The 56,222-nt window shown below is 71.0% G+C and carries 54 protein-coding genes (1 of these 54 running past the window's edge); 28 read left to right on the plus strand and 26 right to left on the minus strand.

The genetic code is table 11. The features are described 5' to 3' along the window. Nucleotides 1–111 precede the first annotated feature (111 nt). The 9 genes from AB0950_RS33295 to AB0950_RS33335 all read left to right on the plus strand — a co-directional run bounded on the left by AB0950_RS33295 (nt 112) and on the right by AB0950_RS33335 (nt 7,864). Nucleotides 112–756 carry an HAD family hydrolase gene (locus tag AB0950_RS33295; protein ID WP_366780098.1) on the plus strand — a complete coding sequence of 215 codons (645 nt, stop codon included), beginning with the start codon at nt 112–114 and terminating at the stop codon, nt 754–756. Between the two features lie 93 nt (nt 757–849). Further along, the gene (locus AB0950_RS33300) at nt 850–1,587 is read left to right on the plus strand and encodes a VC0807 family protein (RefSeq protein WP_360575269.1); all 738 of its coding nucleotides are present in this window, start codon (nt 850–852) and stop codon (nt 1,585–1,587) included. A gap of 99 nt (nt 1,588–1,686) precedes the next feature. Then, nucleotides 1,687–2,898 (plus strand): MFS transporter, encoded by a 1,212-nt coding sequence (locus AB0950_RS33305; RefSeq protein ID WP_366780099.1) that lies wholly within the window; start codon nt 1,687–1,689, stop codon nt 2,896–2,898. Beyond that, on the plus strand, nt 2,849–4,021 hold the full coding sequence (locus tag AB0950_RS33310) for an acetoin utilization protein AcuC (RefSeq protein ID WP_360159259.1): 1,173 nt from the start codon (nt 2,849–2,851) through the stop codon (nt 4,019–4,021). The genes AB0950_RS33305 and AB0950_RS33310 overlap by 50 nt, the downstream gene beginning before the upstream one ends. A gap of 100 nt (nt 4,022–4,121) precedes the next feature. Beyond that, a complete protein-coding gene (locus tag AB0950_RS33315) occupies nt 4,122–4,937 on the plus strand; it encodes a phosphatase (protein ID WP_366780100.1) in 816 nt (271 codons plus the stop codon). 129 nt (nt 4,938–5,066) lie between these two features. Beyond that, nucleotides 5,067–5,279: a helix-turn-helix domain-containing protein gene (locus AB0950_RS33320; RefSeq protein ID WP_121791081.1), complete on the plus strand. Its 213-nt coding sequence runs from the start codon at nt 5,067–5,069 to the stop codon at nt 5,277–5,279. A gap of 147 nt (nt 5,280–5,426) precedes the next feature. Next, the gene (locus AB0950_RS33325) at nt 5,427–5,525 is read left to right on the plus strand and encodes an AURKAIP1/COX24 domain-containing protein (protein WP_003948845.1); all 99 of its coding nucleotides are present in this window, start codon (nt 5,427–5,429) and stop codon (nt 5,523–5,525) included. A gap of 189 nt (nt 5,526–5,714) precedes the next feature. After that, nucleotides 5,715–6,776 carry an NAD-dependent epimerase/dehydratase family protein gene (locus AB0950_RS33330; RefSeq protein ID WP_360159265.1) on the plus strand — a complete coding sequence of 354 codons (1,062 nt, stop codon included), beginning with the start codon at nt 5,715–5,717 and terminating at the stop codon, nt 6,774–6,776. Nucleotides 6,777–6,790: 14 nt separating this feature from the next. Then, nucleotides 6,791–7,864 (plus strand): lysophospholipid acyltransferase family protein, encoded by a 1,074-nt coding sequence (locus AB0950_RS33335; protein ID WP_366780101.1) that lies wholly within the window; start codon nt 6,791–6,793, stop codon nt 7,862–7,864. 78 nt (nt 7,865–7,942) lie between these two features. On the opposite strand, the gene AB0950_RS33340 is transcribed toward AB0950_RS33335, so the two are convergent. From AB0950_RS33340 to AB0950_RS33350, 3 genes are all read right to left on the minus strand, one after another. Further along, nucleotides 7,943–9,166 carry a DUF5667 domain-containing protein gene (locus AB0950_RS33340; RefSeq protein WP_366780102.1) on the minus strand — a complete coding sequence of 408 codons (1,224 nt, stop codon included), beginning with the start codon at nt 9,164–9,166 and terminating at the stop codon, nt 7,943–7,945. A gap of 236 nt (nt 9,167–9,402) precedes the next feature. Beyond that, on the minus strand, nt 9,403–10,191 hold the full coding sequence (locus tag AB0950_RS33345; protein WP_360159274.1) for an ECF subfamily RNA polymerase sigma factor, BldN family: 789 nt from the start codon (nt 10,189–10,191) through the stop codon (nt 9,403–9,405). Between the two features lie 306 nt (nt 10,192–10,497). Further along, nucleotides 10,498–11,415 carry an HAD-IB family hydrolase gene (locus AB0950_RS33350; RefSeq protein WP_360159277.1) on the minus strand — a complete coding sequence of 306 codons (918 nt, stop codon included), beginning with the start codon at nt 11,413–11,415 and terminating at the stop codon, nt 10,498–10,500. A gap of 118 nt (nt 11,416–11,533) precedes the next feature. Between AB0950_RS33350 and AB0950_RS33355 the strand changes: the two genes are divergently transcribed. The 5 genes from AB0950_RS33355 to AB0950_RS33375 all read left to right on the plus strand — a co-directional run bounded on the left by AB0950_RS33355 (nt 11,534) and on the right by AB0950_RS33375 (nt 17,243). Then, entirely contained in the window at nt 11,534–11,824 is a 291-nt protein-coding gene (locus tag AB0950_RS33355; RefSeq protein ID WP_360159602.1) for a glutaredoxin family protein, read from the plus strand. Nucleotides 11,825–12,104: 280 nt separating this feature from the next. Beyond that, nucleotides 12,105–12,869, plus strand: a complete 765-nt coding sequence (locus AB0950_RS33360) for a redox-sensing transcriptional repressor Rex (RefSeq protein ID WP_360575268.1) — start codon at nt 12,105–12,107, stop codon at nt 12,867–12,869. Beyond that, on the plus strand, nt 12,866–14,575 hold the full coding sequence (locus AB0950_RS33365; RefSeq protein ID WP_366780103.1) for a glutamyl-tRNA reductase: 1,710 nt from the start codon (nt 12,866–12,868) through the stop codon (nt 14,573–14,575). Before AB0950_RS33360 ends, AB0950_RS33365 begins: the two co-directional genes overlap by 4 nt. After that, on the plus strand, nt 14,572–15,531 hold the full coding sequence (gene hemC, locus AB0950_RS33370; RefSeq protein ID WP_360159286.1) for a hydroxymethylbilane synthase: 960 nt from the start codon (nt 14,572–14,574) through the stop codon (nt 15,529–15,531). Before AB0950_RS33365 ends, hemC begins: the two co-directional genes overlap by 4 nt. Further along, nucleotides 15,528–17,243 (plus strand): uroporphyrinogen-III synthase, encoded by a 1,716-nt coding sequence (locus AB0950_RS33375; protein WP_360159289.1) that lies wholly within the window; start codon nt 15,528–15,530, stop codon nt 17,241–17,243. Before hemC ends, AB0950_RS33375 begins: the two co-directional genes overlap by 4 nt. Before the next feature lie 112 nt (nt 17,244–17,355). On the opposite strand, the gene AB0950_RS33380 is transcribed toward AB0950_RS33375, so the two are convergent. Both AB0950_RS33380 and AB0950_RS33385 read right to left on the minus strand, forming a co-directional pair. After that, nucleotides 17,356–18,444, minus strand: a complete 1,089-nt coding sequence (locus AB0950_RS33380) for a lytic polysaccharide monooxygenase (protein ID WP_366780104.1) — start codon at nt 18,442–18,444, stop codon at nt 17,356–17,358. Between the two features lie 207 nt (nt 18,445–18,651). After that, nucleotides 18,652–19,644: a phospholipase D-like domain-containing protein gene (locus AB0950_RS33385; RefSeq protein ID WP_360575264.1), complete on the minus strand. Its 993-nt coding sequence runs from the start codon at nt 19,642–19,644 to the stop codon at nt 18,652–18,654. A gap of 241 nt (nt 19,645–19,885) precedes the next feature. Here AB0950_RS33385 and hemB point away from each other — a divergent pair, with 241 nt between their 5' ends. The 3 genes from hemB to AB0950_RS33400 all read left to right on the plus strand — a co-directional run bounded on the left by hemB (nt 19,886) and on the right by AB0950_RS33400 (nt 23,241). Then, nucleotides 19,886–20,878: a porphobilinogen synthase gene (gene hemB / locus AB0950_RS33390; RefSeq protein ID WP_360159298.1), complete on the plus strand. Its 993-nt coding sequence runs from the start codon at nt 19,886–19,888 to the stop codon at nt 20,876–20,878. Between the two features lie 307 nt (nt 20,879–21,185). Then, the gene (locus AB0950_RS33395) at nt 21,186–21,551 is read left to right on the plus strand and encodes a DUF805 domain-containing protein (protein ID WP_360159301.1); all 366 of its coding nucleotides are present in this window, start codon (nt 21,186–21,188) and stop codon (nt 21,549–21,551) included. A gap of 553 nt (nt 21,552–22,104) precedes the next feature. Then, on the plus strand, nt 22,105–23,241 hold the full coding sequence (locus AB0950_RS33400; protein ID WP_366780156.1) for a PLP-dependent aminotransferase family protein: 1,137 nt from the start codon (nt 22,105–22,107) through the stop codon (nt 23,239–23,241). A 13-nt stretch (nt 23,242–23,254) separates the two neighbouring features. On the opposite strand, the gene AB0950_RS33405 is transcribed toward AB0950_RS33400, so the two are convergent. Beyond that, entirely contained in the window at nt 23,255–24,073 is an 819-nt protein-coding gene (locus AB0950_RS33405; RefSeq protein ID WP_360159304.1) for a DUF4253 domain-containing protein, read from the minus strand. A gap of 142 nt (nt 24,074–24,215) precedes the next feature. Between AB0950_RS33405 and AB0950_RS33410 the strand changes: the two genes are divergently transcribed. Further along, entirely contained in the window at nt 24,216–25,370 is a 1,155-nt protein-coding gene (locus tag AB0950_RS33410) for a hypothetical protein (RefSeq protein ID WP_360159307.1), read from the plus strand. A gap of 27 nt (nt 25,371–25,397) precedes the next feature. Here AB0950_RS33410 and AB0950_RS33415 read toward each other — a convergent pair whose 3' ends face one another. Next, nucleotides 25,398–25,784, minus strand: coding sequence for a VOC family protein (locus tag AB0950_RS33415; RefSeq protein WP_360159310.1), 387 nt, complete (start codon nt 25,782–25,784; stop codon nt 25,398–25,400). A gap of 73 nt (nt 25,785–25,857) precedes the next feature. Here AB0950_RS33415 and AB0950_RS33420 point away from each other — a divergent pair, with 73 nt between their 5' ends. Continuing rightward, complete coding sequence (locus AB0950_RS33420; protein WP_360159313.1) at nt 25,858–26,850, plus strand: YafY family protein; 993 nt, start codon at nt 25,858–25,860, stop codon at nt 26,848–26,850. A gap of 10 nt (nt 26,851–26,860) precedes the next feature. Here the strand turns inward: AB0950_RS33420 and AB0950_RS33425 are convergent, their stop codons facing one another. The 6 genes from AB0950_RS33425 to argS form a co-directional block, all read right to left on the minus strand. Next, on the minus strand, nt 26,861–28,261 hold the full coding sequence (locus AB0950_RS33425; protein WP_366780105.1) for a hypothetical protein: 1,401 nt from the start codon (nt 28,259–28,261) through the stop codon (nt 26,861–26,863). 10 nt (nt 28,262–28,271) lie between these two features. Continuing rightward, entirely contained in the window at nt 28,272–28,829 is a 558-nt protein-coding gene (locus tag AB0950_RS33430; RefSeq protein WP_360159319.1) for an SUKH-4 family immunity protein, read from the minus strand. Between the two features lie 20 nt (nt 28,830–28,849). Continuing rightward, nucleotides 28,850–30,517, minus strand: a complete 1,668-nt coding sequence (locus AB0950_RS33435; protein ID WP_360159322.1) for a nucleic acid/nucleotide deaminase domain-containing protein — start codon at nt 30,515–30,517, stop codon at nt 28,850–28,852. Between the two features lie 632 nt (nt 30,518–31,149). Next, entirely contained in the window at nt 31,150–32,823 is a 1,674-nt protein-coding gene (locus tag AB0950_RS33440) for a hypothetical protein (protein WP_360575257.1), read from the minus strand. Continuing rightward, nucleotides 32,820–33,698, minus strand: a complete 879-nt coding sequence (locus tag AB0950_RS33445; RefSeq protein WP_366780106.1) for a nucleic acid/nucleotide deaminase domain-containing protein — start codon at nt 33,696–33,698, stop codon at nt 32,820–32,822. Before AB0950_RS33445 ends, AB0950_RS33440 begins: the two co-directional genes overlap by 4 nt. Before the next feature lie 83 nt (nt 33,699–33,781). Beyond that, nucleotides 33,782–35,548 (minus strand): arginine--tRNA ligase, encoded by a 1,767-nt coding sequence (gene argS, locus AB0950_RS33450; protein WP_366780107.1) that lies wholly within the window; start codon nt 35,546–35,548, stop codon nt 33,782–33,784. A gap of 149 nt (nt 35,549–35,697) precedes the next feature. Here argS and lysS point away from each other — a divergent pair, with 149 nt between their 5' ends. Continuing rightward, complete coding sequence (gene lysS / locus AB0950_RS33455) at nt 35,698–37,437, plus strand: lysine--tRNA ligase (protein WP_366780108.1); 1,740 nt, start codon at nt 35,698–35,700, stop codon at nt 37,435–37,437. Between the two features lie 76 nt (nt 37,438–37,513). Here the strand turns inward: lysS and AB0950_RS33460 are convergent, their stop codons facing one another. The 3 genes from AB0950_RS33460 to AB0950_RS33470 all read right to left on the minus strand — a co-directional run bounded on the left by AB0950_RS33460 (nt 37,514) and on the right by AB0950_RS33470 (nt 40,744). Beyond that, nucleotides 37,514–38,743 (minus strand): DUF2637 domain-containing protein, encoded by a 1,230-nt coding sequence (locus AB0950_RS33460; RefSeq protein ID WP_360159606.1) that lies wholly within the window; start codon nt 38,741–38,743, stop codon nt 37,514–37,516. A gap of 118 nt (nt 38,744–38,861) precedes the next feature. Next, nucleotides 38,862–39,779 (minus strand): DUF3558 domain-containing protein, encoded by a 918-nt coding sequence (locus AB0950_RS33465; RefSeq protein WP_360159608.1) that lies wholly within the window; start codon nt 39,777–39,779, stop codon nt 38,862–38,864. Nucleotides 39,780–39,907: 128 nt separating this feature from the next. After that, complete coding sequence (locus AB0950_RS33470; protein WP_360575254.1) at nt 39,908–40,744, minus strand: DUF3558 domain-containing protein; 837 nt, start codon at nt 40,742–40,744, stop codon at nt 39,908–39,910. A 224-nt stretch (nt 40,745–40,968) separates the two neighbouring features. Here AB0950_RS33470 and AB0950_RS33475 point away from each other — a divergent pair, with 224 nt between their 5' ends. Beyond that, entirely contained in the window at nt 40,969–42,162 is a 1,194-nt protein-coding gene (locus AB0950_RS33475; protein ID WP_366780109.1) for an RtcB family protein, read from the plus strand. A gap of 54 nt (nt 42,163–42,216) precedes the next feature. On the opposite strand, the gene AB0950_RS33480 is transcribed toward AB0950_RS33475, so the two are convergent. The 4 genes from AB0950_RS33480 to AB0950_RS33495 form a co-directional block, all read right to left on the minus strand. Continuing rightward, nucleotides 42,217–42,381, minus strand: a complete 165-nt coding sequence (locus AB0950_RS33480) for a hypothetical protein (protein ID WP_360159344.1) — start codon at nt 42,379–42,381, stop codon at nt 42,217–42,219. Further along, complete coding sequence (locus tag AB0950_RS33485) at nt 42,378–43,139, minus strand: SDR family NAD(P)-dependent oxidoreductase (protein WP_360159347.1); 762 nt, start codon at nt 43,137–43,139, stop codon at nt 42,378–42,380. The genes AB0950_RS33480 and AB0950_RS33485 overlap by 4 nt, the downstream gene beginning before the upstream one ends. A gap of 70 nt (nt 43,140–43,209) precedes the next feature. Continuing rightward, nucleotides 43,210–43,548: a YnfA family protein gene (locus AB0950_RS33490; protein ID WP_360159350.1), complete on the minus strand. Its 339-nt coding sequence runs from the start codon at nt 43,546–43,548 to the stop codon at nt 43,210–43,212. Between the two features lie 29 nt (nt 43,549–43,577). Continuing rightward, nucleotides 43,578–43,982 carry a helix-turn-helix domain-containing protein gene (locus AB0950_RS33495; RefSeq protein WP_360159353.1) on the minus strand — a complete coding sequence of 135 codons (405 nt, stop codon included), beginning with the start codon at nt 43,980–43,982 and terminating at the stop codon, nt 43,578–43,580. Nucleotides 43,983–44,117: 135 nt separating this feature from the next. Here AB0950_RS33495 and AB0950_RS33500 point away from each other — a divergent pair, with 135 nt between their 5' ends. From AB0950_RS33500 to AB0950_RS33520, 5 genes are all read left to right on the plus strand, one after another. Further along, the gene (locus tag AB0950_RS33500; protein WP_360159356.1) at nt 44,118–45,008 is read left to right on the plus strand and encodes an NADP-dependent oxidoreductase; all 891 of its coding nucleotides are present in this window, start codon (nt 44,118–44,120) and stop codon (nt 45,006–45,008) included. 78 nt (nt 45,009–45,086) lie between these two features. Then, nucleotides 45,087–46,205 carry an LLM class flavin-dependent oxidoreductase gene (locus tag AB0950_RS33505; protein ID WP_366780110.1) on the plus strand — a complete coding sequence of 373 codons (1,119 nt, stop codon included), beginning with the start codon at nt 45,087–45,089 and terminating at the stop codon, nt 46,203–46,205. 20 nt (nt 46,206–46,225) lie between these two features. Further along, nucleotides 46,226–46,918, plus strand: a complete 693-nt coding sequence (locus tag AB0950_RS33510; RefSeq protein ID WP_366780111.1) for a CE1759 family FMN reductase — start codon at nt 46,226–46,228, stop codon at nt 46,916–46,918. Nucleotides 46,919–47,081: 163 nt separating this feature from the next. Beyond that, nucleotides 47,082–47,819, plus strand: coding sequence for a response regulator transcription factor (locus AB0950_RS33515; RefSeq protein ID WP_360159365.1), 738 nt, complete (start codon nt 47,082–47,084; stop codon nt 47,817–47,819). Next, the gene (locus tag AB0950_RS33520; RefSeq protein ID WP_360159368.1) at nt 47,820–49,274 is read left to right on the plus strand and encodes a HAMP domain-containing sensor histidine kinase; all 1,455 of its coding nucleotides are present in this window, start codon (nt 47,820–47,822) and stop codon (nt 49,272–49,274) included. 285 nt (nt 49,275–49,559) lie between these two features. On the opposite strand, the gene AB0950_RS33525 is transcribed toward AB0950_RS33520, so the two are convergent. Both AB0950_RS33525 and AB0950_RS33530 read right to left on the minus strand, forming a co-directional pair. Beyond that, on the minus strand, nt 49,560–51,389 hold the full coding sequence (locus AB0950_RS33525) for a phosphatidylglycerol lysyltransferase domain-containing protein (RefSeq protein WP_360159371.1): 1,830 nt from the start codon (nt 51,387–51,389) through the stop codon (nt 49,560–49,562). Between the two features lie 172 nt (nt 51,390–51,561). Then, complete coding sequence (locus tag AB0950_RS33530; protein ID WP_366780112.1) at nt 51,562–51,837, minus strand: hypothetical protein; 276 nt, start codon at nt 51,835–51,837, stop codon at nt 51,562–51,564. 89 nt (nt 51,838–51,926) lie between these two features. Here AB0950_RS33530 and AB0950_RS33535 point away from each other — a divergent pair, with 89 nt between their 5' ends. Beyond that, on the plus strand, nt 51,927–52,757 hold the full coding sequence (locus AB0950_RS33535; protein WP_366780113.1) for a M55 family metallopeptidase: 831 nt from the start codon (nt 51,927–51,929) through the stop codon (nt 52,755–52,757). Nucleotides 52,758–52,818: 61 nt separating this feature from the next. Here AB0950_RS33535 and AB0950_RS33540 read toward each other — a convergent pair whose 3' ends face one another. Further along, nucleotides 52,819–53,433: a TetR/AcrR family transcriptional regulator C-terminal domain-containing protein gene (locus AB0950_RS33540; protein WP_360159379.1), complete on the minus strand. Its 615-nt coding sequence runs from the start codon at nt 53,431–53,433 to the stop codon at nt 52,819–52,821. Nucleotides 53,434–53,596: 163 nt separating this feature from the next. Here AB0950_RS33540 and AB0950_RS33545 point away from each other — a divergent pair, with 163 nt between their 5' ends. Continuing rightward, nucleotides 53,597–54,196, plus strand: a complete 600-nt coding sequence (locus tag AB0950_RS33545; RefSeq protein WP_360159382.1) for a peroxiredoxin-like family protein — start codon at nt 53,597–53,599, stop codon at nt 54,194–54,196. A 130-nt stretch (nt 54,197–54,326) separates the two neighbouring features. Here the strand turns inward: AB0950_RS33545 and AB0950_RS33550 are convergent, their stop codons facing one another. The 3 genes from AB0950_RS33550 to AB0950_RS33560 form a co-directional block, all read right to left on the minus strand. Next, entirely contained in the window at nt 54,327–55,520 is a 1,194-nt protein-coding gene (locus AB0950_RS33550; RefSeq protein ID WP_360159385.1) for an SPFH domain-containing protein, read from the minus strand. Between the two features lie 10 nt (nt 55,521–55,530). Next, nucleotides 55,531–55,782 (minus strand): hypothetical protein, encoded by a 252-nt coding sequence (locus tag AB0950_RS33555; protein WP_360159388.1) that lies wholly within the window; start codon nt 55,780–55,782, stop codon nt 55,531–55,533. A gap of 420 nt (nt 55,783–56,202) precedes the next feature. After that, nucleotides 56,203–56,222: the 3' end of a hypothetical protein gene (locus tag AB0950_RS33560; protein ID WP_366780114.1), read on the minus strand. The gene runs 244 nt beyond the window's last position; the window shows 20 of its 264 coding nt (coding positions 245–264); the start codon falls outside the window, past its right edge; it ends in the stop codon at nt 56,203–56,205.

A 56,222-nucleotide genomic window follows, 5' to 3' on the forward strand; every position in this document is an offset into this window, starting at 1 on the left:
GCCGATGGTACTGCAGGGGGGACCCTGTGGGAGAGTAGGACACCGCCGAACAATTTTTGGGAAAGGCCCACGCCGGATGGCGTGGGCCTTTCTGCGTTTATGCTCACAGGTATGCGCTATGACCTTGTCATCTTCGACAACGACGGGGTGCTCGTCGACAGCGAGCCCATATCCAACCGGCATCTGGCCGCCTATCTGACCGAGCTGGGGCACCCGACGTCGTACGAGGACTCCATCCGGGACTACATGGGCTCGGCGATGCACCGGATCCATGAGCTCGTGCTGGAGCGGACGGGGCAGCGGCTGCCGGACGACTTCGACGACGTCTTCCACGCGCGCGTGTTCGCCGCGTTCGAGCGGGAACTGCAGCCGGTGACCGGCGTGGCCGGCGTCCTGGAGAAGCTGGCCGCGGACGGAGTGCCGTACTGCGTGGCCTCGTCGGGGAGTCATGCGCGGATCCGGGTCGGCCATCGTACGACCGGGCTCGACCGGTGGTTCCCGGACGAGCGGATCTTCAGCTCCGAGGACGTGGGGCGGGGGAAGCCGGCGCCTGATCTCTTCCTGTACGCCGCGCAGCGGATGGGGGTGGCGCCCGAGCGGTGCCTGGTCGTGGAGGACTCGCCGCTGGGCGTGCAGGCGGCCGTGGCCGCCGGGATGACCGTCTACGGGTTCACCGCGATGACGCCGGCGGAGAAGCTAGCGGACGCCGACCAACTCTTCTCCTCCATGGGGGAGTTGGCTGACCTGCTGGTTTGACGGAAACCATCGTCCGGCGCCTGACAATTGTCATGCGGACGTCCGGACGATCGTTTCTACAGGCGGACCCCCTGCGCGGGCGAAGCTTGGGGCATGACGAAGAACACGGGGGCCCAGGGCCGGAGCGAGCAGCAGGACAAGAAGCCGAACGTGCGGGACAACTTCAGGCCGCTGATGCTGGACGTGGCGGTGCCGCTCGGCTCGTACTACCTCTTCAAGGACGCCTTCGGGATGAGCACCTTCGCGGCGCTCGCCTGGAGCAGTGTGGTGCCGGCGGTGCGGACCGTGTGGGCCGTGGTGAAGGAGCGGCGGGTCAACGGCCTGGCGGGGCTGATCCTGGTCGTCAACGTCGTCTCGCTGCTGCTGAGTTTCGTCTCCGGGGACCCGCGGCTGATGCTCGCCAAGGACAGCGCGGTCAGCAGCACCGTCGGCATCGGCATCCTGGTGTCCGTGTGGCTGGGCAAGCCGATGATGACCGCCGGTATGAAGCCGTTCCTGGTGAAGGGCGACGCGGCCAAGGAAGCGGCCTGGCAGCGGCTGCTGGCAGGGCAGTCTGTGCGGTCCGGGGCCTTCCGGCACAAGGAGAAGGTCTTCTCCGTCGTCTGGGGCGGGGCGCTGCTCCTGGAGTGCGTCAGCAGGGCCCTGGGTGCGTACACCATCCCCGTGGACACGATGGTGTGGCTCGGCACCGTCTTCCTGATCGGCTTCATGGCGGTCGCATTCGTCGTCAGCGGGGGCCTGGCCGTCGAGCCGATGGAGAAGATGCTGGCCGCGGAGGTCGAGGCCGCCGGCAAGGACGCGCACCGGGCCGAGGTGCCCGTCACCGCCTGACCGGACTCAAAGCGAAGCCGGACGAGAAGACAAAGCTGAAGGAAATTCATCTTTGGCTGGATCTACCCACAGGTAGCCAGGGGCCCTACGCTCGCCGCCATGACTGATGTGCTGCGGCGCGGTAGGGCCTCGCTGGCGTTCAGCTTCTTTGCGCAGGGCGCCACCTTCGCCCTCCTGGTGACGCGCATCCCGGCCATCCAGGACCGGTACGGCGTCTCCGACGCGCTGCTGCCGGCCTTCCTGGCCGCGGTGCCGATCCTCGCCGGCGTCGGCAGTGTGACCACCGAGCAGCTGGTGAAGCGGATCCGCCCCAGCCGGCTGCTGCGCTGGTCCCAGCCGGTCGTGCTGCTGGCGCTGCTCGGCGCCGGGGCGGGCGGGCACATCGCGGAGCTGGCGGTGGCGCTCGGCGCGTTCGGGCTGGCCGTGGGCGCGCTGGACGCCTCCATGAACATGCTCGGGGTCAGTCTCCAGCGGTCGTACGGGCGCAGCATCATGCTCAGCTTCCACGCCGCGTACAGCCTGGGCGGGATCCTCGGCGCCTCGCTGGCCTGGGTGGGCGCGCACTGGCATCTCGCGCTGTGGGTGTCGTATCTGCCGGTGGTGGCCGTCCTGCTGCCGGCGGCGCTCGTGGGCAGCCGGTGGTACGTCGACGGGGATCCGGTGCCCCTGGAGGAGCGGGGCGCCGAGGGGGGAGGCATTGTCTTCAAGCTGCTGCTGCCGTTGTGCCTGGTGATGACCTTCGCCTACATCGGGGACTCGACCGTCTCCAACTGGAGCGCGAAGTACCTGAAGGACGTGCTGGGCAGCTCGGAGCAGCTGGCGACGGTGCCGTACAACGTGTACATGGTGACCACGCTGCTCGGGCGGGCCATCGGGGACTTCGGGGTGCGGCGGTTCGGGGCCGCGGCGGTCGTACGGCTCGGGACGCTGGTCGCGGCCGGCGGGTTCGCGGTGGTGGCGTCGGCGCCCGGGGCGTGGGTGGGGATGCTCGGGTTCACGCTGTTGGGTCTGGGGCTGTGCGTGCTGGTGCCGCAGACGTTCGCGGCGGCGGGGCGGCTGTTTCCCGGGGCGTCGGATGCGGCCATTGCACGGCTGAACATCTTCAATTACGTGGGTTTTCTGGTCGGTTCGCCGTTGGTGGGGGCGCTGGGGGAGGCCTGGAGCTATCGGGGGGCCATGCTGGTGCCGATGGTGTTGGTGCTGGTGACGTTGGTGTACGCCAGGTCGTTCGCCCCTCAACCGGACCGATACGGTGGCGGGCATGAGCGGCCGCGCACAGCTGATGTGGGACGAGGCAGTAACGGGCTATGACTTCGGCCCGGACCATCCGATGGATCCGGTCCGGCTGGCACTGACCCGGAAACTGGTGGGCGCCTTCGGGCTCGACCGGGAGATGCAGGTCGTCGCGGCCAAGCCGGCCGGGGAGTCGACGCTGCGGCTGGTCCACCGGGAGGACTACATCGACGCCGTGAAGGCCGCGTCGGCGGATCCGGCGGGGGCGGACGGGTCGTACGGGCTGGGCACGCTCGACGATCCGGCCTTCGCCGGGATGCACGAGGTGTCCGCGCTGATCGCCGGGCAGTCGGTCGGGGCGGCGGAGGCGGTGTGGCGCGGGGACGCCGATCACGCCGTGAACTTCGCGGGCGGTCTGCACCATGCGATGCCGGGCGGGGCGTCGGGGTTCTGCGTCTACAACGACGCCTCGCTGGCCATCGCGCGGCTGCTGGAGCTGGGGGCCGAGCGGGTCGCCTACGTGGATGTCGACGTGCATCACGGGGACGGGGTGCAGGCGGCGTTCTGGGAGGATCCGCGGGTTCTGACGATCTCGCTGCACGAGCATCCCCGTACGTTGTTCCCGCAGACCGGGTGGCCGGAGGAGACCGGGGCCGGGGCGGGGGAGGGGGCCGCGGTGAACGTGGCGCTGCCGGCGGGGACCGGGGACGCGGGGTGGGTGCGGGCCTTCCACGCGGTCGTGCCGGAGCTGCTCGCGGAGTTCCGGCCGCAGGTGCTGGTGTCGCAGCACGGGGCCGACACGCACTTCGAGGACCCGCTCGCGCATCTCGCCGTGTCGCTGGACGCGCAGCGGACGGTGCAGGTGGCCTGCCATGAGCTGGCGCACGAGTACGCCGGGGGCAAGTGGGTGGCGCTCGGCGGCGGCGGTTACGCGGTGGTCGACGTGGTGCCGCGGTCCTGGACGCATCTGGTGGGGATCGCGGCGGGGCGGCCGATCGCTCCGGAGACGGTGATCCCGGAAGAGTGGCGGCAGGAGGTGTTCGCCCGGACCCGGCAGCTGGGGCCGCAGCGGATGACCGACGGGCGGTGGCCGGTGAGTTGGGCGCCGTGGGAGGCGGGTTACGACCCCGCGGACCGGGTCGACCAGGCGGTACGGGCCACTCGCCGGGCGGTGTTTCCCCTGCGGGGGCTTCTTCCCTGAACCGGCCAGGGGCTGGGGAGGCGCCGGCCCGTAGGCCAACCGTGCGGACTTGCCCCGTTCCCGCCCCGCCCCCGCCCCTCGATGCGGCACCATCGCTTCCGTGGTGACCAGCGGAGCTTTACGCGCCCATCTGCTGGCTGTCCGGCTTGCCGGGGAGGTGGGGACCTCCCGGGAGGACAGTCTGCGGAGTTACCGGCTGTTCGCTGCCCGGGACCCCCGGGTGCTGATCGGCATCGATCCCGAAGGGGCCTGGGGGCAGCGGGACTTGCTGGAGCTGATGGCAAAGAGGTGCGGGGTCTCGGCCGATCCCCGGCACACGTCGGGGCCGGACGTGATCGACCCGGAGCGGACGCTCGCGGCGCTGGACGCCTTCGCGACGCGGATCGGCGAGGTCGCGAGGCGGGGCGCGCCGGTGCTGCTGGGGACCGGGCATCCGCGGCCGCTGCTCGGGTTCTACGCCGGCCTGGCGGACGCGCTCTCGGCGGCGGGGTGTGAGGTGCTCACCCCCGCGCAGGGTCGCTGTGTCGACATATTGACCCGGTTCGGTCTACGTACGTGCGCACTGGACTACGCACGCGGAGTCGGGTTGGTGCGGGAAACCGGCGGCGGGCGCCCCGGTTGTGAGCCGGGCGTGCACTGCCATTCGCCGCTGCCGGTTCGGGTCGTGCTGGAGGCCGCCGCGGCGGGCGGAGGGCCGCTGCCCGAGCTGGTCGTCGGCGATCACGGCTGGGTCTGCGGCGCTGGTCAGCTGGGGTTCGAGGCCATCGGGCTCGCCGACACCGACGATCCGGCGCTGTTCGTGGCGGAGGCGGAGGGGCGCGTGTCCGTCGTCGTTCCGGTTGATGACGGCGTGCGATCCGAGTACTACGGGCCGCTCACCCGCTACGTACTCAAACGAGCGTGTCTGTCACAGTAGGCCTGCGATGGGTGCACCTCTTCCCCACTTGCATCACCCGCCCCTACATTGGGGAGTGAGCACGCAGCGACGAAGAGTCACCGGAAGGGGAAGCCGGTGGCCGTCGAGTGCGGAAGGTTCAGGTGTGTCATGGCTGCAGCTGGCGAGAGGCCTCTGAACGAGGTTCAGTTCCTTACCGTGGCGGAGGTCGCCTCGGTGATGCGAGTGTCCAAGATGACCGTGTACCGCTTGGTGCACAGCGGTCATCTGCCCGCCATCCGGGTGGGGCGGTCCTTCCGCGTCCCGGAACAGGCGGTACACGAGTACCTCCGTGACAGCTATGTGGGGGTGGAGACAGCCTGACGGCAACTCCAGGGTGACCCCGGGGTGACCCGGGGCAGCCCCCTCGATTACGACCTTGGCGCTCGGTTGGGTAGGCTAGCCCCTCGTAGGTCGTGTGGGCCCATGGCGCCCAAACAACCGAGTGATGAGAAGTGAGCGAGGGTAGTCGTGGGCTCTGTTATCAAGAAGCGGCGCAAGCGGATGGCCAAGAAGAAGCACCGCAAGCTGCTCAAGCGCACGCGCGTTCAGCGTCGCAACAAGAAGTAAGCGGCGTCGCGAGAGCGTGTCCCTGTGGCCCCCCATCCACACTGATGGGGGGCCACAGCCGTATCCCGGGGTACTCGTCGTCTTCCGATGAGTGAATTTCCGTCACTTCATGCATCGGGTGGTCATCACAGCGCAACGTCCACCCGCTAGGTTGGCCGTACGCATCACGTACGAGGGAAGGCGCTGATCTTGGGAAAGGTCGTGCTCGTCACCGGAGTGGCCCGGCAGCTGGGCGGCCGGTTCGTACGGCGGATCCAGCGGGACCCCGAGGTCGCCCGGGTGATCGCCGTGGACGCGGTGCCGCCGGCGCACCATCTGGGCGGGGCGGACTTCATCCAGGCCGACATCCGGCAGCCGGGAATCGCCCGGGTGCTCGCCGAGACCGGTGCGGACACGGTCGTCCACATGGATGTGACGGGCACGGCGCTGGGCAGCGGCAACCGCGCCACCGTCAAGGAGACCAACGTCATCGGCACCATGCAGCTGCTCGGCGCCTGCCAGAAGTCGCCCACCGTGAAGCGGCTGGTGGTGAAGTCCAGCACCAACGTGTACGGCTCGGCGCCGCGCGATCCGGCCGTGTTCACCGAGACGACCCCGCCGAAGTCGCTGCCGAGCGGCGGCTTCGCCAAGGACACCGTCGAGGTCGAGGGCTATGTGCGCGGGTTCGCCCGGCGGCGGCCGGACGTCGCCGTGTGCGTGCTGCGGTTCGCCAACATCCTCGGGCCGAACGCCGACACCCCGCTCGCCTCCTACTTCGCGCTGCCGGTGCTGCCGACCGTGTTCGGCTACGACCCGCGGCTGCAGTTCGTGCACGAGGACGACGTCATCGAGGTGCTCAGGATCGCCTCGCACGAGCCGCGCCGGGGCACCCTCAACAGCGGCACGTTCAACATCGCCGGCGACGGGGTGCTGCTGCTCTCGCAGTGCTCGCGGCGGCTCGGGCGGCCGACGGTGCCGCTGCTGCTGCCCGCGGTCACCTGGGCGGGTTCGCTGGTGCGTACGCTCGGTATGACGGACTTCTCGCCGGAACAGATCAGGCTGCTCACGCACGGGCGGGTGGTGGACACGGTCCAGATGCGCGAGACGCTGGGCTTCACGCCCAAGTACACGACGGCGGAGACGTTCGCGGACTTCGCCCGCGGCCAGGGCCCCGGCCTGGTGCCGCCTCAGGCCCTCGCGGGGGCCGTCGACCGGATCGCCGCGCTCGCCGCGAAGGCAGGCGGCCACCCGCAGACGCACAGCGCCAACTGAGGAGAGCGGCAACGATGGCGGACGCCAAGGTCATTCCGTTCGACGACGACCGGTCCCGTGGGAGCGCCGTGCAGCGCCCGGCGCGGCGCCGGAGCGCGGGCAGCCGGCGCGGTGGGCTCGCCGAGACCGGGGAGATGGGCGAGGTCCAGCCCCTGCCGGGCCGGGGCGGCGTGCAGGAGGATGGGCCCGTGAGCCGCGAGGAGGGTCCCGAAAAGCCGCAGGAGCGGCCGGGCGGCGCCGGGCAGGGCGGTGGCCTGGAGCGCCGGGTGGCGGCCGGGCTGGCCTTTCTGCGGCGCCGGCTGACCGGGGACTACGACGTCGACGACTTCGGTTACGACGCGGAGCTGACCGACCAGGTCCTGATGTCGCTGCTGCGGCCGGTGTACGAGAAGTACTTCCGGGTCGACGTGAAGGGCGTCGAGAACATCCCGACCGACGGCGGGGCGCTGATCGTCGCCAACCACTCCGGGACGCTGCCGCTGGACGGGCTGATGATGCAGGTCGCCGTGCACGACCACCATCCGGCCGACCGTCATCTGCGGCTGCTGGCGGCCGACTTGGTGTTCGTGCTGCCGGTGGTCAACGAGCTGGCGCGCAAGCTGGGGCACACCCTCGCCTGCGCGGAGGACGCCGAGCGGCTGCTGGCTCAGGGCGAGCTGGTCGGCGTGATGCCCGAGGGGTTCAAGGGCATCGGGAAACCTTTCAGCGAGCGGTACAAGCTGCAGCGGTTCGGGCGGGGCGGCTTCGTGTCGACCGCGCTGCGGCAGGGCGTGCCGATCATTCCGTGCTCGATCGTGGGCGCGGAGGAGATCTACCCCATGATCGGCAACGCGAAGACGCTCGCGCGTGTGCTGGGCTTTCCGTACTTCCCGCTGACGCCGACGTTCCCGTGGCTGGGGCCGCTCGGGGCGGTCCCTTTGCCGACGAAGTGGACGATCCAGTTCGGGGAGCCGATCCGGACGGACGGGTATCCGGCGGAGGCGGCCGAGGACCCGATGCTGATGTTCAACCTGACCGATCAGGTACGGGAACAGATCCAGCACACCCTGTACAAGCTGCTGGTACAGCGGCGCTCGGTGTTCTTCTGAGGTTCTCCACGGCCCGCGTACGGCAGCGGGGGCGCCCCGCTCGGGTGGGGCGCCCCCGCTGCCGTGACCGGGTCGGCGTCAGTGTGCGTCCTCGCCCTCGATGCCCAGGCCCGGCAGGAGGCCGGGGAGGAGCGGGGGGAGGGTGACGTCGGGGGCGGTCGCCGGCGGTTTGCTGGTGGACGGGGTGCTGCTGCCCGCGCCGGTCCTGGGCGGCTCCAGCAGGCCTCCCGTGTCGCCGCCGAGCAGGCCCTCGCTGCTGCTGTTGGTGGCCGTGCCGCTCGGGTCGCCGGTGCCCGCGTGCCTGCCGGAGGACGGGGTGCTGCCCGAGGAGCTGGGCCCCGTGGACCGGTGGCCGCCGGAGGAGCCCGGGGACGCCGGACCGGAGCCCGGCTGCTTGTCGTCGCCCTGGGCGGGCGGCTGCGGCAGCAGCGACTGCAGCGGGGCGACCTCCTGGTCTATGGCGTCGAACACCGACGACACCTGGCTTTTGACGTCCCCGAGCTGCACCGGCAGCCGGTCGCTGAGCGCGCTCCAGGCCTGGCGGTGGGAGCGGGAGAACGTGGACAGCGCCTGGATCGGGCCGAGGGAGTCGGGGTCGGCCTCGTAGGCCTCGTGGAGCAGGCGGTGGCCCTCGGTGACGTCGTGCTGCATGCCGGAGAGCGTGCGGCGGATCTCGCCGATGGACTCGTGGTCGAGCTGGCCGCCGCGGCCGCGCTCCAGCAGCCGGCGGGCCTCGTTCAGCCGGGTGGAGGCCTGGTCGAGGTAGGTCTGGCCGCGGGCGTCGTCGCCGTCGGTCAGATAGTCGAGCTTGAAGTCCTCGATGCCGCGTTTGAGGCCGTAGAGGGAGTCACCGGGCAGGGCGTCCGAACTGGCGGCGGCGACTCCGCCGAAGGCTCCCGCGGCCACCCCGACGCTGAGCCCGCCGGCGGCGAGGCCCTTGGTCAGCCGCGAGCGCGGGCGGAGCTTGCCCAGCGACGTCGCCCGGTGTGCGCCCCGGCTGCGCGACCGCTGTTCGGGTACCGACGCGTCCGCCCCCGTGCCTTCCTGGAGCATGGCCTCCATCGCGGCCACCAGCTGCGCGCGCTGCACGACCTTGACCTCGGGATCGAGCTGCGGCTTGGGCAGCGAGCCGAGGCCTGTGGCGAGGGCCAGCAGCTCGCCCTGCTCCGGCTGTTCCTCGGCGGTCGGCGGAGAACCCGCCGGGCTTACGGACTGCTCGGCCGCCGTATCCCGGTCGGACTGCTCCTCCAGGGCCTGGGCGAAGGCGTTCGCCCGCCGGTGCGCCGATACGTTCGCGATCACTGGCGGCACCTCCTCTCGTCATGACGGTCGACTCCCCAGGGGGTCCTGAGGGTTGCACGCCCGCGACCACTTGCACACGATCGAGCGATCAGGTCGGCCAGAACGTGACCACAGGGAGCCTGTATCCCGCACAACGACTGGCGCGGCACTTCGGTTACGGATGCCGGGCGCCCGGATCGAAATGGCAACACTCTTTCACACAGCGTGAGTTGAGAATCGCTCAGGGTGGCGGACGGTCAGCGGGCGTCGTCCGGAAGGAGCCGGGCGAGGGTGCGCACGGCGCGGTACTGGAGCGTCTTGATGGCGCCCTCGTTCTTGCCCATGACACGGGCGGTCTCGGCGACCGAGAGGCCCTGGAGGAAGCGGAGGGTCACGCACTCCTGCTGCTGCGGGTTGAGCCGGCGTACGGCGTCCAGCAGCGCGGCGTTCGACAGGGACTCCAGGACGGAGTCCTCCGGGGAGCGCTCGACCTCGTTGGCGTCGAGCATCTCGCCGGTGGTGACCTCCAGGCGGAAGCGGCTGGACTTGAAGTGGTCGGCGACCAGGTTCCGGGCGATGGTCACCAGCCAGGCCCCGAAGTCGCGGCCCTGCCAGGTGAAGGTGCCGATCCGGCGCAGGGCGCGCAGAAAGGTCTCGCTGGTGAGGTCCTCGGCGGTGGCCCGGCCGCCGACGCGGTAGTAGATGTACCGGTACACCGTGTCGCTGTACTGGTCGTACAGCCGGCCGAAGGCCTCGGCCTCGCCGGCCTGGGCGCGCTCGACCAGGTCCATCATCCGGGCGCTGTCGCTGTCCGCGGCCGGACGGCGGGCGGTGGCGGCACCGGCGCCGGTGCCGGCCGAGCGGCCTCGTCTGCCCACGGCGGCGCTGCCCTCGGCCAGTGCGTAGCACGGGCCGACGGGCGCGGCGGCGAAGGCGGGGACGGCGTACGCGGTGGGGACGAGGCCGCGCAGCGTCTCTTTGATCGTTGCGACCGTTGCGCGCAGCGTAGCCAGGCCCGAGGCGTCAACCCCGACGTGTGGGTACACGGGACTCCCAGAGGCAGAGCTTCCATCACGTGCAGTGCGGGACCGTTCACCCGTCGTAGCGACGGAGGGGTACCGGTTTGCGTCTGAGGAGAATAACGCTTCGTACAGGCCCTGCTACACCGAGTTGCTCAAATCATCGATTGCGTCGCTTCTGTTATCGATTGACGCCGCATCAAGTGCCGAAGAGTGATCGGTTCCTGACCGTTATTCAGCCGGTTTCGGCGAGGTACAGGGCGTGTTGATGTGGCCGCGGCATAATCCGGGCGCGGTGCCCGAGCCGGGCTGCGTGCGCTCGCGCAGGAGGCGTTATCGGCGCCGTCGGCTCAAGGCGATCGCCGCCGCGGTGCCACCGGCCACCGCGCCGACGCCCGCCGCGGCCGGGATCCCCACCTTCGCCGCCTTGCGCCCGGTGCGGTAGTCCCGCAGGCGCCAGTCCTTCTCGCGGGCGTGTTTGCGCAGCTTGGCGTCGGGGTTGATGGCGTAGGGGTGGCCGACGAGGGAGAGCATCGGGATGTCGTTGTGGCTGTCGCTGTAGGCGGCGCAGCGGGAGAGGTCGAGCCCCTCGGCCGCGGCCAGGGCGCGCACCGCCTCCGCCTTCGCCGGCCCGTGCAGGGGTTCGCCCACCAGCCGGCCCGTGTAGACGCCGTCGACGGACTCCGCCACCGTGCCCAGCGCGCCGGTCAGACCCAGGCGGCGGGCGATCACCTGGGCGATCTCCACCGGTGCCGCCGTCACCAGCCACACCTTCTGCCCGGCGTCCAGGTGGGCCTGGGCCAGGGCGCGGGTGCCGGGCCAGATGCGGTCGGCCATGTACTCGTCGTAGATCTCCTCGCCGATCGACTCCAGCTCGGCGACCCGGTGACCCTTGACGATGGACAGCGCGGAGTCGCGGGCGTCCTGCATGTGCTCGGGGTCCTCGACGCCGGCCAGCCGGAACCAGGCCTGCTGCCAGGCGAACTTGGCGAGGTCGCGCGTCTCGAAGAACTTCCGCTTGTACAGGCCCCGCCCGAAGTGGAACAGCGCGGCACCCTGCATGACGGTGTTGTCGAGGTCGAAGAAGGCGGCCGCCTTGTCGTCGCCGATCACCGGGAACTCCGGCTCCGTCTGCTGCGGCGGGGCTTCCTGCGAGGACTTGCGGGCAGCCTCCGCCGAGGCCTCGCCTGCCAACACGCTGCGCGCCGTGGCGGAGCGCCTACGGGGAGTGAGCCATCCGAGAGCGGCCATGGCGTGAGCATAGCCAGTTCGTTCGGCCGTTCCGCCGGTGGACAGGTTGGGTGTGTGTGAACTCTCCGCGACCGAGCCGTTAAAGAGCCGGTCCGAAGTGAGCACGGCGCGAGCGAGAATGGCCGGTATGAGTCCTCTTTTCCGGCGCAAGGCCGACCCCGCCGACCCCCGTGACCGGCTCGTCACCCTGATCCGCAAGCCCGGCTGCCACCTGTGCGACGACGCGCAGGCGGTGATCGAGAAGGTGTGCGGGGAACTCGGGGTGCCCTGGGAGGGCAAGGACATCACCGAGGACCGGGCGCTGCACGACCAGTACTGGGAGCAGATCCCGGTCGTCCTGGTCGACGGCGAACAGCACACGTTCTGGCGCGTGAACGAGGAACGGCTGCGCCGCGCACTGACCGACTAGTCCAAAGAAGCGGGAAAGTCGCTTAGGATCAACGGCAGTCTGATCTCGGGGGCGGGATTCGTGAGGAGAGTGTGCGGTTTTGCCCCCAGTAACGAAGGGACGCCGGTGTGTATGCACCGGTTCCGGCCAAGGGCGCGAAAGGCGCGTGACCCCGGTCACTTCTGCCGGGCAAATCGGACACCATCTTTGTGCACGCGTTCACAAAGACATAGCCTGCTGTCGACGGGGCGGTCTGGGGACGTATGACCGCCTGCAGCCCCGCTCTACCCGCAGGAGCACCGTGGCAACTGGCCGAACACACCGACCGGCGACCCGCAGCCGAGGGATTCCCGAGGCCACCGTCGCCCGGCTTCCGCTGTACCTCCGAGCCCTCACCGCGCTGTCGGAGCGCTCGGTCCCCACGGTCTCCTCCGAGGAGCTGGCCGCGGCGGCGGGAGTCAACTCCGCCAAGCTGCGCAAGGACTTCTCCTACCTCGGGTCGTACGGAACGCGCGGTGTCGGCTACGACGTGGAGTATCTCGTCTACCAGATCTCCCGCGAACTCGGCCTGACCCAGGACTGGCCGGTCGTCATCGTCGGTATCGGCAACCTCGGCGCCGCCCTCGCCGGCTACGGCGGTTTCGCCTCCCGGGGCTTCCGGGTCGCCGCGCTCATCGACGCCGACCCCGCCCTGACCGGCAAGCCGGTCGCGGGCATCCCCGTGCAGCACTCCGACGACCTCGAGAAGATCGTCAAGGACAACGGGGTCTCCATCGGCGTCATCGCCACCCCCGCCGGCGTCGCCCAGCAGGTCTGCGACCGGCTCGTGGCCGCCGGGGTCACCTCCATCCTGAACTTCGCGCCGACCGTGCTGGCCGTCCCGGACGGCGTCGACGTGCGCAAGGTCGACCTGTCGATCGAACTGCAGATCCTCGCCTTCCACGAGCAGCGCAAGGCCGGCGAGGAGACCGCGGCCGGTGACGTCGGCTCGCTGCCCGCCACCGCCCGTGACGCTTCCACCGACCAGGGACCCGACGGGGACGTGCCCGCCGTGATGCCGGCATGAGTCTCCTCGTCGTCGGACTGAGCCACCGCAGCGCGCCGGTCAGCGTGCTGGAGCGGGCCGCGCTGAGCTCGGACGCCCAGATCAAGCTGCTGCAGGACACGGTCGCCGCCGAGCCGGCCACCGAGGCCGCGGTGCTCGCCACCTGCAACCGCATCGAGCTGTACGCCGACGTGGACAAGTTCCACGCCGGTGTCGCCGAGCTGTCCACGCTGCTCGCCCGGCACAGCGGGGTCGGCCTGGACGAGCTGAGCCCCTATCTCTACGTGCACTACGAGGACCGCGCCGTCCACCACCTGTTCTCGGTGGCCTGCGGCCTGGACTCGATGGTCGTCGGCGAGGGGCAGATCCTCGGCCAGATCAAGGACTCCCTGGCCACCGCCCAGGAGCTGCACACCGCCGGCAAGCTGCTGAACGACCTGTTCCAGCAGGCCCTCAGGGTCGGCAAGCGCGCCCACTCCGAGACCGGCATCGACCGCGCCGGCCAGTCCCTGGTCACCTTCGGCCTGGAGCAGCTGGCCGCCGGCGGCGACGTGCCGGCCTGGGCGAAGGGCCGCAGGGCGCTGGTCATCGGCGCCGGATCGATGTCCTCGCTGGCCGCCGCCACGCTCGCGCGGGCCGGGGTCGCCGAGGTCGTCGTCGCCAACCGCACCTTCGAGCGCGCCGAGCGGCTCGCACTGATACTGGCCGAGGCCGACGACAACGCGGTGACCGCCCGCGCGGTACGGATGAACGCCGTGCCGGACGAGCTGACACGTGCCGACGTCGTCGTCTCCTGTACCGGGGCGACCGGCCTGGTGCTCACGGCGGAGGCGGTCGCCCACGCCGTCGAGGGCCGCACCGGACAGCCCGCCGTCGCCGACACCACGGTGGCCACCAAGGCTCCGCTGCCGCCCGCCACCGGCGCCGACGAGAACTGCCCGCTGGACCTGGCCGCCGTACAGCCCGGCTTCTCCGTCATGGGCGAGGCCGCCGTCGCCGGCATGGACGCGGCCACCCTCGAGCAGCACGCGGCCTGGGCCGGCGGGGGCACCTCCCGCCTCGAGCGAAGCCGAGAGCGCGCGGCAGGAACGATCGACCGCACCGGCCGCCGCAGCCCCGAGGCCGACGCCGAGCTGATCGCCGCGCTCGCCGCGACCGCCGCCACCGTGGGCCGGATCCCCGAGCGGCGCAGGCCGGAGCCGCCGGCCGAACGCCCGGCGCCCTTCTTCTTCCTCCTCGACCTGGCCATGCCCCGCGACATCGACGCGGCCGTGCACCGGCTGGCCGGGGTGCGGCTGGTGGACATCGAGTCGCTGGCGGAAGCCTCCGCCGACGCTCCGATGGCTGCCGACGTCGACCAGGTCCGGCGTATCGTCTCCGACGAGGTCGCGGCCTTCGGCGCGGCACAGCGGGCGGCGCACATCACGCCGACCGTGGTCGCGCTGCGCACCATGGCCGCCGACGTCGTCGCCAGTGAGATCGCGCGGCTCGACGGCCGCCTGCCCGACCTGGACGAACGCCAGCGCGGCGAGATCCGCCAAGCCGTGCACCGGGTCGTCGACAAGCTGCTGCACGCGCCGACCGTCCGGGTCAAGCAGCTCGCGGCCGAGCCCGGCGGCGCCGGGTACGCGGACGCGCTGCGCACCCTGTTCGACCTCGACCCCGAGACGGTCGCCGCCGTCTCCCGGGCCGGGGACAGCACAGACAAGAAGGACCGACCGGCATGACTGAGAAGGCACTGAGGCTGGGGACCAGGCGCAGCAAGCTCGCCATGGCCCAGTCCGGCCAGGTGGCGGAGGCCGTCCGCCGGGTGACCGGTCGGCCCGTGGAGCTGGTCGAGATCACCACGTACGGCGACGTCTCCCGCGAGGCGCTGGCGCAGATCGGCGGCACGGGCGTGTTCGTCACGGCGCTGCGCGACGCGCTGGTCAAGGGCGAGGTCGACTTCGCGGTTCATTCGCTCAAGGACCTCCCGACGGCGCAGCCCGAGGAGCTGGTCCTGGCCGCCGTACCGGTGCGCGAGGACCCCCGGGACGTGATCGTCGCGCGCGACGCGCTGAAGTTCGCGGACCTGCCGCGCGGGGCGCGCATCGGCACCGGTGCGCCGCGCCGCATGGCGCAGCTGAACGCGTACGCCCGCGCGCACGCGCTCGACATACAGACGGTCCCGATACGCGGCAACGTCGACACCCGCATCCGGTACGTCCGCGACGGCGAACTCGACGCCGTCGTACTGGCGGCCGCCGGCCTGAACCGGATCGGCCGGATCGACGAGGTGACCGACTTCCTGTCGGTCGACACGGTTCTGCCCGCCCCCGGCCAGGGGGCCCTGGCGATCGAGTGCGCCGCGGACGACGCGGACCTGATCGCCGCACTCGGCGAACTCGACGACCCGTTCACGCGGGCCGCCGTCACCGCCGAACGGTCACTGCTCGCCGCCCTGGAGGCCGGTTGCAGCGCCCCCGTGGGCGCGCTCGCCGACCTTCTGGCCGACGGGCAGATTGTCAAGGAAATGCGCCTGCGCGGCGTCGTCGGCACCACCGACGGCACCCGCATGGTGCAGCTGTCCACCACCGGTCCCGTGCCCCAGACGCACGACCAGGCGCTGGCACTCGGTCGCGACCTCGCCACCGAGATGCTCGCCCAGGGCGCGGCCGGTCTGATGGGGGAGCGAGCACATTGAGCCCCACCGCCCTTCCTGCCGCCGGTCCGGAACACGGGCACGTCACCTTCCTCGGTGCCGGACCCGGAGATCCGGGACTGCTGACTCTGCGCGCCGTGGAGGCGCTGTCGCACGCGGACGTCCTGATCGCCGAGCACGAGGTGCTCGACGTGATCCGGACGCACGCCCGACAGGGCGTCTCCGTGGTCCAGACGGACGCCGACCCCTCTTCGGTCTCGCCGCCGGGCACGGGCACGCCCCAGCTGACGGTCGTTGACGGCACGTCAACACCCGCCGCTGTCCCGGCTGCTGCTGCCCGGGATGCCGCTCATCTTGTCATGGAGGCCGCGCGGGGCGGCAGGCGGGTCGTGCGTGCGGTGTCCGGGGACCCGGGTCTTGATACGTACGCGGCCGAGGAAATGCTCGCCTGCGCCGCCGCCGGGGTCCCCTTCGAGGTGGTCCCGGGCGTCGCGGCGGTGGTCGGTGTGCCCGCGTACGCCGGTGTGCCGCTGCGGGACGCCGAGGGCGCGGACGTCCGGTTCGTGGACGCCCGTACGGCCTCCGACCGCTGCTGGACCGAGGTCGGCGCCTCCGACGGCACGGTCGTCGTCTCCACGACCTTGGACTCGGTGGCCGCGGCGGCGGGCGAACTGGTCTCGGCGGGCCGCAAGCCCGACACCCCCCTGACGGTCACCGTCGCCGGTACGACCACCCGCCAGCGCACCTGGACGGCGACCCTCGGCACGATCGCGCAGACCCTGAAGCAGGCCAAGGTCCTGCCGTCCCCGGACGGCGGCCGGCCGGTGATAGCCGTGGTCGGCGAGCGCAGCGTCGCCGCCCGGCGCGACCAGCTGTCGTGGTTCGAGTCCAAGCCGCTGTTCGGCTGGAAGGTGCTCGTGCCGCGCACGAAGGAGCAGGCGGCCTCGCTCTCCGACCAGCTGCGGTCCTACGGCGCGGTGCCGCACGAGGTCCCGACCATCGCGGTGGAGCCCCCGCGCACCCCGCAGCAGATGGAGCGCGCGGTCAAGGGCCTGGTCACCGGCCGCTACGAGTGGATCGCCTTCACATCGGTCAACGCGGTGAAGGCGGTACGGGAGAAGTTCGAGGAGTACGGCCTTGACGCTCGGGCTTTTGCGGGTATCAAGGTGGCTGCGGTGGGCGAGCAGACGGCGAAGGCCCTCGTCGCCTTCGGCGTGAAGCCGGACCTGGTGCCGAGCGGCGAACAGTCGGCGGCGGGCCTGCTGGAGGACTGGCCGCCGTACGACCCGGTGTTCGACCCGATCGACCGCGTGTTCCTCCCTCGCGCCGACATCGCCACGGAGACCCTGGTCGCCGGCCTGATCGAGCTGGGCTGGGAGGTCGACGACGTGACCGCCTACCGGACGGTCCGCGCCTCGCCTCCGCCGGCCGAGACCCGCGAGGCCATCAAGGGCGGCGGCTTCGACGCGGTCCTCTTCACGTCGTCGTCGACGGTCCGCAACCTGGTCGGCATCGCGGGCAAGCCGCACAACGTGACGGTCATCGCCTGCATCGGCCCGGCCACGGCCAAGACGGCCGAGGAACACGGCCTGCGGGTGGATGTGATGGCTCCGGAGCCGTCGGTCCACAAGCTGGCGGAGGCCCTGGCCGACTTCGGCATGAAGCGCAGGGCTGCCGCCCTGGAGGCGGGGGATCCGGTGACGCGGCCGAGCGAGCGTCGGCCGGGGGCGCGTAGGCGGCGGTCGACGACCTGACCCACGGACGCCACCCTGCGTCCCGCACCACCGCGCGTGGTGCGGGACGCTCGGCGTTTTTGGCATCCCGCGTTCCACGACGGAGTACCCGTACCGCCGCGTCAGGGCGGTGCTACGGGCTCGTGCAGGTCAGGGAGCCCGACGGGAGGTTGTTGCCGGACGACGTCGCGACGAAGCCGAACGTCGTGCTGCCGTCCGCCGGGATGGTGCGGTTGTAGTCGGCGTTGGTGACCGTCACCGCCCCGTTCGTGCCCTTGGACAGGACACCGTTCCACACGTTGCTGATGGTGGTGCCGCTGGCCGGGGTCCAGCCGACGTGCCAGCCGTTCAGGGGCGAGCTGCCGTGGTTCATGAGCGTGACCGTCGCCTGGAAACCGCCGCTCCAGGAGCTGTCCACGCTGTACGTGGCCATGCAGGAACCGTTGCCGTCGTCCGGGGGCGGTGTGGTCGTACCGCCGCCGTCCGGGGGCGGGGTCGTGTCGCCGCTGCCGCGGATGCCCGTCACCTCGCCGTGGCCGCCGTCGAAGACGATGTCGGAGCAGGAGAAGAAGTTCTCGTTGCTGTCCGACCGCACCCACTGGATGAAGAGCAGCGCATCGCCCGACCGGCCGGAGGGCAGCGCCTGGTCCCAGTAGTAGTGACCGCCGTCCGTGCCCGGCGAGCCGGACGCGGGCGGGTTGGTGACCGTCGAGAGCAGTTGCAGGTCCGACCAGGCGAGCGGGGTGGTGGGGGACCAGCCCTGCTTGGTGATGTAGACGCGGAAGTCACCCGGGTGCGCGGCCCAGTTGCTGTACTGCAGCTGGATCGTGGACCCCGAGGTCAGATGCGTCTTCGGCCAGTCGTCGCGCGCGAGGTTGTAACCGCTGAAGTCGTACGGCGACTTGTTGCCGGCGCTGCAGATGGTGCCGTCCGGGACGTAACCCGCGCCGCGACCGGCGGCGTTGGAGTCCAGCACCGCGAACCAGTTGTAGAGGGAGGTCGCACCGCTCTGTGCGATGGCCGCCGCACAGGCCGGGTTGGTCGGATCGACCGCGCCGGTGCTCGTGATCGCGTCCTTGTAGCAGAGGTAGGTGCGCGAGCCCGGGAACATGGCGACGCCGTGGGCCGACGCGGATCCCGTGCCGTAGATGACCAGCCCTAACGCGGAGAGCATGGTGGCGACTGCCGCGAGCAGCGCCGACGTTCTGCTGCGTCTGATCATGGGGGGAGTGACCCTTCGCAGATGGACGTACAGGACGGTGGTCTTTGGGTCGTGGGAGCGCTCCCATTGAGCGGGAGAGTAGGGCTGCGCGCACCGTATGTAAACCGCCTGGACAAAGCGCTCTTGGGTGAGACGGAAAACGATCGGCCCGGGTGGGGCGGTCGAAGCCGTGCCACCCGGGCCGATCGGTGGGTGCCGCTGAGGGGGCTACGCCGCCGTTCCGCCCGCGTAGTCGCTGTTGAACGTCGTCTCGACCGTCTGTGCCACCGGTTCGGCCACGCCCGTGCCGGTGAGGATGATGCCCAGCTCGCGGTTGTTGCTCAGGGAGTTGCTGCTGATGTTCATGGAGCCCGCCTCGACCTCCTGGGTGCTCAGGCCGTAGTCGGCGACCATGGCCTTGGCGTGGATGTAGAAGCCGTTGGGGTCGGAGTAGCCGACGACCGTGCCGCCGGCGGCCTTGATGGCGGAGACCTCGCTGGAGTAGCTGGAGGGGTCCTCCAGGACCACGCGGACCTTCACGCCGGCCTTGGCGCGGGCCGCGATCGCGTTGACCACCGTGCTGTCGCTGAACTCCAGCTCCTCCACGTCCAGGCTCTTGGTGGCGGAGTTGATGAAGGACACCAGGCGGTTGCGGGAGTCGGTGGGGGACCACAGCAGGTGGTCGCCGTCGGTCGGGGTGATCGACGTCGCCGTGTAGTCCGCGTTGAAGACCTTCTCGATGGCGGCGACGTCACGGGTGTCGTCGGTGAAGACGCCGTAGTCGCGGCTGGTCGTGTAGTACTGCGAGGTCAGGTTCCCGGTCATGATCAGCGACTTGACGCCGTCGACCGTGATCGTCTTCTGGTGGGTGTAGACGTAGGCGGAGGAGGACCAGACCACGCCCACGCCCGCGTTCTTCAGGGACGTGTAGGCGGAGTTGTTGGCCGACTGGTGCTGGCGGTCGAGGATGACGCGGACCGTGACGCCCTTGTTCTTCAGGGCTATGAGGTCGTTGACGGCCGTGGTGTCCTCCAGCTCGTACATGGTCATGTCGAGCGTGCTGGTGGCCGAGTTGACGAAGTCGTAGATCGTGGGCTGACTGCCGCTCCGGGAGAAGGCGAACGCCGAGTAGCTGGCGGCGTTCGCGGGGACGGCGGTGGCGACGACGGCGGCGCCGGCGGTGACGGCGACGGCCGCGCGGGTGAGGACCTTCCGCAGCATGCGTGACTCCTGGGTGAGCGCACGGGGAGGGGGTGGCGCGTGCATGACACCACGCGCGTAGAACGCTGGGGAGGCCGTGGGTTCCAGGGATGCCCAGGGGAGCGCAAAGACTTCGTATGGCGGCGCCGGTTTGCCCGTGAATGGGCTCGCTGTGGGGCGCCTGTGGGCCGCCTATGAGTCGCCGCCCGGACCGACATCGCGTCGGCAAAGGCGCGGGCCGGGCGGGCGTAGCGTAGAAGGCATGACGAAGTACGGATCCTTCCCCGGTACGCGTCCCCGGCGGCTGCGTACGTCGCCCGTCATGCGCCGCATGGTCGCCGAGACGCGACTGCACCCGGCCGACTTCATCCTCCCGGCGTTCATCCGGGAGGGCGTGAGCGAGCCCGTGCCGATCGCCGCCATGCCCGGTGTCGTCCAGCACACCCGCGACAGCCTGAAGAAGGCCGCGCTGGAGGCCGTGCAGGCCGGGGTCTCCGGGATCATGCTGTTCGGCGTGCCGGAGGAGGCCAAGAAGGACGCGCGGGGCACGGCCGGCACGGACCCGGACGGGATCCTCCAGGTCGCGCTGCGCGACGTGCGCGCCGAGGTGGGCGACGACCTGCTCGTCATGTCCGACCTGTGCCTGGACGAGTTCACCGACCACGGGCACTGCGGGGTGCTGGACGCCGAGGGCCGGGTCGACAACGACGCGACCCTCGAGCGGTATGCCGAGATGGCCCAGGTGCAGGCCGACGCCGGCGCCCATGTCGTCGGGCCCAGCGGGATGATGGACGGCCAGATCGGTGTCGTCCGCGACGCGCTCGACCAGATCGGCCGCGAGGACGTGGCGATCCTCGCCTACACCGCCAAGTACTCGTCCGCCTTCTACGGCCCCTTCCGCGAGGCCGTCGCCTCCTCGCTCCAGGGCGACCGCAAGACCTACCAGCAGGACCCGGCCAACTGGCGCGAGTCCCTGCGGGAGCTGGAGCTGGACCTGGCCGAGGGCGCGGACATGGTCATGGTCAAGCCGGCCGGGCCGTACCTCGACATCCTCGCGCGGGTCGCGGACGCCGTGGACGTCCCCGTCGCCGCCTACCAGATCTCCGGCGAGTACGCGATGATCGAGGCCGCCGCCGAGAAGGGCTGGCTCGACCGCGACCGCGCCATCCTCGAAACCCTGACCGGCATCAAGCGGGCCGGCGCGAGGAACATCCTCACGTACTGGGCTGTCGAGGCGGCGCAGAAGCTGCGCTGACGGACACAGGAGGAGGTCGTTCCGGTACCGAAGTGGCGGCGGAACGGCCTCGGTTGACCGTCGGTTGGGTAACGGAACGAACTCGCCGCCCCCAACGGCCCGCCGCCGTAGGGGAAACGGCCCGTGCCCACGGGGGGATCTGTCCGGAAACCGATGTTTGAGGCAGGGTGATTCGGGCTCAGCAGCCGGGCCGGGACGCTGACCTGGGCGCCCTGACGCGCATGACGGGGTCGCGCCGAACCTCTACCCTCTGCGCTGGCCGGATCGGATCCCGGACGGTCTGAACGTCGATCCCAGGGGGGTTGTCATGAGCTGGTTCCTCGCCGCGCTCAAGAAGTACGCGGTCTTCAGCGGGCGCGCGCGCCGCAAGGAGTACTGGCTGTTCTTCCTGTTCGCTTACATCATCTACGCCGTGGTCGGAGGCATCGCGGCCGCGACCCACGCGTCGGCCCTCTTCGCCCTCTTCGGCATCATCTACCTCGCCTTCCTGCTGCCGGCCTGGGGCGTCGCCGTGCGCCGCCTGCACGACACCGGACGCTCGGGCTGGTGGCTGCTGTTCGCGGTCGTCCCGCTCGCCGGCCCCATCACCCTGCTGGTCTTCTTCTGCTCGGACAGCCAGGCGGGCGCCAACCAGTACGGCCCGAACCCCAAGGAGACCCCGGCGTTCGCGTAACGCCCGGCGGCCGTGCGGTCCGGATCGCGGAACGAACGGTGTACACGGCACCTTGATCCGTAGGCTCCGGGGTGGTGGAGACACCGCCCCGGAGCCGAAGGAGCCACGCGCCGTGACCGTCACCGAACCCGCCGCCCCGAGACCCGGCACCACCGAGCCGAGTTCCGGCACCGCCGCTCAGTGGTCTGGCGTCAGCGAGCCGAGTTCCGGCGCCACCGCCCAGTGGTCTGGCGTCAGCGAGCCGAGTTCCGGTGCCACCGCTCAGTGGTCTGGCGTCAGCGAGCCGAGTTCCGGTGCCACCGCTCAGGGGCCTGACATCACCGACCCGAGTCCCGGCGGCACCGCTCACGGGCCCGGCACCACCGAGCCGAGTTCCGGCCCCACCGCCCAGGGGCCCGGCGCCACCGTCGCCGAGCCGGCGGCCCCGAGCGCCGCCGCGACCGTCACCGAACCCGTGGCCCCCGGTCTCGCCGGGACCGCTGCCGAGCCTGCGCCGGCACCGGCGGAGCCGAGCCGCGCCCCCGTCCCGCCGCTCGCCGCGCGCGCCCGTAGCGTGGGCGGCTCACCGGTGCGGGACATCCTCGCGGTCACCGCACGCCCCGAGATGATCAACTTCGCGGGCGGGCTCCCGGCGCCGGAGCTGTTCGACAAGGACGGCATAGCCGCGGCGTTCGAGGCTGCCCTCGCGCGGACCCCGGCGCAGGCGCTGCAGTACTCCACCACCGAGGGCGAGCCGACGCTCCGAGCCGCCCTGGCCGCGCGGGCCACCGCCCGGGGCCTGCCCACCACCGCCGACGACCTCCTCGTCACCACCGGCTCCCAGCAGGCCCTGTCCCTCCTGGCGACCGCCCTGCTCGAACCCGGCGACACCGTCCTCGTCGAAAGCCCCTGCTACCTGGCGGCACTTCAGGTCTTCGGCCTCGCCGGCGCGCGCCTCGTGCCCGTGCCCGGCGACGCGGACGGCGTGGACCCGGCCGCCCTGGAACAGGCGATCCGCCGCGAACGCCCCAAGCTGCTCTACCTCGTCCCTACCTTCCAGAACCCCACCGGCCGTACCATGCCCGCGCCGCGCCGCACCGAGATCGCCGCCGTGGCCGCCCGCGAGGGCGTGTGGATCGTCGAGGACGACCCCTACGGCGAACTCCGCTACGACGGCGAGCCCGTCCCCTGGATCGCCTCCCTCCCCGGCGCCGAGGACCGCACGGTGCTCCTCGGCTCCCTCTCCAAGGTCATGGCCCCCGGCCTGCGCCTCGGCTGGCTGCGCGCGCCCGCCGAACTGCGCCGCGCCTGCGCGGTGGCCAAGCAGGCCGCGGACCTGCACACCCCGACGCTCAACCAGCTCGCCGCCGCCCGCTACCTGGACGTCCTGGACGCCCATGTGAAGCGGGTGCGCGCCGTGTACGGCGAACGCCGGGACGCCATGCTCGCCGGCCTGCCGGACGCCCTCCCGCCCGGCTCGCAGTGGGGCAGGCCCGAGGGCGGCATGTTCCTCTGGGCGCGCCTGCCCGAGTCGTACGACACCCTCGCCCTGCTGCCCCGCGCGGTCGAGCAGAACGTGGCCTACGTCCCCGGCGCGCCCTTCTACGCCGGCACCCCCGACCCCTCCACCCTGCGCCTGTGCTTCGTCACCCAGACGCCGCAGGAGATCGCGGAGGGCCTGCGCAGGCTGCAGCGGGCCCTGCGGAGCTGACGGACGTGCCGGCTCAGTCCCACCAGAAGGTCCAGACGGGCCGGCCGACCAGCCCCTTCGCATACGTGCGCACGGTGGTCTCCTCGCCCTGGAGCACGTTGTCCGGGCAGAACGCGAAGTGCTCCGCCGCCAGCACCTCGGCGTCCTCCTGGGTGGCCGGCGGAGCCGCCACGGAGACGACGAGGGTGTCCAGGCCGAGGGCCACCACCCGTATGCCGAAGCGGTCCTCCCAGGAACGCAGCACCGCGCAGATCCGGGCCACGTCGCTCTCGTAGTTCACCGGGCCCGTCCAGCCGATCGCCGCCGGGATGTCGGCGGACCGGCGCGCCGGGACCAGGGCGAGGTGCGCCTCCTCGATCGCCGCGCCCCGGCCGCCCTCCAGCCCGTCGGCGATCTGCGCGGCGCGGGTGTCCGGGTCCGCGGCCAGCGACCCGGCCGGCGCGAGACCGGGCCAGGTGTCCCCGAACGGCTCGATCTCCTCGGTGAGTTCGCCGTCCTCCGTCTCCTCCTGCCAGTACTCCGCCAGGACGTCCTCGGCGTCGTGGTCCCCCGGATACGACGTCTCGCCGGGCAGCAGCACCCAGTCCTCCAGCGCGCCCCGGGTCGCGGCCAGGTCTATGAGCACCGGCAGCAGACCGGCCTGCGCCGCGGGCGCGCCCAGCGCCTTCCACGTGCCCGGCGCGGCGGGTTTCTCCGCGTGCCACAGCAGCGGTTCGTGCCAGGGGCCGTCGTACGCCAGGTCGACCAGCCGGCCGGGAGGGAGCCGCAGCCCCAGGGAACGACCGCTGGGGTCGGTGGCCAGCCTGGGCAGCGGATTGGGAAGAGTCGCCATACCCGTGACTGTAAAGGCCGCCACTGACAACGCCGTTGGCCGACCGCGCCCGAGGAACCCAGGACGCCCGAACCCGCTCTTACCGGGTGGTGTTGTGATGGGCGGGACACGGTGACCGGCGTGACGGGAAGGACGGAGGAACGTGCGGATCGGGCGTTACCGGGTGCGGTGGCACATCGTGCTGCTCACCTTGTGGACGACCGTCTGGTTCGCGGTGGCCGAGCGCCACGCGGCCGTGTCCTGGCACTATCTGCGCGAGGGTGAGCAACTGCTCTTCGGCCAGGCGAACGGCGGCGGGCTCGCCCTCTACGCCAACCATCCCGAGCTGCAGATCGGCCCCGTCAGCTTCCTGGTCGCCGGGCTCTTCGCGCCGTTCCCCGCCGGCCTGGGCGAGAAACTCGCCGACGCGTTCATGTCCGGACTCGGCCTGTACATGCTCGTCCTGGTCGGCCGCGCCGCCGCCGACCACTACCTCGGCACCGGCGTCAACCACAAACGCCTCCAGCAACGCGTCCTGGTCGCCGGCGCCGCCTTCATCCCCATGTGGGTCGAGGTCGCGGTCCGCTTCGCCCACCTCGACGACGTCCTCGCCCTGTTCTTCACCACGCTCGCCGTCCGCGCACTGGTCCGGGGCAACGCCACGGCGGTGGGCGTCCTCCTGGCCCTCGCGGTCGACTCCAAACCCTGGGCCGTGGGCTTCCTGCCGCTGCTGCTCGCCCTGCCCCGCCCGGCCCGCCTGCGCGCCGCGGCCTGGACGTTCGGCCTGGTGGCGGTGGCCTGGCTGCCCTTCTACCTGACCCACCTGGAAACCCTGCACGCGGCCCGCTTCGCGATCCCCAACCAACCGGCGTCCGCCCTGCGCTGGTTCGGCGTGCACGACCCCCGGACCCCCTGGTGGGACCGTCCCGCCCAGATGGCCCTCGGCATGGGCCTGGGCGCCCTGGCGGTACGACGGGGCCGCTGGCCGGCGGTGGTGTTCCTGGCAGCCGACGCCCGCATCCTCCTCGACCCCAGCGTGTACACGTACTACAACGCCTCCGTGCTGCTGGGCACCCTGATCTGGGACTCGATCGGCCAGCGGCGCCTGGTCCCGTGGGTCAGCTGGATCGCGCTGATCTCCCTGTACGGCAGCGCCCTGCTGATCCCGTCGGACTCCACCCGGGGCTTCATCCGCCTGACGTTCTGCCTGGGCTCGGCGGCGTACGTCCTCCTGTGGCCCCACCGCCCCCCACGCGGCAACCGCAGAGGCCCCCGCCCCGGTCGCGAGCCGGTGCAGGGGGCGCTCATCAGGAACTGAAAGGGGCGTGCATAAGAAACTGAGGTCTCAGACGAGCGTGGTGATGCAGAACGGGTGCCCGGCCGGATCCAGCAGCACCCGCCACCGCTCCCCACCCGGCTGGAACTCCGGCTTCTCCGCGCCCAGTTCGAGCAACCGCTTCTCCGCGGCGTCCAGGTCGTCCACGCCCAGTTCGATGTGCGCCTGCTTCTCCTGGGCCGGGTCCGGCCAGGTGGGCCGGCGGTAGTCGGCGAGGCGGTTGAAGCCCAGGCCGGTCGAACCCTCCTTGCTGAGGAAGATGAAGTCGTCGCTGGAGAAGGCGACGGACATGCCGAGCAACTCACTGTAGAAGCGCGCCATTTCGGCGGGATCGGCGCAGTCGAAGGTGACGGCGGCGAAGCGGAACGCTGGTGCGGACGAGGTGTCTGTGGTCATAGGGAGGACGGTAGGACATGACCAGGACAGTTCCGGTCCTGGTCGTGCGCTGACGTCTGAAAGACTTCCCGCCGTGCTCAGCTCCTCCGCCCGCCTTCTGCGCCTGCTGTCCCTGCTGTCCTCCCGCCCCTCCTGGACCTGCGCGGAACTGGCCGACCGCATGGAGGTCACCGACCGCACGGTCCGCCGGGACATAGCGAGGCTCCGGGACCTCGGCTACTCGGTCGACTCGGAGGCCGGCCCCTGGGGCGGTTACCGCCTGCGCGCCGGATCCCGTGTGCCGCCGCTGATCCTGGACGACGAGGAAGCGCTGGCCGTGGCCGTCGGCCTGCGTGGAGCCGCGTTGAGCGGCGCGCTCGGCAGGGACCAGGCTGCCCTCTCGGCGCTGCTGAAGCTGCGGCAGGTCCTGCCCCGGCACATCGCGGACCGCCTCGGCGACCTGGACGACGCCTTCGTACGCCTCCCGGGGACGGACGGCCCCCAGCTGCGCCCCGGCCTGCTGCTGGAACTGGCCGTCGCCTGCCGGGAGGGCCGCCGCGCCCGGCTGTCGTACACCGACGGGGAGGGCAGGAGCACGACCAGGGACGTGGACCCGTACCGGCTCGTCCACACGGGCCGCCGCTGGTACTTCGTCGCACGGGACGTCGGCCGCGACCAATGGCGCACCTTCCGCGCCGACCGGGTCGACCGCCTCCAGCCCACCGCCCACCCGGCGGACCTCACCGACGCACCGGACCCGGCCCACCTGGTCTCCCGCAACATCGCGAACGGCCCCTACCCCCTCTCGGCGACCATCCGCCTCCCCCTCCCCATGAACGAGGCGCTGCGGCTGATCCCGCCCACGGTCGGCACCCACCGCCCCGACGGCCCCGACGCCACCGTGGTCGACATCGGCGGCCCCGACCCGGACGGCCTCGCCCGCTACCTCCTCACCCTGGGCACGCCCCTACGCGTCCTCACCCCGGACGCCGTACGCCGGGCCCTGGCCCGTCGCGCGCGGGAGCTGGCCGAGGAGAACGCGGAGGACGAGGGGGACGCGGAGAACGCGGAGGCACCCTCCGGCTGACCGACTGCGGTCAGATGGCGTACGCCCCCGTGCTCGGCCGTCCGTGCTCCCGCGCGTACGGGGTGAGGGCCACGATCCCGGCTCCCCGCACGGTGGTGTCCGGGCCCAGGCCGAAGGGACTGACCCCCAGCCGGCGTGCCAACTCCGTTGCGAGGTACGGGGCGAGATCCGCCCACTCCTCGTCGTCCTCTTCGCCGGCGGCGGTGTCCTCGCCCACCGGCGTGACGCCTTCCTCGATGCAGACGGCGCGCTCCTCGGGGAGGGGTTCGCCCAGCGTGTACCGCGCGTCGTTCCCGTCCCAGGAGGCGCGGTAGCGACGTACGACGTTCCCGTGCTCCGCGACGAGCCATCCCGAACTGCCGCCCTGCTCGCCGAAGTGGTACGCCTGGGCGTGGCCGTAGCGGCGGCTCAGTTCCGTGACGACGCGCAGCACGTCCTCCGCGCGCTCCGGGTCGACGGGATTGCACCAGGGACCGAGTACCAGCGTCCAGCCGTCGACTTCCGGGGTGACGTAGACCCTGCCGTATTCGGCGCCGTCGTGACTGTCGTGCGCACCGACGCTGAGGCCCAGCGCGAACGTGGCCGGCCGCGCGTCGAAGAGGTCGAGCACGTCCACGATTCCTTGCTGGTCGCCGCCGGGGACGGTGATCCAGGAGGTGAAGCAGGTGTCCAGAGGGCGGGCCTGGTCGTACGGCAGCTTGATGCGGATCAGCCGCTCCACGGCGGCGCGGTCGGCCGTCGACAGCGCCTCCTCGCCGCCGACCGCGGCGAGCACGGACAGCGCGCGTGCCCGAAGCCGTCCTGGCCCATGACTGCGCACGCGCCGCAGAGGTCCGACGACGCCCGGGCCCAGCATGGTCAGCACCCATCTCACCCGCTGGGCCACATCCTGGTCCGGGTCGGCGAGCAGCGGAATCAGCGCGTCGATCACGCGGCCGTAGTCCACATCGGGATTCGGCTCCCTGCCGTAGGCCACCGAGCAGGCGGACTGGATGCCGAAGGCGGCGGACTGGCGTACGGACGCGGAGGGGTGGCTGAGCGCCTCGATGTAGCGGTCGACCGTTCCGAGCGACGAGAACGCTCGGCTCAGGCGGCGCCGCGACTCCTCGTCCGGTGCGGCGGCCAGGGCGCCCAGCACCTGGTCGTAGGCAGCCGGCCCGATCCGCTTGGCCAGCACCCATTCAATCTCCCACGGCGGTACCGGCGATGCCGTGTCCGTCAGCTCCCCGATCAGAAGCCGTACCACCGATGGGCCAAGCGCGGCCAGTCTGTCCCCGGCTGCCTCCTGCCGGTCCCGGTCGGCGAGGGCCTTGATCACCTCCGCCGCGGTCTGCTCCCGGACGCGGGGCTTCCAGGGGCTCACGATGGTGCCGGGGAGCGACAGCCGGGTGAGCGGGCGTGGATTCTTCACCACCGCTTCCTTACCAGATCCCGTGCTCGATTTCCTCGAGTGACAGGTTCCACTGCGATTCCTCGTCGGCGAACGGCGTGGGGTCGAAGGCACCGACCACTTGCCTGAAACGTTCGGTGAGTTCCGCAGGATCGACGTTGCTTTCGTGACCGACTTCCAGCTTCCGGAACTCGATGAGGCTAAATAGCAGGGACTCCACGTCGCGGTGCAGAAAAATGTACTGCTCTTCGCTCTCCGGGAAGGCATACACCTTCCCGGACCGTGGGTCCAGAGCGATGAGCGAGGTGAAGAGGTACCCCAGAACCCACCATGCCCGGCTCTCCTCCGGGCAGGACAAGCCGTAGTGATCGAAGCGGCTGCCGACGATGAGCGGGTCGAAGCCCGGTTCGTACGGGTCCTCCGGATCCTCTTTCGATGTGAAGACTTCCGAGTGCGGTAGTCCTACGGAACTGAGGAGAGACAAGGCGCGCGAATCGACGGATTCGTCGGCCGTGAATTGTGGATAATAGACCACGTTGGTCAGCCCGTAGGCCTTGACCAGGTCGCTGGAGTTGACGGTAAAGTTCACAGGTGCATCCTAGCGTGGCGCTATAGTCCGAGCGTCTTCTTCAGACCGTTCACATATTTAGTGTGTTCCGTGTTGGTGGTCTTCATGTTTTCGTCGTAGTAATCTGCGGCGTGGGTTACTCTCAGGTCCGAACCGAAGTGGTAATCTAGCCAGCGGGCACATACGGGGTTCTTTTGGCAAGGTTCCCGCTCTGTAAATATTTCCTCAAGTCTGTGCTTCTGATTTGAGTGAATGACAGGAAACCCTATCATGCGCTCGGAATGGCCCCTCTTATTGCTGTAGCCGACGAGGATTGATTCCCTGCCGGCCCCGTCGATGTAACGGCCTGCGGCATAGTTTGTTCCACCGTCGTCGCCGCGGGCCACACGAGCCGCCTGGGTGGCCCGAGCGAGATCGCTGGTGGACGGGTCGATCTTTTGGGACTTCGCCCTTCCCGGATGTTTTTGCTCGGCGTGGAATTCTGACTTCTGTTTCGGCGTCGCAGGGATGTAGAAGCGGCCGTCATCGCCGACGATTCCATGGAGGCGCTTCCTGTCGTGGTCGTCGAGGTCTCCCGTACCGCCGTCGGCGTGCAGTCGCTGCACGGACCCGTCGGCGTGCAGCAGGTACGTGCGCGTTTCGGCGTCCTCGCCGTCCTTCCATGTCTTGATCCGCTTGGCCCGCCTCCCGACGTCGATGTCGTTGCCCTTGTGCAGCCGCGACACCGCCCGTGCACGGTCCGGGACCGTCTCGGTGAGATGCTTTCCGACCTTTACCAGGGCCTTTTCGCAGCCTTCCAGGGCGCCGTGGATCATCGAGTCGAAGGTCTGGGTGAAGGGGTCCTTGCCCTTGGTGCGGCCGAACAGTCCCTTGGCCCTGCCCAGTGGGGCGGCGCTGTTCAGGTGCAGTTCGCTGCCGTGGAAGGAGAGCTTGCCCGCGCCGCTTTCGAACTCCTCGTGGTCTATGTGGAGGTCGCCGCCCCCGCGCGAACCGCCGGACGCGGAGGCCAGTTCCATGCCACCGCTGCCTCCCGCCGAGGCCAGCTTCATGCCGCCGTGGCCGTGACCGTGCCCGCCGTCACTACCGCCGCCGCCCGCGCCGCCACCGCCCCCGCCGGTCGGATCCGGCGGCAGGGAGAAGGCGTCCTCCGCCAGGTTCAGCACCGCGTCCTCGATCATCGCCTCCAGCTTGGCGTTGACCGGCTCGGTGACCTTGGCGATCAGTTCGTTCACGATCTGGTCGGCGGCCTCGTCGATGATTCGTTTCACCAGCTGGCGCATGGCGGTGACCTCCGCGGCGCCGAGCACGGCGGACAGGCCCCCGGTGACGAACGCCAGGCCGACCGACAGGCCCACCGAGCCCGCCATGACCGCGAGTTCGGCCTCGGCCTTCGTCTTCATCCCGAAGATGACGTCCGCGACCACGTCGAGGGCGTCGGCGAACAGGCGGGCCAGTTCCGGGATCTTGTCCAGGTGGCCGGCCTTGACCTGGTTCCAGTGAGTCTGCATCGAGTGCACGGCCCAGCCCTTGGACGAGGCGAGGATCTGCTCCACCGTCTTGTGTGCGTCCGCGCCGTGCCCCTCGAACTTGTCGGCGAACTCCCGCATCGCCGTGGCCATATGACGGTAATCGTCCTCGTCGACGTTCGGGAAGTGGATGCCTATGTAGTCGAGGACCTGGTCCAGCCAGCCCGGAATCGTGTAGCCCATCCCCCGTGACGCCCCCTCGTGCTCCGATCGTCGTATGAGCCTAAAAACCGTAACGGATGGGGGCAGTTGGAAGGCAAGGCCGACGCCGCCCTCTATGGCATGACTGTGACAACGACACCAACCGGGTCTCACGCCGGCTGCAGATGCACCAGCATCAGTCGCCGCCGCCAGGGCCGTCACCGGGCACGGCCTAGATACAACAGGGGAGGCGAGCGGATCCGCTCCGGGTCCCGCACCCGTACCGAGCCGTCATAACCGCCCCTGTAGAGCGGGGGAATTCCGGGTTCGTCCCCGAGTACGTCACCGTCATGTGCGGCGGCCACGGCGCGCGATCCCTGCACCGGCTCCGGCAGCCGGCGAGAGCGCGCGTGCCGGTCCCGGCCAGGGCGGTGAGTGCCTGCGGCAGTCCGGGGTCGGCCTCGCCGCCGAGGGCGGGCCAGGAGGACCTAGGCCCTGTCCGCCGGTGACTGCTCAAGAATCAGGGACGATCACGCCCGCAGCGTACGTACTGTTCCAGCCCCAACGAACCCGAGGGGATAGCCGGGGCAGTGGCTCGGGACTTGAGAGAAGAGGCGAATGCAGCCCAAGTGACAGGGCCGACACGCAGGGTGCATGCGATGAGACGGCGAACCTCATGCGAGCACCAGGCAGGCCAGCGTCTCGTCCGTGCCGATCAGCAGATGTCCGGCCCCGGTCAGCGCCAGCGAGTGCACCGGGGCGCCGGACCAGAAGGTGCGGATCTGGCCGCCCTCCTCCAGAGTCTCGTGTTCCACCAGGCCGTCCGCCCAGGCGACTGCCAGCACCGGGCCGGCATCCGTGGACGCCGCGGCCAGTGCCGTCACTGGGCACGGCCGTGACCGGACGGGGGTGGCGAGCGGCTCGGCGCCGGGGCCCCACGCCCGCACCGTGCCGTCGTAACCACCGCTGTAGATCAGGGGGATGCCCGGCGCGGCGTCGGACACCTCAAGGCGCAGGGCCGCCACGGCCGCCACCTCGCCCTTGTGCAGCCGTGCCGTCAGCGGCCCCGGCGCACCCTCGGTCTCCGGGAACACGAGCACCTGGCCCGTTGCGTCACCTACCGCGAGCAGCCCCTCCGCGTACGCCAACGTCACTGCCGAGCCGCCCACTTGGGACCGCGCCGCCTCCACCAGCCGTTCCAGCGGCGTCGGCCCCTCCTCCAGCAGTGCCGCCAAGCCCGTCGCCCTCGGCGCCGTCGGACTGCGCCTGGCGTGCAGCCGGCCCTCCGTGTCCAGGACCAGGACGTCACCCTCGGGTACGGCGGCCACCGCGCGTACCCCCGCCACCGGCTCCGGCAGCCGGCCGGCCGGCGTCGCGTCCGCCTCCTCCAGCAGCCGGATCGTGCCCTGGTGATCGGCCACGACCAGCTTCCCGGCGAGGTGCCCGCGCCCCGATGACAGCGCGCGTGCCGGTCCCGGCCACGGCGGGCGGACGTCGCCGCGCACCCTGCGCCAGACCACCTGCCATGCGGCGCCCCCGGTGAGCGCGGCGAGCGCTTCCGGCAGTCTCGGGTCGGCGTCGTCGCCCAGCGCCGACAAGAGGACGACGGCACGGTCCGCCGGTGTCTGCTCGCGGGTGAGGGAGGCTCCCGCCCGCAGCCATGCCGCGCGCAGGCCTCCGTGAGTGTCCCCGGAGCGTTCGTAGGCGACGGACACCTGCCAGGGGTCCACGGCGCAGACCGCCGCCGGGTCGTCCAAGTCGACGGCGACGCCAAGGGTTTCGGGTACCGGCTGATGACGGTCGGCGGGCCGGGTCGCTGCCCACGCCGCGTACCGCTGCGGATCCGTCCACTGCGGCTGGTCGAGGTCCATCACGGCCGCCGGGGCCGCCGTGAGGGTTCCGGCGCTGTCGCTGCGGACCTCCACCAACAGCCGTACGTGTGGCAACTCCAGCAAGGTCACGGCGAGTTCGGTCACCGCCTCGGTGTCCGCCGCCGCGTGCAGTTCCGGCAGCGCGATCACCGTGCGGCGCTCTTCGGCGGCCAGTGCGGTCACCAGCTCGCCCGGGGTGCGGGCGGCCACGTGCAGCTGCTCGGCGAGGGTCCAGGCGGCGGTCAGGGCGGTCTGGCCGGCCAGGGGGACGAAACCGTGGATCCGGCGTTCCGGCTGTGTCCCCTCCCGCGTGCCGTGCCCGATCAGCCAGGCCAGCAGGGTCGACTTGCCGCATCCCGCGCTTCCGGTGACGACACACAGGCGGGGGGCCTGCGGATCGGCCAGCCAGGACAGCAGCGCGGCCGCGGCGGGTTCGCGGCCCGCCGACGGGCGGGACCACTTCGGTGCCTCGGTCACCGGCGGCCCGCCTGCTTCGCCGCGTACGTGATCAACTCCTTGAGTCCCTCTTCGCGGGAGTCCGCCGTCTCGCCGTAGTCGAAGCTGTGCGTGAACTCCGCGTGCGGGAAGGTGGCTTGCAGCCATACGGCGCAGTAGTGGCCCGGCATCATGCACGGCTCCAGCTCGCAGTAGACGCGCCGGACCTGCTCGGGGGCCACCCCTTGCGCGTGCAGGCGCTGCCAGACCAGTTCCTCGGGGTGCGGGCGGCCCGGCCCGGTCGCGTCGGTGACGATCTGCTGGGCGCCGGACGCGTCGACGTACTCGAAGGCGGAGGAGAACGGGAAGTTCAGGGTGTGCCGCACGTCGTCCAGCACCTTCGGCCACCAGCTCTCGCGGTCCTCGAACGCGGCGGCGTCGATGTGCCGCAGCTCGGCGTTGAGTTCGCGGAACGCGGCCGCCGCCACCGGAAGACTGGTCGAGGCGGCGATCACCGGCATACGGCGGTCCAGGGCGGCCAGCGAGGCGTTGAACGCCCACACGTCCGAGCTGACGAACATGTCGTCCTCGCCGAGTCCCAGGAACACCGCCTGCACCGCGCCGTCCGGACGCACGCACAGATGGGCCAGCGGGTCGCCGCCGATCCGCAGCCAGTTCTCCCGTCCGTCGGCGGGTGCGGGCAGCTGCTGGTGCCCGGCGGTGAGCCCCAGGGTCGGGTCGTCGGTGTCACCCGCCGCCGTGAAGTACGGCCGCACGTGCAGCGGGACCCCCGTGTCCGTCAGCGCCTCGCGGACCGCGTCGGGCAGCCGGACGCCGTGGGAGGCCGGCACCGTGAACCGGCGCATGCCGTCCCGGCCGAAATGGGAGGTGGCGGGATCAGGGACTCGCTCGGACATCGGGCTCCCTCGGAGTCTGTGGACACAACAGCGCTCCACAGACTCTAAGGGCATCCGGGTGAAGACCCCGAAGGGCCGGTGGATCAGAGCTTCTCGGGCGTCCTGATGCCCAGCAGCGCCATCCCCTGGTGCAGGGTGCGGGCCGTGACGTCGCACAGGAAGAGACGGTTCTCGACCTGGGCCGGCGTCTCGGCCTTCAGCACCGGGCACTTGTCGTAGAACGACGTGTACAGGGACGCCAGCTGGTACAGGTACGCGGCCAGCTTGTGCGGGGCGTACTCCGCCGCCGCCTCCGCGACCGTCTCCGCGAAGGCGTCCACGTGCAGGCCGAGGGCGCGCTCGGCGTCCGCCAGCGCCAGCTCCGGGTGCGCGGCCGGACGGGTCCCGCCGGCCTTGCGCAGGATGGACCGGATACGGGCGTACGCGTACTGCAGGTACACGCTCGTGTCGCCGTTCAGCGAGACCATCTGGTCCAGGTCGAACTTGTAGTCCCGGTTCGCCGACGTCGACAGGTCCGCGTACTTCACCGCGCCGATGCCCACCTGGGCGCCCCGCTCGGCGATCTCCCCCTCGGAGAGGTCCTGGGCCTTCTCGCGCACGACGGCCGAGGCGCGGTCGATCGCCTCGTCCAGCAGGTCCACCAGCCGGACCGTCTCGCCCTCACGCGTCTTGAACGGCTTGCCGTCCTTGCCGAGGACCGTGCCGAACGCCAGCTGGTGCGCCTTGACGTCCTCGCCCAGCCAGCCGGCCCGCCGCGCGGTCTCGAAGACCATCTTGAAGTGCAGGGCCTGGCGGGCGTCCACCACGTACAGGAGCGTGTTCGCCTTGAGGTTGAAGACGCGGTCGCGGATCGCCGACAGGTCGGTGGCCGCGTAGCCGTAGCCGCCGTCCGACTTCTGGACGATCAGCGGGACCGGGTTGCCGTCCGGGCCCTTGATGTCGTCGAAGAACACGCACAGGGCGCCTTCGCTGCGGACCGCGACGCCCGACTCCTCCAGCAGGCGGCAGGTCTCCGCCAGCATGTCGTTGTACCCCGACTCGCCGACGATGTCCGGGTCGCGGATCTCCATGTCCAGCTTCTCGAAGACGGAGAAGAAGTAGATCTTCGACTCGTCCACGAACTTCTGCCACATGGCCAGCGTGTGCGGGTCACCGGCCTGCAGGTCCACCACCCGGCGCCGGGCGCGCGTCTTGAACTCCTCGTCGGAGTCGAACTTCTTCCGCGCCGCCTTGTAGAGGCGGTCGAGGTTCGACATCGCCTCCTCGCCGGTGACCTGCGTGTCCTTGTGGTCCAGCTCGTGCGGGTGCTCGTCCAGGTACTGGATCAGCATGCCGAACTGGGTGCCCCAGTCGCCGATGTGGTGCCGGCGGATCACGTTCTCGCCGGTGAACTCCAGCAGCTGGACCACCGAGTCGCCGATCACCGCCGACCGCAGATGGCCGACGTGCATCTCCTTCGCCACGTTCGGCTGCGCGTAGTCGATCACCGTCGTGCCCGGCTCCGGGGCGGTCGGCACGCCGAGGCGGCCCGACTCGTCCGCGTACCGCGCGGCCAGGTTCCCGGTGATCGCCCGGTCCGCGATCGTGACGTTCAAAAAGCCGGGGCCGGAGACCTCGACGTCCTTGATCAGCTCGTCACCCGTCACCACACGGGAGACGACCTGCGTCGCCAGCTCCCGCGGGTTCGCCTTCGCTTTCTTGGCCAGCGCCAGGATGCCGTTGGCCTGGAAGTCGGCCCGGTCGCTTCGTCGCAGCAGCGGGTCCGCGCCGGCGGCCTCCGGCAGGGTGGCCGAGAGAGCGGACGCGAGGTGCTGCTGGACGCTGTCGCTGAGGGACGTGACCGAGGCCATAGGAAGGGGTGCCGTTCTCCTCGTGGGGATGGATAGACCCACCCAGTATCCCATGGCAGGTAAAGCCGTTTTCGCCGTCGCATCCCGGTCTGTGAGAATGGAGTGTCACCCCGATCAGACGGAGTGCCGCCCCGTTCAGAAAGAAGGACGTGCCGATCGTGGCTCAGAGCACCGAGACCACCGACTGGGTCTCCCGTTTCGCGGATGAGGTCATCGAGGAGTCGGAGCGCCGGGCCCCGGGCAAACCGGTCGTCGTCGCGTCCGGGCTCTCCCCGTCCGGCCCCATCCACCTGGGCAACCTCCGCGAGGTCATGACCCCGCACCTCGTCGCCGACGAGATCCGCCGCCGCGGACACCAGGTCCGGCACCTGATCTCCTGGGACGACTACGACCGCTACCGCAAGGTCCCGGCGGGCGTCGAGGGCATCGACGAGACCTGGGCCGAGCACATCGGCAAGCCGCTGACCTCGGTTCCGGCGCCGCGCGGTTCGCAGCACCCGAACTGGGCGGAGCACTTCAAGGCCGCGATGATCGCCTCGCTGGCCGAGCTGGGCGTCGAGTTCGACGGCATCAGCCAGACCGCGCAGTACACCTCCGGCGCCTACCGCGAGCAGATCCTGCACGCCATGAAGCACCGGCACGACATCGACGCGATCCTCGACCAGTACCGCACCAAGAAGGCCCCCAAGAAGCAGCAGCAGAAGCCCGTCGACGAGGCCGAGCTGGAGGCGGAGGAGGGCTCCGGCGCCGCGAGTGAGGACGACGGCTCCTCCGGCGCCGCCGGCTACTTCCCGTACAAGCCGTACTGCGGCAACTGCGAGAAGGACCTGACGACCGTCACCTCCTACGACGACGACTCCACCGAGCTGTCCTACACCTGCACCGCCTGCGGCTTCGCCGAGACCGTCCGGCTCAGCGAGTTCAACCGCGGCAAGCTGGTCTGGAAGGTCGACTGGCCGATGCGCTGGGCGTACGAGGGCGTGGTCTTCGAGCCGAGCGGCGTCGACCACTCCTCGCCCGGCTCGTCGTACCAGGTCGGCGGGCAGATCGTGCCGATCTTCGGCGGCAAGCAGCCCATCGGGCCCATGTACGCCTTCGTCGGCATCAGCGGCATGGCCAAGATGTCCTCGTCCCGCGGTGGAGTCCCCACCCCGGCCGACGCGCTGAAGATCATGGAGCCGCAGCTCATCCGCTGGCTCTACGCCCGCCGCAAGCCCAACCAGTCCTTCAAGATCGCCTTCGATCAGGAGATCCAGCGGCTCTACGACGAGTGGGACAAGCTCGCCGCCAAGGTCGCCGACGGCTCCGCACTGCCCGGCGACGTCGCCGCCTACAGCCGGGCGGTCGGCACCGCCGCCGGGGAGCTGCCGAAGACGCCGCGCCCGCTGCCGTACCGCACCCTCGCCTCCGTCGCCGACATCACCGCCGGACACGAGGACCAGGCCCTGCGGATCCTCTCCGAGCTCGACCCGGAGCAGCCGCTCGCCTCCCTGGACGAGGCACGGCCCCGCTACGACAAGGCCGAGGCCTGGATCAACACCCACGTCCCCGCCGACCAGCGCACCATCGTCCGCGACGAACCCGACGTGGAACTGCTGAAGTCCCTCGACGAGGCCTCCCAGCAGTCCGTACGGCTCCTCCTCGACGGCCTCGCCGACCACTGGTCCCTCGACGGACTGACCCACCTCGTCTACGGCGTCCCCAAGGTCCAGGCCGGCTTCCCCGCCGACGCCACGCCGAAGGAACTGCCGCCCGAGATCAAGACCGCCCAGCGGTCCTTCTTCGCCCTGCTCTACCACCTGCTCGTCGGCCGCGACACCGGCCCCCGGCTGCCCACCCTGCTGCTCGCGGTCGGACAGGACCGGGTCCGCAAGCTGCTCGGCGAGTAAGAACCCGCAGGAAACCGCGTAAGAAAAAGGGGGGCCCTCCCGGCGGAGGGCCCCCCTTTCACATGTCTTCGTGCCGCTACGCGATGTGGTTCTCTTCCAGCTCCGCGTTGAAACGGTTGGTGAACCGCTTGACCATACGGTCCGCGTCACGCGGCGCGAGCGTCTGCCCGTACGTCGCCTCCACCGCCTCGCCGAACTGGTGCGGCGTCGGGAAACTGCCGTCGATCGACTTCCGGAAGACCTGGTAGTAGTCGTCCTCCGTCGGATCCGGCTCGGGCGTCCCCCCGCCCTCACCCAGCTCACGGGTACGGTTCGGGCCCACCGGAATCGGGAAGCTGCCCGTCTCCTCCGCAGAGGGCTGCTGGAACTGCTCCGCCGGCTGCTCCTCGTACCACTCCTCGTACTGCTCCTCCGGAGCGTACTGAGGCTCCTGCATCATCGGGTCGTACGTCGGGTCGTAGCCCCCGTGATACTCCACCTCGCGCGGAGCCTGGAACCACGGGCTCGCCTCGTCCACCGGAACGTCCTCCGGCCGCCCGGCGTACTGGCCCGGCAGCTCCGGACGCTGCTCCCCGGCGGACACCCGCCGCTGCTGAGCGGGCACCGCAGCACCGCCCGACGCCACCGCCGGTATCAGACTGGGCTCGATGCCCGCCGCGGCCAGACCCGCAGGAGCCGTCTCCGCCAGCGGAACGCCGTACCGCGCCAGCCGCAGCGGCATCAACGACTCCACCGGAGCCTTCCTGCGCCACGCACGGCCGAACCGGGACCGCAGCCGCGCCTGATACACCAGACGCTCCTGCTCCAGCCTGATCACCTGGTCGTACGAACGCAGCTCCCACAGCTTCATGCGCCGCCACAGCAGGAACGTCGGCAGCGGCGACAGCAGCCACCGGGTCAGCCGCACCCCCTCCATGTGCTTGTCCGCCGTGATGTCGGCGATCCGGCCGATCGCATGCCGCGCCGCCTCCACCGCCACCACGAACAGCACCGGAATCACCGCGTGCATGCCCACACCCAGCGGATCCGGCCAGGCCGCGGCGCCGTTGAACGCGATCGTCGCCGCCGTCAGCAGCCACGCCGTCTGCCGCAGCAGCGGGAAGGGGATACGGATCCACGTCAGGAGCAGGTCCAGGGCGAGCAGCACGCAGATACCCGCGTCGATGCCCACCGGGAACACATACGAGAAGTTCCCGAAGCCCTTCTTGATGGCCAGCTCACGGACGGCCGCGTACGAACCGGCGAAGCCGATACCGGCGATGATCAACGCGCCGGTCACGACCACGCCGATGAGAACGCGGTGCATCCGAGTCAGCTGCAGTGGCGCGGCCACGCGTACTCCCCTCCCATTGCCTGTTGTTGCGCGCAACAGGGTGGCACACGCATAAGGCGAACGTCGTACCGGTCAGAGCTTCGGAGCCCGCTCAGCTTTTCTTCGCCGCCGACTTGGACGGAGAAGCACTGGAAGAGGCCGACTTGCCGGGAGACGGGGACTTCGACGCGGACTGCGACGGCGACTTCGAGGGCGCCTTGGAAGGAGACGCCGACGCCGACGAACCCGAACCGCCCGACGACGACACGCCGTTGGCGGACGACACCGCGCCGATCGCCTCCTTGACCGCGGCCTGCGCCGCCTTCGCCAGATCGTCCGCGTCCGGCGTCTTCTCACCCGCCAGACCCGCGCCGTTGTAGTCGAGCGTGACCACCACGTTCTCGACCCGCGCGACCACCGTCTGCTGCCTGAACAGACCTTCCTTCTTCTTCAGGTCGTAACGCACGGCCGTCGCCTCCGTGCCCGTACCGGACAGCGGGGTCTGCTTCGCGTTCTGCGCGCCGTCCACCGCCGACGCGTCCTTCACCTGCCGGGCGAAGTACGTGTGCGCCTGCGCGTCACCGGAACCGCGCGTGCTGTCCGAGTCGAAGCGCAGCAGCGACACGTTCAGCCAGCGGAACTGCGAACCCTTCACGCCGTTGTTGTCCAGGCTGCTCCACGAACACGACGCACGCGACGACGGATCGTCCGAACTGCCCTTCTTGCCCGACGTGTCCTTCGGTACCAGATCCGTCAGCGTCTTCTTCGACAGCACCGCGCACGCGTCAGGCAACTTCTTGTACGCCGCCGCCTGCACCGTCGGCGACGCACTCGCCGACGGCCCCGCGCTCCCGCCCGCGGACTGCTGCACACCGCTGCCGGACCCCTTCGCCTTGGAGTCACCGGAGTCCGACGAACAGGCGGCGGTGATCAGCACCGCCGGCACGGCTGCCGCGCAGACAAGAACACGGCTCAGGCGCTTCCCACGCGTCTGTCGGGCACGGTCGTCTCGCTGGGCTGCTCGCTGCATGGTTCCTTCACTCATGACGCTCGGTGGTCGTGCGGGTTCCTGCGGGCCCCCACGGTACGCGGTGAAGGAGCTGTGCGGTTTCCGTTCGGGCGCTTTGCGCACACCCCGGCGAGCACCCCCGCGGGCCGTCAACCGCCCAGTGCGTCATCCAGGTGCGCGGCCAGATTCCGGGCCCTGTCCTGCATTTCCTTGCTGTCCGGGACCGATCCGAGCGCCGTCGGCTGCTCCTCGTACACGAGGGTGACGACGACGTTGGACGTGCGGAACACCACAGTCACCGTCCGCTGTTCGGCCGTCGAACCGGCCGGAGAGAGCTGGTCGTCGATATACGCCTCGTCACCGAGATCCGACAGCACCCGCGGCAGCAGATCGGCCGCGGAGGCGCCGGAGGAGGGAGAGCCGGAGGGGGATCCGGAAGGGGAGGAACCACCGCTGGACGACGCCGAAGAGGTGGGCCCGGCCGTACCCGCCCCGCTCGGCCCGTTCGCCCCGCTCGCCGGCGAACTGCTGCCCGGCGCAGGGAGATCGGCGGCGGCCTCCTTCTCCTCGAACAGCTTCTTCGCCTGGTCGTCGTCGCTGACCGAGTTGTCGTACGACACCACGCGCTCGAGGTCGACCGAGAGACGGTCCGTGGCGTCCGCGGACTCCACCTTCCAGTGGCAGCCGACCTTGCGATCGGTGTCGTACGTGAGCGCGGCCTGCCCCTGGTAGGCCTTGTCCCGCTGGACCGGGTCCGTGATCTGCCTGATGCCGGGCAGCATCGAGTCGAGCGTGTCGTGACCGATCGCGCCGCAGGGTTCCGGAAGCGTGCGGTACTTGCCGGGCTGGGCGGCGACGGTGGCCGTGCCGGCGTCGCCCGGATGGGAGTTGTCCGACGAACCGTCGCTCCCCGAGCCGCTCGAGCAGCCGGCCAGCAGCGCCGCGAGGAGGGCGGCGGTGCCGGTTACATGGGCCTTCCGCTGCACGGTCGGGCTCCTCTCGGGTGTGCGGTCGCATCGGTGCTCCAGTGTCCCCGCCGGTTATTCGCTTGCCGCGGCGGGGCGTCCCCTGGAGACAATGTGTATCGCACGCGCTGCCGTGGCCGCCGGTCCCTTGTCCTTTTTCGCCGGCGTAAGCGCTGCTTTTCCGCTTTGCCGTCTGTAAGCCCTGCCTAAGCCTTTGTTGTCGTTTTCGGGGGAATGAGGAACGTATGTCGTACGTCGAGATGCCGGGCGCCAAGGTCCCGATCCGGATGTGGACGGACCCCGCGACGGTCGAGGACGTGGCCCTGCGCCAGCTCCAGAACGTCGCCACCCTGCCCTGGATCAAGGGCCTCGCCGTGATGCCGGACGTGCACTACGGCAAGGGCGCGACGGTCGGCTCCGTCATCGCCATGCAGGGCGCGGTGTGCCCGGCGGCGGTGGGGGTGGACATCGGCTGCGGAATGTCCGCGGTGAAGACGTCCCTGACGGCCAACGACCTGCCGGGCGACCTGTCGCGGCTCCGGTCGAGGATCGAGCAGGCGATTCCGGTGGGGCGGGGGATGCATGGGGATCCGGTGGAGCCGGGGGACTTCCATGGGCTGGCTACGGCGGGGTGGGACCAGTTCTGGGGACGGTTCGACGGAGTCGCCGAATCGGTCAAATTCCGTCATGAGCGCGCCTCAAAGCAGATGGGAACGCTCGGAAGCGGAAACCACTTCATCGAGATCTGCACGGACACGATCGGTTCCGTATGGCTGATGCTGCACTCCGGATCCCGCAACATCGGCAAGGAACTGGCCGAGCACCACATCGGCGTGGCCCAGAAGCTCCCGCACAACCAGGGCCTGGTCGACCGCGACCTGGCGGTCTTCGTCGCGGACACCCCGCAGATGGCGGCCTACCGCAACGACCTGTTCTGGGCGCAGGAGTACGCCAAGTACAACCGCACGCTGATGATGGCGCTGCTGAAGGACGTCATCCGCAAGGAGTTCAAGAAGGCGAAGCCGACCTTCGAGCCGGAGATCTCCTGCCACCACAACTACGTGGCGGAGGAGCGGTACGACGGCATGGACCTGCTCGTGACCCGCAAGGGCGCGATCCGCGCCGGCTCCGGGGACTACGGGATCATCCCGGGCTCCATGGGCACGGGGTCGTACATCGTGAAGGGCCTCGGTAACGAGAAGTCCTTCAACTCCGCCTCGCACGGCGCGGGTCGGCGGATGAGCCGAAACGCTGCGAAGAAGCGCTTCTCGACGAAGGACCTCGAGGAGCAGACCCGGGGCGTGGAGTGCCGCAAGGACTCCGGCGTCGTGGACGAGATCCCGGGCGCCTACAAGTCCATCGACCAGGTCATCGACCAGCAGCGGGACTTGGTGGAGGTCGTGGCGAAGCTGAAGCAGGTCGTCTGCGTCAAGGGCTAGGCATGGTGAGGGGCGTGGCGAACGTTCGCCACGCCCCTCGGCCTGCTCCGTGGGTCACTTCGCGTGGCGGACCGCGTAGATCATGACGAAGGCCACGATGTGGATGCCGAAGAGGAAGTAGCCGAGGAAGTACCAGACCTTGCGTTCGTCCTTGGTTTCCTGGGCCAGGCGGGCCTGTTCCAGGGCGTCGGGGGTCCGGGGGGCGGGGTCGGGCGTCACGGTTCCCGGTGGACCTTCGTGTTGGACGCCTGGGCGCGGGGGCGGAGGACGAGGAGGTCGACGTTGACGTGGCTGGGGCGGGTGACCGCCCAGGTGATCGTCTCGGCGACGTCGTCCGCGGTGAGGGGGTCGGGCACGCCCTCGTAGACCTTGGCGGCCCTCGTCTCGTCGCCGGCGAAGCGGGTCAGGGCGAACTCGTCCGTCTTGACCATGCCGGGGGCGATCTCGATGACGCGGACCGGCTGGCCGACGATCTCCAGGCGGAGGGTCTCGGCGAGGACGTGGGCGCCGTGCTTGGCGGCGACATAGCCCGCGCCGCCCTCGTAGGTGCCGTGCCCGGCGGTGGAGGAGACGACCACGACCACGCCGTCGCCGCTCGCGATCAGCTTGGGCAGCAGGGCCTGGGTGAGGTTCAGGGTGCCGATGACGTTGGTCTCGTACATCGCGCGCCAGTCCGCCGGGTCGCCGGTGGCCACGGGGTCCGCGCCGAGGGCGCCGCCCGCGTTGTTGACCAGGACGGCGATGGTCTGGAAGGCCGTGGCGAACTCGTCCACCGCCGCGCGGTCGGTGACGTCGAGCTGGTAGGCGACCGCCGAGTGGCCCGCGGTGGTCAGTTCCTCGGCCAGTGCCTCGATGCGGTCCTTGCGGCGGGCGGTGAGGACGACGCGGTAGCCGGCCTTCGCGAGCTGCCGGGCCGTGGCGGCTCCGATGCCGCTGCTCGCACCGGTGACGACGGCGATGCGGGAGGCGGGGGCCATGGGCAGCTCCTGGGGCTCTGGGTGGCGTACGGCTTCGTCCAGCGTAGGTTTCGTCCAGCGTAAGTGAGGCTCAGGAGCCGTTCCGCGGGGCCCACATGATCACGGCCATCCCGACGAGGCAGATCAGCGCCCCGGTGACGTCCCAGCGGTCGGGTCGGTAGCCGTCGGCGAGCGCGCCCCACAGCAGTGAGCCGGCGACGAAGACGCCGCCGTACGCGGCCAGGATGCGGCCGAAGTGGGCGTCCGGCTGGAAGGTGGCGACGAAGCCGTACGCGCCGAGGGCCAGGACCCCGCCGGTCATCCACAGCCAGCCGCGGTGCTCGCGCACGCCCTGCCAGACCAGCCAGGCGCCGCCGATCTCGAAGACGGCGGCGAGGACGAACAGGGCGGCGGAGCGGAGGATCGACATGGGCCGCAGCTTGGCACGGGGCCGGCGTCTCAGTTCGGGTTCTGCGCGTCGTAGTGCTCGCGGGCCGTTCGTACGTCCTCGAAGTGGGTCTCGGCCCAGTCCTTCACGGCGGTCAGCAGCCCGGCGAGGCTGGCGCCGAGTGGGGTGAGGGCGTAGTCGACCCGGACGGGGACGGCGGGGGTGACGGTGCGGCTGATGATGCCGTCGCGTTCCAGGCTGCGCAGGGTCTGGGTGAGCATCTTGGGGCTGACGCCGGCGATCGTGCGGCTGAGGTCGCTGTAGCGCCGGGTGCCGCCGGAGAGGGCGGCGATGACCAGGCTGACCCATTTGTCGCTGAGCCGGCCGAGGAGCTGGTGGGAGGGGCACTCGCGGAGGAAGGCGTCGTAGTCGGCGCGGGCCTGTTCGCGGCGCTGGGCCGCTGTCATGGTCGCCATGGGTTCTTCCCTCCGGGGCAGCTAGGCACTCTGAGGTAACTACTTACCGATCGATAGTAGCTCTCCTACGGTTGGCGGTGCGGCCGGAACGCGGTCGCGGAGTCGTCAATCACCTGGAAAACAGGGAGAGTTGTCATGCGTGCTGCTGTGGTGCGGTCGTTCGGTGGGCCGGAGCAGGTCGAGGTCGCGGACGTCGCGGTGCCGGAGCCGGGGCCGGGGCAGGTGCGGATCAAGGTGGCCGCGGGTGCGCTGAACCCGGTGGACGCGGCCGTGCGCGCCGGTGCCTTCGGCGGGGCCGGGAAGACTCTGGGGCTCGGCTGGGACGTGGCCGGCACGGTGGACGCGGTGGGGGTGGCCGCCGCCTGGGAGGCAGGTGATCCGGTGGTGGCGCTGACGCCGAGCGTGGGTGTGCCGCTGGGGGCCCATGCCGAGTACGTCGTCGTGGCGGCGGACGCCGTGGCCGCGGCGCCCGCCTCGGTGGACGCCGTGCACGCGGGCACCCTGCCGCTGAACGGGCTGACCGCGGCGCAGGCCCTGGATCTGCTGGATCTGGCGGCGGGCGACCGGCTGCTGGTGACGGGCGCCGCGGGGGCGGTCGGCGGGTTCGCGGTGCAGCTGGCCGCGCACCGGGGGATCGAGGTGACCGGGCATGCCCGTGCGGGCGACGAGGAGCTGGTGCGCTCGCTGGGCGCCGCGCGCTTCACGGCGGACGGGGTGGAGCCGGGGAGCGTGGACGGGGTGCTGGACGCGGCCGTGCTCGGGGGGCCGGCACTTGCGTGGGTCCGGGAGGGGGGCGCATTCGTCGCGGTCCGGGACGGGGCGCTGCCCGAGGCCGAGCGGGGGGTGCGGACGGCGAACGTGTGGGTGCGGCCCGACGGCGCGCGGCTCGCGGAGCTGGTCCGGCTGGTGGACGAGGGCGTGCTGACGCTGCGGGTGGCGGAGACGTACGCGCTTCAGGAGGCGGCCAAGGCGCATGCGCGGCTCGCGGAGGGCGGGTTGCGGGGGCGGCTGGTGATCGTGCCCTGAGCGGTCCGGAATATCCGGGGGTGGGGGACTGTTCGGCGGGTATAGTTGAACAGTCAACAACCTGGAGGGTGAGCGGCCATGCAGTTCGGGATCTTCACGGTCGGCGACGTCACGCCGGACCCCACCACGGGGCGTACGCCGACCGAGCGCGAGCGGATCAAGGCCATGGTCGCCATCGCGCTCCACGCCGAGGAGGCGGGCCTCGACGTCTTCGCCACCGGCGAGCACCACAACCCGCCGTTCGTGCCGTCGTCCCCGACGACCATGCTCGGCTACGTGGCGGCCCGGACCAGGAAGCTCATCCTGTCCACCTCCACCACCCTGATCACCACCAACGACCCGGTGAAGATCGCCGAGGACTACGCGATGCTCCAGCACCTGGCCGACGGGCGCGTCGACCTGATGATGGGCCGAGGCAACACCGGGCCGGTCTACCCCTGGTTCGGCCAGGACATCCGGCAGGGCATCAACCTCGCCATCGAGAACTACGCCCTGCTGCGCCGGCTGTGGCGCGAGGACGTCGTGGACTGGGAGGGGAAGTTCCGCACCCCGCTGCAGGGCTTCACCTCCACCCCGCGCCCGCTGGACGGCGTACCGCCGTTCGTCTGGCACGGCTCCATCCGCTCCCCGGAGATCGCCGAGCAGGCCGCCTACTACGGCGACGGCTTCTTCCACAACAGCATCTTCTGGCCGGCCGACCACACCAAGCGGATGGTCGAGCTGTACCGGACCCGGTACGCCCACTACGGCCACGGCACGCCCGAGCAGGCGATCGTCGGCCTCGGCGGCCAGGTGTTCATGCGCCGGAAGTCGCAGGACGCGGTGCGCGAGTTCCGGCCGTACTTCGACAACGCGCCGGTGTACGGCCACGGGCCCTCCCTGGAGGACTTCACCGCCCAGACCCCGCTGACCGTCGGCACCCCCGAGCAGGTCGTCGAGAAGACGCTGTCCTTCCGCGAGTACGCCGGCGACTACCAGCGCCAGCTGTTCCTGGTGGACCACGCCGGGCTGCCGCTGAAGACCGTGCTGGAGCAGATCGACATGCTCGGCGAGGAGGTCGTGCCCGTGCTCCGCAAGGAGTTCGCCGACGGCCGTCCCGCCGACGTGCCCGAGGCGCCGACCCACGCCTCGCTGCTCGCCGCCGCGCGGAAGGAGGCCGTCGAGAAGGGCGGCGCCGAGAAGGAAGCGGTCGTATGAAGCGGGAAGGGAGCCGTCGTATGAAGCTCGTCGTCGTCTCGGCGGGGCTGAGCGTGCCCTCGTCCACCCGGCTGCTCGGCGACCGGCTGGCCGCCGCGGTGGCACGGCGGGCCGAGGCGGACGTGGAGGTGATCGAGCTGCGCGACCTCGCCGTGGAGATCGCGCACGCCTTCACCAACGCATTCGCCGGGAAGGCGCTCGCCGCCGCGCAGGACGCGGTGGCGGCGGCCGACGGACTGATCGTCGTGACCCCGGTGTTCTCCGCCTCGTACAGCGGACTGTTCAAGTCGTTCTTCGACGTCCTCGACAAGGACGCGCTGACGGGCACGCCGGTGCTGATCGCGGCCACCGGCGGCACGGCCCGGCACTCCCTGGTGCTGGAGCACGCCCTGCGGCCGCTGTTCGCCTACCTGCGGGCCGTGGTCGTGCCGACGGGGGTGTACGCCGCGTCGGAGGACTGGGGCGAGGAAGGACTCGCCGGGCGGATCGAGCGGGCGGCCGGGGAGCTGGCCGCACTGATGGCCGGGCTGTCGGCGGCCGGGGTGGGTGCCTCCGGCGGCCTGGCGGCCGGTGCCGCGGTTGCGTTGGAGGCCGGTGCCTCCGGCGGGCTCCCGGCCGGCGCCTCGGGCGCGTTCGGAGCGGGCGCTCCCGGCGGCTTCGACGTCGTGCCCTTCGAGGAGCAGCTGGCCAGACTCGCCGCGTCCGGCGGTTGAGCGGGCCCGGGGCGTCGCCACCGGTGGCCGGGCGCGGTGACGGTGAGAAGACGGTAGATCCGGGGGCCGGGTTGCCCGTGTGACGGTGAGAGGCGGGTAAAAAGGGTGATCGTACGTCCACTCGCCCCGACCGAACCGTCGAACACCTTGGCAGACTGGGTGCGTGCCCCAGACTGTGCTGCTCGCTGAAGACGACCGTGCCATCCGCCACGCCCTCGAGCGTGCCCTGACCCTGGAAGGGTACGAGGTGACGGCGGTGGCCGACGGCGTCGAGGCGCTGGCGCAGGCCCACAAGACGCCGCCGGACGTCCTCGTGCTCGACGTGATGATGCCGGGGATCGACGGCCTCCAGGTCTGCCGCGTGCTGCGCGCCGAGGGCGACCGCACCCCGATCCTGATGCTGACCGCGCTCGTGGAGACCGCCGACCGGATCGCTGGTCTCGACGCCGGCGCCGACGACTACGTGGTCAAGCCGTTCGACGTCGAGGAGGTCTTCGCCCGGCTGCGCGCCCTGCTCCGCCGTACCAGCCCGGTGCCGGCCGGCACGGGCGCGGGCGCCGGCGGCGCGGAGAACGGCGGCCGGGAGGTCCAGCTCTCCGACCGGCAGGTGGAGGCCGCCGGCATCCGCATGGACCTGCAGGCCCGCCGGGCCTGGCGGGGCGAGCGCGAGCTGGAGCTGACCCGCACCGAGTTCGAGCTGCTGGAGCTGCTCGTGCGCAACGCGGGCATCGTGCTCGACCACTCCACGATCTACGACCGCATCTGGGGCTACGACTTCGGGCCCGGCTCGAAGAACCTCGCCGTCTACGTCGGCTACCTGCGCCGCAAGCTGGACGAGCCCGGCGCCCCCCAGCTGATCCACACCGTGCGGGGCGTGGGTTACGTGCTGCGGGAGGACTAGGTGGGCCGCCTGCGGCGGCTGCTGGCCCGGCGCCGGCCCAAGCTGGTCTCCCTGCGCACCACCTTCGCCGTCTCCTTCGCGGCCGTCACCGCCGCCGTCACGATCCTCGTCGGCATCCTGTCGTACGGCAGCGCGGCGCGGCTGGTCCGCGTCGACCAGCAGTCGGTGTTCACGCAGGTCGTGCAGGACGTCCAGGGCGAGGTACGGCAGCACGAGATGGTCCCGGAGGACTTCTCCTCCTCCCGTCCCGGGCACGACCTGGTCCGGCCGGCCCGCACCGATGTCCAGGTGCTGGGCGCGCAGGGCCAGATCGTGGACCACGGCAACCCGTCCCTGCCCGTCACCTCCCGCGACAAGGCCATGGCGCTCGCGACGACGGCCGGGAAGGTCGTCGAGCACAAGGACGTACGGGTCGACGAGGACCTGTTCCGCATCGCCACCGTCTCGCTCGGCGACGGGCGGGGCGCGGTCCAGGTGGCGCAGGAGTTCAGCGACACCGAGGACCTGCTGCGGACGCTGCAGCAGCGCACGCTGATCCTGATGGCGGCGGTCGTGGTGGCGGCCGGTCTGTTCGGCTGGTGGCTGGCCCGCCGGATCACCCGGCGCCTGGTGATCCTCACCACCGCCGCGGAGGACGTGGCCCGCACCCGGCAACTGGGCATCGACGTGCCGGTGGCCGGCCTGGACGAGGTGGGCCGGCTCGGCCGCGCCTTCGACCGCATGCTGGGCCGGCTCGCCCAGTCCGAGGAGGACCAGCGCCGCCTGGTGCAGGACGCCGGGCACGAGCTGCGCACCCCGCTGACGTCCCTGCGCACCAACATCTCGCTGCTGCGCCGTATCGACGAACTGCCTCCCGCCACCCGGGAGGAACTGGTCGCCGACCTCACCCAGGAGGCGCGGGAGCTGACCGACCTGGTCAACGAGCTGGTCGACCTCGCGGCGGGGCAGTCCGACACCGAGCCGCCGCAGCGGGTGGACATCGCCGACATCGCCGAGGACGTCGTGGGGCTCGCCAAACGGCGCACCGGACGCGAGATCGTGCTGCGCGCGAGCGGCGACACGACGACCGACGGGCGGCCCGCGATGCTCCAGCGGGCCATCTCGAACCTGGTGGAGAACGCGGCCAAGTTCGACCGGGACAAGAAGGCGCCGATCGAGGTCGACATCACCGGGCCGGCCCGGCAGGGGACGGTACGGGTGGAGGTGCTCGACCGGGGGCCGGGTATCGCCGAGGGCGACCTCATGCGCATCTTCGACCGCTTCTACCGGGCCGCCGACGCGCGCTCCCTGCCCGGCTCCGGGCTCGGGCTCTCCATCGTCCGCGAGGTCGCCATGGCACACGGCGGGGCGCCCTTCGCCTTCCAGCGGGAGGGCGGCGGAGCGGTGATCGGCTTCACCGTGGGTGGCGGCCTCGCGAGGAGTTCCGGCAGCGGGCACGGGGGCGGCGGGGGCTGAGCGGCTTCGGGTGCCGCGTGGGTTCTGGGTGGCGGGGGTCGATCGCCGCGTAGGAGTGGATCGGGATGCGTGAAGTGCCGTTCTGCGGCGCCGCGTTCGGCTGAGTGCGGCTGTTGCCGTGTTCCGTGGGGTGTTCCGGGAGCCCGTCGTGGGGTGATGATCGGGGCGGGACGTGGAGAGCAGGCAGTCCTGAACCGTGGTGCGGGTGACCAGGGCGCTGATCCGGACGGCACTCCGGACGGCCGGCGTGAAGTGACCGGCTCACGGCGGCGGGCGCACAGCGCTTCAGGACTGCCGGCTCCCCACCCCCGGCAAGGTCAGGAAGCCCTCCGCGCGGGCGCTGGCCAGGCCGATTCTCGGGATGTCGCTGCTCTTGGCGAAGAGCAGGAAGCGTGGCTCCCAGACCGGGCGGTACTTGGCGTTGGCGCGGTAGAGGGACTCGATCTGCCACCAGCGTGAGAAGAAGGTGAGGGTCGAGCGCCACAGCCGCAGGACCGGGCCGGCGCCGAGCCGGGCGCCGCGTTCGAAGACCGAGCGGAACATCGCGAAGTTCAGCGACACCCGCTCGACGCCCAACTCCTTACCGTGCAGCAGGAGTTCCACGACCATGTACTCCATCAGGCCGTTCTCGCAGTCGCGGTCCCGGCGCATCAGGTCCAGGGACAGGCCGTGCTCGCCCCACGGGACGAAGCTGAGCAGGGCGCGCGGCTCGTCGTTCGCGTCCCGGCACTCCAGCATCACGCAGCGGTCGTCCGAGGGGTCGCCGAGCCGGCCGAGGGCCATGGAGAAGCCGCGCTCGGTGGCGCCGTCGCGCCAGCGGTCGGCGCACTCGATCAGCCGGGCCATCTCGTCGGCGGGGATGTCCTCGTGGCGGCGGATGCGGACGGTGTAGCCGGCCCGCTTGACCCGGTTGTGGGCCTGCCGGACCACGCGCATGGCACGGCCCTCCAGGCTGAAGTCGGCGATGTCGACGATGGCCTCGTCGCCGAGTTCGAGGGCGTCCAGGCCGTGCCGGGCGTAGATGGTGCCGGCCTCCTCGCTCGCGCCCATGACGGCCGGGGTCCAGGCGTGCCGGCGGGCCTCGGTGAGCCAGGCGTCGATGGCGCCGGGCCAGGCCTCGGGGTCGCCGATGGGGTCGCCGGAGGCGAGGGAGACGGCGCCGACGACGCGGTAGGTGACGGCGGCCTTGCCGGTGGGGGAGAAGATGGCGGCCTTGTCGCGGCGCAGCGCGAAGTAGCCGAGGGAGTCCCGGGCGCCGTGCTTGTCCAGCAGGGCCCGCAGCCGGGCCTCGTCCTCCTCGGTGAGCAGTGTGCGGCCGCGCGGGGAGCGGAAGCAGGCGTACAGGACCAGGCAGAAGGCGGCGGCGAGCAGGACGTTGATGACGATGTCCACCCAGCGGGGGGCGTGCACGGAGTCGACGCGGTCGGCGAGCGGGCCGACGCTGATGCCACGCAGCAGGGAGTAGGCCAGCTCCTCGAGCAGGGGCGCGTGCGGCACCTTGTTGGTGGCGTGCACGAGCAGCGTGCCGAGGCCGCCGGTCACCACGACGCCGCCGACGCCGACGGCGAGCGCGAGCCTGGGGTTGGAGGGGTCGCCGATGGCGTTGAACTCGCGGCGGCCGATCAGCAGCGCGGCCACGAACAGGCCGGTGAGGGCGGTGGAGACCCAGTTGAAGGCGTGGTCGCGGTAGGGGTGCTGGGTGAGCGCGAGGACGTAGAGCACGAACAGGGGACCGGCGAGCAGCAGGTTGACCACCCACGCGGCCCGCTTGCCGCGCCGCATCACCAGCGCCAGGAAGAGGGCCGCCGCGGCCGAGGCGAGACCGGCGGTGGCCAGGTACGGCGTGAAGAACTGGCCGGCGTGGTGGGTGTGGGCGTGCACGTGGCGGGCGGTGAAGAGCTTGCCGTCGTTGTGTTCCTGCACCTCTTTGCGGAACGGCAGCGACATGACCGCGACGATGTTGAAGACGGCGATCAGCCGCAGGTACCACACGGTGGCCGAGGCCGCCCGGGCACGCACGCGGGGGCTGGGCAGGGGCAGCTGCGGCAGGCGGCGCGGGCCGCGCTGTGCGGGGACCTGGGGTGTGGTCAGGGTCGTCGGCTGCTGAGCGGGCATGGTGACTGGTCACCTTGACAGGGAGGGGGACGGTGCGGCCCCGGTCGGGGCCCTCTTGACCCTACAGTTTGTAGGGTAGTGGGCTGGGACGCGCTTCGGGAGAGGAGCGTACCGGCATCCGCCCTTACCCAGTCCTTCCCGTGCCCCGCCTCTTACCTGGCCTTGTACGGCCTTACCCGGCCTTTTCCCGCGTGCGCCGGGCCGCCGCCAGAAGCCAGCCGAGGTTCCCTACCGCCGCGCCGGCCGCGACCGCGGCGACGATCACCCCGCCGGTCGCGAGGCCGTCGCTGAACAGATGCGGGCGCCGGTCCAGGCTGTGCAGCCCGAACCCGCACAGCTCGTACACGCCGACGGCGGCGACGAGGAGGCTGACGGCCAGCACGGCCAGCGTCGGCGCCAGGGTGCGCGCACAGACCTCGCCGCGGGCCTCCGTTTCCGTGTCCTGCATGGGTCCCCCGATGAACAGACGAATGAACGGCCTCGCGGCAGCCGGTGGTTGGGAACCTACAATACGTAGGGTCGGTTAGGGTCGACGGCGTGCGTATCTACATCAGCGTGGACATGGAGGGCGTCACCGGTCTCGTGGACGCCGACGACGTCCAGCCGGTCGGCCGGGACTACGAGCGCGGCCGCTCCATGATGGCCGAGGACGTGAACGCGGCGGTGCGCGGCGCGCTGGCGGCCGGCGCGGGCGACATCCTCGTCAACGACGCGCACGGCCCGATGCGCAACCTGCTGCCCGAGGCGCTGCACCCGGCCGCCCGGCTGGTGCGCGGCAAGCCCAAGCAGATGGGCATGCTGGAGGGCCTGACGGGCGAGTACGACGCCGCGCTGTGCGTCGGCTACCACTCCCGGGCCGGCGCGCCGGGCGTGCTCAGCCACAGCTTCATGGGCCACGAGATCGAGGACATGTGGCTGGACGGCCGGCCGGTCGGCGAGATCGGGCTCGCCCACGCCACGGCGGCGGCCCTGGGGGTGCCGGTGGTGGCCCTCACGGGTGACGACGTGGCGTGCGCGGAGATGACGGCGTGGGACGCGTCCGTCGTCACGGTGCCCGTGAAGTACGCCCACGACCGGTTCGCGGCCGAGCTGCGTCCGCCGGCGGAGGCGTGGAAGGCCGTCGAGGAGGGAGTCGCGGCGGCCCTGACCCCGGCCCCGCCCCGCCCCGCGCCCGCCACCGCCGAGGCCACCCTCACCGTCCGCTGGCAGTCCGCCTCCGTCGCCGCGACCCTCCTCGGCATACCGGGCGTGGTGTCCGAGGACAGCCGCACGATCCGCGCTACCGGACAACTCCCCGCCCTATACCGGCAGTTCGGGGTATGGATGCGGGTGGCCGCCTCACTGACCGGGCAGGCGCCGTACTGCTAGGGGTAGACCGGGCCTGACGCATCTGCTCCAGCCGGACTGACCGCCGTACGAGCGCGGCGGCTCAGGCGTCCAGCCCTCGCAGCAACACTGCCAGCCCGCCGAAGAACTCCCGTTCCGCGTCCACGCCTTGGGCGGACCGTGCCGTTTCCGCCATCAGCGGGAACTCCTCCGGCGCCAGCGCCGAGATGGCAGCCGTGCCCGGGCCCGACAGGGCGCCGAGGTGGGCCAGTTGCAGGGCGCCGTTGACATAGGCGATCAGGGCGCGCAGGGCGACCACCCGGCGCTCGCCCGCGAAACCCGCGTCCGTGAGGATGCCGAGCACCGTCTCCGACCAGCGCAGCACGGCGCGGGAGTGGTGCCGGTGGGCGACCGACAGCGGGGTCACCGAGGGGTGCGCGCTCAGGGTGTCCCGCATGCGCCGCACCATGATCTCGACCCGCTCGCGCCACGGCAGGTCCGCCGCCGGCGCCCCGGTGTCGACCGCGCCGAGCACGGACTCCACGACCAGCAGTTCCAGTTCCTCGCGGTCGGCCACGTACCGGTAGAGCGCCATCGTGCTCATGCCCAGCTCCTTGGCGACCGTCCGCATGGACAGTCCGGCCAGTCCGTCACGGTCCAGGACGGAGAGCGCGGCCGAGGCGAGCCGGTCGGGGGTGAGGGAGCGGGGACGGGGCATGGCTTGACAGCGTACGGCATACGCCTACGCTCTTAGGTGTACGACGTACGCCTACGTCCGTGCCCCGCAAGGGAGGCAGATGCCGATGTCCGACTCCACGTCCGGGAAACCGGGGAAGGCCGGGAATCCCGGGAATCCCGGCACCGGGGAAACCGGGAAAGCCGTGAACGCCGGGAAATCCGGAAGACTCCTGAGCCCCGGCTCACCGCTCGCTCCGCGCACCCTCACCCCGGTATCCGGCCCGCCGCTCGCCGTGCCCGACCCCGACCGGCTGGTCCATCTGCAGTTCCGCCGGTTCGCCGGCTGCCCGGTGTGCAACCTGCATCTGCGGTCCTTCGTGCGGCGGCACGCGGAGATCGAGGCGGCCGGCGTCCGCGAGGTCGTCGTCTTCCACTCGCCCGCCGAGGAACTGCGGCAGCACACCGCCGACCTGCCCTTCGCCGTCGTGGCCGACCCGGACAAGCGGCTCTACACCGAGTTCGGCGTCGAGTCCGCACCCCGGGCGCTGCTCGACCCGCGGGTGTGGGGGCCGATCGTACGGGCGGTGCTGCGCAGCTCCTGGGCGATCCTGCGCGGGCGCGAGCGGCCACCGGCGTCCCGCCAGCAGGGCGGCCGCCTCGGCCTCCCCGCCGACTTCCTGATCGCCGCCGACGGCACCGTGCTCGCCGCGAAGTACGGCGCGCACGCGTACGACCAGTGGGAGGTCGCGGAACTGCTGGAACGGGCCGACGCGGTACGCCGGACAGGCACCGCCCGCACCTGACGCCCGGCCCGGCGCCCCAAACACCGTCAGGTCCGTGTTGTTTTCTCACCGAACTCGAACGGCCCGGCCCCGGCCGGCGTTTCACCGCCGCCGGGGCCGGACGACCGTACGAGCCAGCCGTGCGGAGGAACTAGTCGACGTCCACCGGGCCGTCGTCCGACCGGCGGTCCTTGCTGCCCGAGTGGAGCTGGAGCAGGCCGTTGGTGTCGGACCTGCCGCCCTGGTCGCCCTGGTTGGCCTTGTCCTGGCCGCCCAGGTTCTGGCGGACCGAGTCGAGGATCGTCAGGCCCTGCGACACCAGGCCGGCGGCGATCTCGCCGAGGCCGTCCGCGCCGTTCAGGACGTTGACGTTGGCGCCCGCCAGGCCGCCCGCGGCCTCCTTCACGATCTGCGGGAGCTGGTCGATGAGCATCCGGTCCAGCGCGACCCGGTCGTACGAGGCCGCGGCCTCCGCCTGGATCTTCATGCGCTGGGCCTCGGCGGCGGCCAGGATCCGCACCCGCTCGGCCTCCGCCTCGGCCGGCTTGACGACCTCGGCCACCAGCTGCTGCTGGCGCAACTTCGCCTGCCGCTGGGCCAGTTCGGTCTGCGCGGCCAGCACCTCCTGCTGGGCGTGCGCCTGCGCCAGCGGTCCGGCCTGCGCGGCCTGCGCCTGGGCGCGGTCCACCTCCGCCGAGTACTCGGCCTTCACGATCGCGGTCTGCCGGGCGTACTCGGCCTGCTTGCGGGCCGCCGCCTGCTCCGCCTCGACCGCGGCCTGGGTGGCCTGGGCCTGGGCGATCTGGGCCTGCCGCTGGATGGCCGCCTTGTGCGGGGCGGACATCGCGGCGATGTAGCCGGTGTCGCCGTCGTCGATGGACTGGATCTGCAGCGAGTCGACGATCAGGCCGATCTTCGCCATCTCCACCTTCGAGGTGTCGAGCACCTCGGCGGCGAGCTTCTGCCGCTCGGTGACGATCTCCTCGACCGTCATCGAGCCGATGATCGCCCGCAGGTGACCGGCGAAGATCCGCCCCGTCAGCACCGACATCTGCTCCTGGTCGGACAGGAAGCGCTGACCGGCGTTGATGATGCTCTCGTCGTCGTTGCCGACCTTGAAGGCGATGACCGCGCGGACGTGCAGCGAGATGCCCTGCTTGGTCACGCAGGTCTCGGTGACCTCGGCCTCGCACATGGACAGCGTGAGGAACCGGACCTTGCGAAACACGGGGAGCACGAACTTTCCGTGCCCCGTCACCACTCGGAACGGCGCGCCCCCCAGTCCCCGCCGGCCCCCCGAGATCAACATCGCCTCGTCGGGAGCGGGAACGCGGTATCCGAACATGCTGTACTCCTCAGCTTGCGTCGGCGGCCTCTCCGCCGAGCGCGTCCAATGGATCCACCCACTCGATGACGCCGACCTCGCGGCATCCCCGTGATTCGATCACGAGGACCGTGGCGCCCGCGGGCAGGGGATCCTCGGACCACGCCAGGAACGTCTCGGAGCCGCCCCGCACTCGCACCAGGACCTCGCCGGGACCCGCGGCTCCCCGCGTTCCGATGAGCACCTTGCCCGTGCGGCCGACCACGGCCTCGTCCTGCGGCATCACCGGCCGTCCTCCTCGTCCTGGCCCTGAGATTCCGACGATAGACCCAGCACCGCCGGGACCCAATGGCGAGGAGTCCCCGAGGGGCCCGCGCTGATCGCGGCGGCGGCTGTTCCACTGCCCGCGCGGACCCTGGGCGTGACTTAGGGCCGCACTGCGGTGACTCTCCGCATCAACCCTGTGCCCAACAGGAGCAGAACGAGCTCCAGCCGAGGAAGGGAACCGAGCGAGCCGGCCCCCGCCCCCGCCACGGAGGCCGCGAACAGCGAGCCGTACACGGGGCATCAGATGCTCGAGCCGCCGTCCGCGCTCCTTTCTGCGGGCCGTCGGTGGCAAAGTCGCCCGCGCCTGCTTGTGTCTGCTGCCGGTTCCCCCACACCACGATGAACAATTGCCCTGGCCGAGGCGCAGGGACGTGTTTCAGCGGGACCGAGAGGAAC

Origin of the sequence: Streptomyces sp. NPDC007189 (assembly GCF_040703635.1) — a bacterium.
Classification (GTDB): Bacteria; Actinomycetota; Actinomycetes; order Streptomycetales; family Streptomycetaceae; genus Streptomyces.

Coding starts and splice junctions, on each gene's coding strand:
- AB0950_RS33530 (WP_366780112.1), bottom strand. CDS start 51,837: ATGCAGGACACGGAAACGGAGGCCCGCGGCGAGGTCTGTGCGCGCACC.
- AB0950_RS33385 (WP_360575264.1), bottom strand. CDS start 19,644: ATGCTGCGGAAGGTCCTCACCCGCGCGGCCGTCGCCGTCACCGCCGGC.
- AB0950_RS33350 (WP_360159277.1), bottom strand. CDS start 11,415: ATGGCCGCTCTCGGATGGCTCACTCCCCGTAGGCGCTCCGCCACGGCG.
- AB0950_RS33495 (WP_360159353.1), bottom strand. CDS start 43,982: ATGGCGACCATGACAGCGGCCCAGCGCCGCGAACAGGCCCGCGCCGAC.
- AB0950_RS33335 (WP_366780101.1), top strand. CDS start 6,791: ATGGCGGACGCCAAGGTCATTCCGTTCGACGACGACCGGTCCCGTGGG.
- AB0950_RS33510 (WP_366780111.1), top strand. CDS start 46,226: ATGAAGCTCGTCGTCGTCTCGGCGGGGCTGAGCGTGCCCTCGTCCACC.
- AB0950_RS33525 (WP_360159371.1), bottom strand. CDS start 51,389: ATGCCCGCTCAGCAGCCGACGACCCTGACCACACCCCAGGTCCCCGCA.
- AB0950_RS33300 (WP_360575269.1), top strand. CDS start 850: ATGACGAAGAACACGGGGGCCCAGGGCCGGAGCGAGCAGCAGGACAAG.
- AB0950_RS33295 (WP_366780098.1), top strand. CDS start 112: ATGCGCTATGACCTTGTCATCTTCGACAACGACGGGGTGCTCGTCGAC.
- AB0950_RS33500 (WP_360159356.1), top strand. CDS start 44,118: ATGCGTGCTGCTGTGGTGCGGTCGTTCGGTGGGCCGGAGCAGGTCGAG.
- AB0950_RS33365 (WP_366780103.1), top strand. CDS start 12,866: ATGAGTCTCCTCGTCGTCGGACTGAGCCACCGCAGCGCGCCGGTCAGC.
- AB0950_RS33395 (WP_360159301.1), top strand. CDS start 21,186: ATGAGCTGGTTCCTCGCCGCGCTCAAGAAGTACGCGGTCTTCAGCGGG.
- AB0950_RS33540 (WP_360159379.1), bottom strand. CDS start 53,433: ATGCCCCGTCCCCGCTCCCTCACCCCCGACCGGCTCGCCTCGGCCGCG.
- AB0950_RS33405 (WP_360159304.1), bottom strand. CDS start 24,073: ATGGCGACTCTTCCCAATCCGCTGCCCAGGCTGGCCACCGACCCCAGC.
- AB0950_RS33310 (WP_360159259.1), top strand. CDS start 2,849: ATGAGCGGCCGCGCACAGCTGATGTGGGACGAGGCAGTAACGGGCTAT.
- AB0950_RS33445 (WP_366780106.1), bottom strand. CDS start 33,698: ATGTCCGAGCGAGTCCCTGATCCCGCCACCTCCCATTTCGGCCGGGAC.
- AB0950_RS33555 (WP_360159388.1), bottom strand. CDS start 55,782: ATGCCGCAGGACGAGGCCGTGGTCGGCCGCACGGGCAAGGTGCTCATC.
- AB0950_RS33485 (WP_360159347.1), bottom strand. CDS start 43,139: ATGGCCCCCGCCTCCCGCATCGCCGTCGTCACCGGTGCGAGCAGCGGC.
- AB0950_RS33550 (WP_360159385.1), bottom strand. CDS start 55,520: ATGTTCGGATACCGCGTTCCCGCTCCCGACGAGGCGATGTTGATCTCG.
- AB0950_RS33320 (WP_121791081.1), top strand. CDS start 5,067: ATGGCTGCAGCTGGCGAGAGGCCTCTGAACGAGGTTCAGTTCCTTACC.
- AB0950_RS33465 (WP_360159608.1), bottom strand. CDS start 39,779: ATGCAGCGAGCAGCCCAGCGAGACGACCGTGCCCGACAGACGCGTGGG.
- hemC (WP_360159286.1), top strand. CDS start 14,572: ATGACTGAGAAGGCACTGAGGCTGGGGACCAGGCGCAGCAAGCTCGCC.
- AB0950_RS33435 (WP_360159322.1), bottom strand. CDS start 30,517: ATGGGCTACACGATTCCGGGCTGGCTGGACCAGGTCCTCGACTACATA.
- hemB (WP_360159298.1), top strand. CDS start 19,886: ATGACGAAGTACGGATCCTTCCCCGGTACGCGTCCCCGGCGGCTGCGT.
- AB0950_RS33415 (WP_360159310.1), bottom strand. CDS start 25,784: ATGACCACAGACACCTCGTCCGCACCAGCGTTCCGCTTCGCCGCCGTC.
- AB0950_RS33460 (WP_360159606.1), bottom strand. CDS start 38,743: ATGCACCGCGTTCTCATCGGCGTGGTCGTGACCGGCGCGTTGATCATC.
- AB0950_RS33380 (WP_366780104.1), bottom strand. CDS start 18,444: ATGATCAGACGCAGCAGAACGTCGGCGCTGCTCGCGGCAGTCGCCACC.
- AB0950_RS33355 (WP_360159602.1), top strand. CDS start 11,534: ATGGCCGGTATGAGTCCTCTTTTCCGGCGCAAGGCCGACCCCGCCGAC.
- AB0950_RS33505 (WP_366780110.1), top strand. CDS start 45,087: ATGCAGTTCGGGATCTTCACGGTCGGCGACGTCACGCCGGACCCCACC.
- argS (WP_366780107.1), bottom strand. CDS start 35,548: ATGGCCTCGGTCACGTCCCTCAGCGACAGCGTCCAGCAGCACCTCGCG.
- AB0950_RS33475 (WP_366780109.1), top strand. CDS start 40,969: ATGTCGTACGTCGAGATGCCGGGCGCCAAGGTCCCGATCCGGATGTGG.
- AB0950_RS33490 (WP_360159350.1), bottom strand. CDS start 43,548: ATGTCGATCCTCCGCTCCGCCGCCCTGTTCGTCCTCGCCGCCGTCTTC.
- AB0950_RS33305 (WP_366780099.1), top strand. CDS start 1,687: ATGACTGATGTGCTGCGGCGCGGTAGGGCCTCGCTGGCGTTCAGCTTC.